This window comes from Komagataeibacter ossonobensis (assembly GCF_057359305.1).
This window is the reverse complement of the sequence record NZ_JBXAYQ010000003.1, coordinates 108,395-166,065: the sequence shown is the minus strand read 5'-3', so window position 1 is coordinate 166,065 and position 57,671 is coordinate 108,395. Positions and strand designations below refer to the sequence as shown.

Sequence of the window (57,671 nt, the reverse complement as noted above, 5' to 3'; positions counted from 1 at the left end):
TCCGGGTGAAATGACAATCGCTTCCGGCTTCAGCGCCAGCGCGTCGTCCACGCTGATCGCATCATTGCGGTATACTTCACACGTTTCCCCCAGATCGCCCAGGTAGTGAACGAGGTTGAACGTGAAGCTGTCATAATTGTCGATCAGAAGGATCATGGGCGTATCATGGCTTTTCCGCTGGGCCGGGTCAAACCTTCTGGCATGGCCTGGCATGTCTTGCCGTTCCTTACCATGTACGCAGGGGTCATGAAATCACCTTGCGAAATGTTTCAGGTCCCTGCCATTGAAACGGGCCGCAAACCCGGAGATGTTCCTAGTGAAGCTTTTTTCAAAACGCTTCAGGAAAGAACGCCGCCCTTTTTGAAAAAAGGCGGCGCCCAAAAACTTTCGTCCCCGTTTACGGGGCATCTCCCGTGGCGAAGCGCACCGCCTCCTCCGCCGCGCGGAACAGGGCGCGGGCCTTCTGGCGGGTTTCCTCATATTCCGCGTCGGGCACGCTGTCGGCCACGACGCCACAGCCCGCCTGCACGTACATCCGCCCGTCCTTGACCACCGCCATGCGCAGGCCGATGCAGGTATCCATGTCCCCATCCGGGCCGAAATAGCCGATGCACCCGGCATAGGTGGCGCGCCGGGTCGGCTCGACCTCGTCAATGATTTCCATGGCGCGGATCTTGGGCGCACCGGTCAGGGTGCCGGCGGGGAAGCCCGACATCAGCGCGTCCAGTGCCTCAAGGTCAGGGCGCAGCGTTCCCTCCACATTCGACGAGATGTGCATGACATGGCTGAAACGTTCGATCACGAACTGCTCCGTCACCTTTACCGAACCCAGTTCGCACACCCTGCCCACGTCGTTGCGGCCAAGGTCGATCAGCATCAGGTGCTCGGCGCGTTCCTTGGGATCGGCCAGCAGTTCGGCCTCCAGCGCCAGATCCTCCACTGTCGTGCGGCCACGCGGGCGGGTACCGGCCAGCGGGCGCACGGTCATGGTGCCTTCACGCAGGCGCACCAGGATTTCGGGCGAGGACCCGACAAGACTGAACCCGTCCAGGTCAAGGTAGAACAGGAACGGTGCCGGGTTGATCCGCCGCAGCGCGCGGTACAGCGCGAATGGCGGCAGGGTGAAGGCCGCGCTGAAACGCTGGCTGGGCACGATCTGGAATGCGTCCCCTGCCGCGATATAGTCCTGCAGCCTGCGCACCACGTTGCAGAATTCCTCCCGCGTCATGGTGGATTGCGGCACGGGGGCCGCGATCTCGCCCGCTGGCCCGTCGGGCAGTTCAACCGGGGTGGACAGCGCCGCGCGGGCCTGCTGCAGGCGGTCCTGTGCCGCATCCCACACGGCTTCGGCCGTCTGGCCCGGCGTGGGACGCAGGGGGGCGGCCAGCAGCAGTTCGTCACGCACCGTGTCGAATATCGCGAACAGGCCGGGCCGGATCATGATGCCTTCGGGCAGGTCAAGGTCATCGGCCGGCATGTCGGGCAGGTGTTCGACCTGCCGGATCATGTCATAGCCGAGGTAGCCGAACACGCCGCCGGTCATGGGCGGCAGCCCTTCGGGCAGGTCCATGCGGCTTGCGTGCAGGATGCGGCGCAGGGACACCAGCGGCGCGTCTGTTTCAGGCACGAAGGCATGGGTGGCGGCTGCCGGGTCGGTGCATACGCTGGCCCGCCCGTCATGGCAGCGCCAGATCAGGTCGGGCAGCAGGCCGATGACCGAATATCGCCCGCGCGACGTACCGCCCTCGACACTTTCCAGCAGGAAGGCGTTATGCCCGCCATTGCCGCCGCCATGGCTGCGCGCAAGGCGTGACAGCCGCAGGAAGGCGGCCACCGGCGTCAGCAGGTCCGCAGGCTCCACCCGCCATGCCACGGCACTCCTGCCCGCGCGCAGGTCGGCCAGGGCCGCCTCGCGCCGGGCGGCATCGACGGGCCGGAAGGAGGGGCGTGGGGCGTGTGCTGTCACTGTGCTGTTCCCGTGTTCTGGCTGCCTGTTACCTCCGCCATGACCGCATGGATGGCGGAATTGTTCGGCCTGGGCTTCACCACGCCTTCCAGCGCGTTGCCGTAGCCCATTTCGATATCATCGCCCATCGACTGGGTCAGGCCCGCGCGCACGCGGTCATACAGGTTCTTCTGCGTGGCCGGGTCGGGGTGGTTGATGGCCGTAAGCGTCGCGACGACGTAAGAATCCCCCGCCTCCGTCATCACGCTCTGCCCGGGCTGGGCCAGGCGGAAGATCAGGGCAGCGACCTCACGCGGGATTTCCGGCGCGGGCTGCATGGGGGAAATCGGCTGGCTGTGTTCCAGCCCGGCAATGGCGGGGCTGACATGGCCCAGACCGCCCTGCCCCTGTGCCTGCGTGTAATACGCGGTGGCCTGCTGGTCGGCCATGTGGCGGCGGGCATCGGCCATCCAGGCCTGCGCCACGCGTGGACCGGCCTCATCCAGCGTCAGGGCATGGCCCGGGGTCACGCCATCAACCGATACCGCGTACCACATGCCATCCGGCCCCTGCACCAGTTCGGGGTTCGCCCCCTTCGCCTGTGAAAAAATGCGCGCCACGATCGCCTGCCGTGCGGCATCACTGCCCGGGATCGGGGCGGGCGTGCCGTCGTGTGTCAGGCCGGATGCATCCACATCGCCCGATACGGCGGCAGCCCCCAGATCGGTCGGGATGGAATCCAGCCCGCCACCGGCAATGGTGTCCTGCAGCTTCTGCACCCGGTCGGCCAGCAGCGCCTGCGCGCGGGAATGGGCGATCTGGTCATGCAGCGCCTGTCGCACCTCCCCGAACGGGGTGGCGTGGGCGGGGGTGACGCCGGTTACGCGAAAGACGACCCAGCCGCCCTCGCTCCTGATCGGTCCCTGTGTTGCGTTGGCGGGGGCGGCAAAGATCTGCTTGCCAAGGTCGGCGGAAGGCACGTCGCTGACCTTCATGCCCGGCAGTTCGACCGCGGCCGCGTCCCTGCCCGCGCTTTTCTGCACCTGCGCCCATGCGCTACCGTCCGTCCACTGCGCGTGCAGGGCCGTGGCGCGGGCTTCGGTCGGCACGGTCACGATCTGCACGTCACGGCGTTCGGGCGCGTTGAAGGTCTGGGCCTGCGCGTCATACGCCTTGTGCAGGTCATCATCCGAAATGGCGATCTGGCGGCCGATCGTATCCGCCGACAGCACGACAATGCGGGCATGGCGGAATTCGGGGGCGACGAATTCCCACGGGTGGTTGGCGTGGTAGCGCGCAAGCTGGGCTGCCGTGGGGGTGGCCGCGGGCTGCTGGCTGTCAAACGGCACGCGCACCAGGTCGATGGTGCGGGTCTGGGCTTCGAAATCGAACAGGCGGCGGGCCATCACGCCGGGCACGGTGGCGCCATCGCGAATCGGCTGCAGCAGCACGCGCGACGCCTGTTCCTGCCGCACCAGGTCAACCAGCCGCCCTTCGGACATGCCGGTGCGGCGCAGGCGGTCATTGAACAGCGCACGGTCGAACTGCCCGTCACGCCCCTTGAACGCGGGAATGGAGAAGATTTCGTCACGCACCACGGAATCGGGCACGATCAGGCCGTGGCGGTCGGCCGCTTCGGCAATTTCGGCCTGCAGCACAAGGCGGGTCAGCACCTGCTGGGCGATCTGTTCACGCGTGGCGGCCGGGATCTGTGACGGATCGGACAGGTGCATGGACTGCGCGACCTGCGGCATCTCGGACTGCAGCGCGTTCTGGTACGACTGCACCAGGATGGGGCGGTCACCCACGCGGGCCACGACATCGGCGCGTTCGGTGCCGATGTTCATCAGCACGTCGCCCACGCCAAACCCGATGAAGGCAAGGAAAAACAGCCCGGCGACGATGCGGCCCACCCATGAATCGACAAACACGCGATACAGAAAAGATAGCATGAAAAACCCTGCGCCAGCACCAAGACAAAGCCGGATGGAACAGGGCGTGCGCACCATGCGCACCCGTACGGGCGCCCTGTTTTCCGGTCGGGCACCATACGGTCACGCCAGCGGTTTGACCAGCACAAGGATGCACGCACGCCCGCGATGCGGCGCATGCGGGTTGCAACCGGGGTCACGCCATGGTGTAGGCTGCACCCCCATGACAACCATGCCACGCGCCGCGCAGGCGGTACGCCACGGCATGGGCGCAGGAGTGGAAACATGAAGCAGATAATTGTCGGCAACTGGAAAATGAATGGCCTGAGCGCGGATGCCGACGCGCTGGTGGACGGGCTGGCTGCGGAACTGGCCACGCTGTCCCCCCGGGCCGATGTCGTGGTCTGCCCGCCGTTCACGCAGCTGGCCCGCCTTGCGCCAAAGCTGAAGCAGGCCGGGATCAGGCTGGGCGCGCAGGACTGCCACAAGGATAAATCCGGTGCCCATACCGGCGACATTTCCGCCCCCATGCTGGTGGACCTGGGGGTGGAATACGTCATCCTGGGCCATTCCGAACGCCGGGCCGAACACCATGAGCTGGATGAGACCGTGCGCGAAAAGACGGTCGCCGCCATGGCGGCGGGCCTAACGCCCATCGTCTGCGTGGGCGAAAACGATGACCAGCGTTCGTCCGGGGATTCGCAGGCCACCGTGGGCTGGCAGCTTGAGGGGTCCCTGCCGCAGGGATTCAGGGGGATTGTCGCGTACGAACCGATCTGGGCCATCGGCACGGGACAGGCCGCGTCACAGCAGGATATTGCCGACATGGCCGCCTTTATCCGCGCCGAACTGGTGCGGCAGTTCGGGGATGGTGGCAAAACGATCCAAATCCTTTATGGTGGTTCCGTCAATGAACGCAATGTCACCGATATCCTGCCTGTCGAACACGTGGACGGGGCGCTGGTGGGCAGTGCCAGCCTGAAGGCCGACGCCTTCGTGCCGCTTGTCCGCGCCGCCCGCGCTTCGTGATTGCCGCCCGGCGGACGGGGATCTACTGGAAAGACGCATGATCACAGTTCTTCTTCTACTGCACCTGTTCGTCACCATCGCGCTGATCGGGACCATCCTGATCCAGCGCAGCGAGGGCGGTGGCCTTGGAATCGGCGGGTCTCAGGGCATGGGTTCCTTCATGTCCGGGCGCGGGACGGCAACGCTGCTCACGCGTTCGACCGCCGTGCTGGGCACCGCCTTCATGGTGCTGTCGCTGACGCTGGCGGTCATGAACCGCGGGGCATCGACCGGTGCGGGGCATGATATCCTGGCCCAGCCGCCCGGCCCGGCCGCACCCGCCACAACGCCCTGATATCAGGCGGTTTTTCGCAGAAATAACCAACGCCCCCGCACGCTGTGCCGGGGCGTTTTCCATTTTTTCGGCCCGTAGCGCGTCGTAGCCTTTGCAGCGCGGGCGCAAGCTGTGTAGAAAGGCCATCCATGACGCGGTTTGTATTCATCACCGGCGGCGTGGTGTCCTCCCTCGGCAAAGGCATTGCTTCGGCTGCCCTTGCTGCCCTGCTCCAGGCCCGTGGCTATCGGGTCCGGTTGCGCAAGCTTGACCCCTACCTGAATGTCGATCCGGGGACGATGAGTCCCTATCAGCACGGCGAGGTCTTCGTGACCGATGACGGGGCTGAAACGGATCTTGACCTTGGCCATTACGAACGCTTTACGGGTGTGCATGCCACCCGGGCGGACAATGCCACGACGGGGCAGATCTATTCCGGCGTGATCGCGCGCGAACGGCGTGGCGACTACCTGGGTGCGACCGTACAGGTCATTCCCCACATCACCGACTCGATCAAGGAAACGATCGTGGCGGATACCGAGGACCTTGATTTCGTCCTCGTGGAAATCGGCGGCACGGTGGGCGATATCGAAAGCCTGCCCTTCCTTGAATCCATCCGGCAGCTGCGCAACGACCTTGGCCCCGACCAGACGATGTTCATCCACCTTACCCTGCTGCCATGGATCGCGGCGGCGGGTGAGCTGAAAACCAAGCCCACGCAGCATTCCGTCAAGGAACTGCAGAATGTCGGCATCCAGCCGCAGATGCTGGTCTGCCGGTCGGACCGGGAAATACCCGACAACGAACGTCGCAAGATCGCAAGCTTCTGCAACGTGCGCCCGCAGGCCGTGATTGCGGCGCGCGACGTGGACACGATCTATGCCTGCCCCATCTCGTACCATGCCGAGGGCATGGATACCGAGGTGCTGCACCATTTCGGCCTGCCCACGACGCCCGACCCCGACCTGTCGCGGTGGGAAAGGATCGTGGACGCCGTCCGCCACCCCGACCGCGAGGTGGTGGTGACGGTGGTGGGCAAGTACACCGCCCTGCTCGACAGCTACAAATCCCTGATCGAGGCATTGCAGCATGGCGGCATCGCCAACCGTGCGCGCGTGCGCCTGAACTGGGTCGAGGCGGAAGATTTCGAGAAATCGGATGACGCGGTGAACAGCCTTGCCCGCAGCGACGCCATCCTGGTGCCCGGCGGCTTTGGCGAACGCGGGTCGGAAGGCAAGATCCGCGCGGTGAAATACGCGCGTGAAAACAACATCCCGTTCATGGGCATCTGCTTTGGCATGCAGATGGCTGTGATCGAATGCGCGCGCAACCTTGCGGGCATCAAGGATGCGTCGTCCACCGAATTCGGCCCGACCGACCAGCCGCTGGTGGGCCTCATGACCGAATGGGCGCGCGGCAACGAACTGCTGCGTCGGCGTGAAGGCGGCGAGATGGGCGGTACCATGCGCCTGGGCGCCTATCCTGCAAAGCTGGCCGAAGGGTCGCGGGCGGCACAGACCTATGGCCGCACCGATATCCGCGAACGCCACCGCCACCGTTACGAGGTCAACAACCATTACCGGGAGCAGCTGGAAAAGACCGGCCTGCGCTTTTCGGGCATGTCGCCCGACGGCATCCTGCCCGAAGTGGTGGAATATCCCGACCACCCGTGGTTCATCGCGGTGCAGTACCACCCCGAGCTGATTTCCAAGCCGTTTGACCCGCATCCGCTGTTCTCCGGCTTCATCAAGGCCGCTGCGACCAAGGCGGCGGAAAAGGGTGCGAAGCGGTGACCGACCATCACGCCATAACCATCGGCAGCGTTACGGTCAGCAACGAAGCCCCCTTCGTGCTGATCGCGGGGCCATGCCAGATCGAATCCCTGCAGCAGGCCACTGAAGTGGCCGATGCGCTGCATGGGATTGCGACGAAACTGGGCATCGGGCTGATCTACAAAAGCTCGTTCGACAAGGCCAACCGTACCTCCATCAACGGCGCGCGCGGCGTGGGCATGGCGCAGGGGCTGGATATCCTCTCACAGGTGCGCGCGCGCTTCGGCATGCCGGTGCTGACCGACGTACACCTGCCCGACCAGTGCGCCCCGGTGGCGGAAGTGGCCGACGTGCTGCAGATCCCGGCCTTCCTGTGCCGCCAGACCGACCTTTTGCTGGCGGCGGGGCAGACGGGGGCGGCCATCAACATCAAGAAGGGGCAGTTCCTGGCCCCATGGGACATGGCCAATGTCGCGGCCAAGGTTGCCTCAACCGGCAATGACCGCATCATGCTGTGTGAACGCGGCACGTCGTTTGGCTACAACACGCTGGTCAATGACATGCGCGCCCTGCCGATCATGGCGGGCACCGGCCATCCCGTAATCTATGACGCCACCCATTCGGTGCAGCAGCCCGGCGGCCTGGGGTCGGCTTCGGGCGGTCAGCGGGTGTTTGCACCCATCCTGGCCCGCGCCGCACTGGCCATTGGCGTGGCCGGGCTGTTCATTGAAACCCATCCCGACCCCGATACCGCGCCGAGTGATGGCGCGACCATGCTGCCGCTGGAATGCATGGAAGACCTGCTGGCCACCCTGCTGCAGTATGACCGGCTGACCAAGCAGAACCCGCCGGACGTCATCATCTGATCCCCCCGTACCCCTTGCCACAATTGGAAGGGGTACACCTCCCTCCGGTCATGGAATGCCAGAAAACCGTGCTTTCCTGCGGTCTGTAGCGCCATGGGCCGGCGGGGTGTACCCCTGTTCCCTCCGTACCCCTTACTTAACAATTTGTTTGACGAAGCCAGGTAGACCAGGTGCCGTGGGAAGTTTGGGAAAATAGGGGTACGGAGGGAACAGAGGGTACACGCCGCGGTTTTCCGGGCTTTTTGCGTACCCCTTGGCGTGTACCCCTTACCCCGCCATGCGCTGCAGGATCGCGGTGCCGGCGCGGCTGAAGGCCTGTGCGTTGAAACTGCGCATGATCCATTCACGCGCGGCCTGTCCCATGACGGCCATCTGACCCGGCTGGCGCAGGGTGGCTTCCAGCCTGCGGGCCAGCGCGCCGGGCTGCCGGGGCGGCAGTTTCCATCCCGTCACCCCGTCCACGATGGACCGGCCCATTTCCCCCACATCGCTGCCCAGTACCGGCAGGCCCATGTTCATGGCTTCGTGGGCGGCAATGCAGAACCCTTCGTAAAATGATGGCTGCACATACAGGTGGCATTGCCGCAGGAAGGCTGCCGCATCCTCGACATAGCCCGCGAAATGCACGTTATCCAGCCCGTGGCGCAGGCAGAAGGCGCGCAGGCGGTCGTGTTCCGCCCCCTCCCCGCCAATGGTGACGCGGTACGGCGGCAGCCCCGGCACGTCACGCAACTGGACCAGCGCGCGACACAGCACATCGTACCCCTTGCTGGCATGCAGCCGCCCAAGCGAGCCGATCCGCACTTCCTCCCCCGGTCGCCACGCCGGCGCAGGCGTCACATCGGGCCAGGCGCGGAAGATGGGCCAGCACATGACGCGGCTGCCCGGCAGGGCCAGCCTTTTGCGGGTCAGGGCGGTGACATAGGCGGAATCCCCCACCCAGATCCGGCTGCGTTCCTTCATCATCTGCAACAACGCAAGGTTGGCGGGCAGGAGGAAGGCATTATGCTGCCAGCTGACCACGGGAATACGCCGCCATGCCCCCACCATCTGCCCCAGCAGGGTCGCCCGTGTAAGCGATGTCCAGATATGGGTGGGCCGGACATGGCGCACCCATGCATCCAGATCGGCCAGGTGCCGGGGTATCGAGGCATCATCCGCGCCCAGCACCACGGGTTCCAGCCCCGCGCGGCGCAGGTGGGGCATGGCCCGCCCGTTGCGCCGCGACAGGGCTGCTACATGCACATCATGCCCGCACTGACGGAAAACACTGGCAATAGCCGGTATGGGCAGGGCCGCGCCGCCGCCTTCAAATGTATTGATGATATAGGCAATGCGCATGGCCTCCCTCATCCATTCCATGGATCCGCGGCGGACCATAGCACCACGCGCATCAGGGGTTCCGGGCTTTATCCTGTAACAAAAAGTAAACAATTTCCCGTGCCGCGCGGTGGGCGGCGGTTTCGCCCGTAACCGTATGGAATGTTTCGCTGAATGCGGCCTGCTGGCGCGGGGCGAATTCGCGCTGGCGCGCATTCGCCACCGCCAGGGCATGGGGCAGTTCGCTGACGCTGTCGATCACCTGCCCCAGGTTCCAGTGCGCGTAGCTGGGATTGCCCTGCCAGCGCGCGCCGTGGGAATTGAGGAAGATGCACGGCCGGGGGCGCGCGATCCATTCATAGACCTGGCTGCTGGCATCACCCAGATAGATGTCGGCAGCCAGGACATAGGTCATGTCCACCGAATTCTGGCTGCCGGTGTCAATGCGGATATGCGACAGGTTGCGCAGGCGTTCGGGGATCAGCCGGCGCAGGCGCACGCGGCGGTGTTCGACCGATGTATGCAGCCTGCGGCGGAACAGCATGACATGCGGGGCGAAGATCAGGTTGTAGTCGTCCTGCCGCGCGAACCATTCCAGCACGTCCATGCCCATGTCCCACCATGATGACAGGACCGGGTCGAAATGCGGATTGTACAGGACCGTGGGCCGGTCGTTGTCAAACAGGCGCGGGTGGCGCGCCATGTCCACGGTGTCGAATTTGGGATAACCGACAATGGCGTTGTGGCCGGGGCGGATCAGCTGCCGGTCCAGCATGCGGTCGCGCGTCTTGGTTCCGGGCAGCAGCACAAGATCGAAAAACCGGGTTACGTCGCGAAACCCGATGGAGCGGTCCCCCGCCCCATGCGGGAAATAGATCAGCCGGATATCAAGGTTGAAATGGCTTTTCAGCAGGGCCGATGTGGTTTCGGGCACCACCAGCGCGTCAAACCCACGAAACAGGTCCACGTTTTCGCGCAGGTTGGCAATGCGGCGAAACGGCACCACCGCCTGCGCCACCAGGTTTATGGCCCGCGACACCCGCCCGATATCAATGCGGACAAAGCGCACGCGGTCCACGCAGGGTGCTATGGTCCTGCGCACATGTGCTTCCTGCGCGGGGGTGGAGGTCACGACCGTCACGTCCTGCCCCAGCGCCACCAGTTCACAGATGATCGGCGCGGTGTGCGAGACCTGATGGATGCAGTCGTGGTTGAACAGGAAACCGATCTTCATGGGCCGCAATGTCATGATAGGGATGGTGTGGCATACAGCGCGCAGTCAGGGATGGGAACCCTCTGGCTGCATGTCCCGGCCATTGCCACATGCGGGCGGTCAGCGCGCCATGCGCCCCGACAACAGCGCAAAGACCTCCGCCTGCGTGGAAACGCCCAGCTTTTCATAGATGTTGCGACGGTGGACCTTGATCGTATGCGGCGAGATCCGCATCGACTGCGCGATGGACTTGGTCGAATGCCCCGCCTGCATCAGCACCATCACATCCATTTCACGCGCGGTCAGGCGGGGACAGCCAAGGCGTTCCAGCACGGCCTGCAGGTCCTCGCCGGCATTGCCTGCCTGCGCGCCCCCCGTTCCCAGCCGGACCGCCAGCACCATAAGCGGCAGCACCCACGCGGCATAAAGCTGCAGCACCCCCATATCCGCTGCCGAAAACACCCCGCGTGAGCCAAGGGACAGCGAAATGACCCGCCCGCCCCCGATCGGGGCCAGGAACTGCACTTCGTCATGATCGACCATATGGCGGTAATAGGTCTGGTAATACTCGGTCTGGCGGAACAGTTCGGGAGCGATATCATCTATATGGTACAGCCCCGCTTCGGGACCGGACAGGGCAAAGCGGCAGAACGGGTCCAGCAGGTGAAGCCGCGCCAGATAGTCATGCAGCAGCGCATCGGCCGCCGCATCATCCGGGCAGTCGGCCAGCACGACCGGCCTGTGCCCGGGCTGGAAAATCATCGCGACCCATGTATCGAACGCCACCTGCCGATGCAGGAAGGTGGTCAGCCGCCGCCAGAAATCCGCATTCCCCACATCCCCGACCAGCTTGCCCAGGGCCGCGTGGAACGCCAGGTCGCTTACCTCCATCCCATACTTCCAAAGCAGTACATGCGCATCCCCCTTCCGCTTGATACCCGGCCGCCATGGCGGATGCTACCAAAGGCTTTCGTTACGGGCCAGCACCATACGGCCCCGGCCCGCCGCAACATGCCGCCACCATGCACAACAGCCACAAGGAATGCGTAATGACGGATATCTCGCGCCGCGCCATCATGACCGGAGGCCTTGGCCTGCTGGGGGCCACCGCCCTGACCACCCGCGCCCTGTCCCCCACCGCCGCGCATGCCGCATCGCCCCCGCAGGCTGCGCGCCCGCGTGCCCGCGCGCTGGGCCTGCCCATGCAGGGGCAGACCGGCCCGGACAATGCCATTACCGATGTCGCGGGCGTGCCGGTCGGGCATACCACCCTTATATCCGGGCATGGGGACCATGCGGTGCGCAGCGGGGTCACGGCCATCCTGCCGCGTGCGCCGGGCGCGCTCATGCAGCCGTGCTGGGCCGGGACGTTTTCCATGAACGGGAACGGGGAAATGACCGGCACCCACTGGATCGAGGAAGCGGGCTGGTTCATGGGGCCGATCGCCATTACCAACACCTGTTCCATCGGCACCGCGCACCAGGCCGTGGCCCGGTGGATGGTGCGCAGTTTTCCCGACCGCATGGGCGAGGACATCTGGCCCCTGCCGGTCGTGGCCGAAACCTATGACGGATGGCTGAACGATATTGGCGGGTTTCACGTCACCGAACGCCACGTTCTGGACGCCATCCGCAACGCCCGCACCGGCCCGGTGGCCGAAGGCAACGTGGGCGGCGGCACCGGCATGATCACGTATGAATTCAAGGGCGGCATCGGCACGTCATCGCGCCGGGTGGAAACCAGCGCGGGCCAGTACACCGTGGGCGTGCTGGTGCAGGCCAATAACGGCATCCGCCCGTGGCTGAAGGTCTGCGGCACGCCGGTGGGACTGGTGATGAAGGAAGACGAGGTCTGGACGAAGGAAAAAGGCTCCATCATCATCATTGTCGCGACCGACGCCCCGCTCATGCCCACGCAGTTGCGCCGCATGGCCAAGCGCGCGGGTATTGGCATGGGGCGCCTGGGCACGCCGTCGGGCAATGATTCGGGTGACCTGTACCTGGCCTTCACCACCGCCAATGATCCGGGTGAATACCCGGTAAAGGACCGCGTGCATATCGACGCCCTGAATGATGATGACATGGACGCCATGTTCATGGGGGTTGTGCAGGCGGTGGAGGAATCCGCCATCAACGCCCTGCTGGGCGCGCGCACCATGACCGGTCGCCGCAACCGGACGGTCCATGCCATAGACCCCGAGCGCCTGCGTGACCTGGTGCTGAAGGCGAACGAACCCTTTGCCCATGCCGATCGGGGATAAGGCGGCGTATTCCGAAGCGTTCTGAAAACAGCGCCACCGGAGACATCCTCATGGTTTCCCCGACGCCATGCGGTATTCAGCACAAAGTGAATTCCGTCGCCCGTCACGTCCCCTACCGTGTTCCCGCACGGGTTCGGGCATCGTGCGCGGCGGCGGGGGAACGCGGGACAGGTTCCGGGTTATTGCGAACAGGTCTTAATTCCGGCACGCTGCCGTAGACAGGGATGCATCATGCCGGTGCAGGGAATATCTGCCGGCATGGTCATGCTGCCCCTTCGCACGAACGGGAATAAGGATAAACGACCATGTTCACACCACGCCTGAAACTGCTGGCCGTCCTTGCCGGACTGGCCACCCTGCCCACCATGGCCCATGCCGCGGGTACGGCGTCGGGTACGCTGATCGGCAATGATGGCACCGACCACGGCACCGTGCAGGTCACGGATGCCCCCCGTGGCGTACTGCTGCGCATTACGGCCAAGGGGCTGATCCCAGGCTGGCACGGGATCCATTTCCATGAAAAGGGCGATTGCGGGCCGCCGAAGTTTACCTCCGCCGGGGCGCATGTCCATGCGGCGACACCCGTTGTACATGGCCTGCTGAATGCGAACGCCAATGACGCGGGCGACCTGCCCAACCTGTTTGTCAGTCAGGACGGGACGGCAACGGTGGAGATGTATTCCACGCTGGTTTCCCTCAACGGCGCGGATGGCCGCCCTGCCCTGCTGGATGCGGACGGATCGGCGCTGGTGATCCACGCCAACCCCGATGATTACCGCACCCAGCCCATTGGCGGCGCGGGGGATCGCGTCGCCTGCGGGGTCATTCATTAATTCCACATACGGTTTCCGGCCACGATCAAGGTTGCGGCCGGAAACCACAATTCAAAATAAAGAAGTTTCTGGTGAAGCTTTTTTCAAAAATCTTCAAAGAACACCGCCTTTTTGAAAAAAGGCGGCGCCCAAAAACTTTTATTACTTCTGTGCATTTTTTTACAGGTCGGCACTGATCGAGAACTTGAAGGTCTCCGGGTCCCCCATGACAAGATCGCTCTGGTAAACCGAAGCCCAGTAGCGCTGGTTGCCAATGTTATCGACCTCGAAGCGCGCGGTCAGCGGTTTCTTTGCCGCAAGGAAAGTATAGCGCGCACCAAGGTCAAAACGTGACCATGCGGGCAGATGCGTCGAATTGGTACTGTTGAACTGCTGTTTGCCCGTGCTGATGACACGGCCCACCAGTGTCAGCCCCTTCACGAACGGCACGTCGTATTCAAGGTTGCCGTTGATGGTATAGTTCGGCACGCCAATCACGGTCTTGCCGTCATACGCGCCGCCCGCCGTATTCATCTGCTTTGCATCAATCAACGTCAGGCCACCGTTGAAGCGCAGCCCGCGCAGGATTTCCCCATTAAAGGTCAGTTCCATGCCCCGGTTACGCTGCCGGCCATTCTGTGTGTACAGCATCTGCCCGGTATTGCCGTAGGCTTCGGTCATGCCCTGCGGCATGGCGGTCTGGAAAAATGCGACACCTGCGGCAAAGCGGCCCACGTCATACTTGGCGCCAACTTCGTACTGGGTACTCTGGTACGGGGCAAAGACCTGCCCGGCATTGACGTAGGTGGCCCCCACCGTCTGCCCCGCCGACAGCCCCTGGATACGGTTGAAATACAGGGCCGCATGTTTGACCGGATGGATGACAAGGCCAATGACAGGCGAGAACGCCGCCGCATCGTAATGCGTATCCAGCTTGCCACTGCCATACAGGAAGGAATCCGACAGGATATCCTGGTACCGGAAGCCCCCCGTCAGCGCGATGCGGTCGTGCCAGAACGTCATGGTATCGGACAGGAACAGGCTGTACAGCTTGTTCCACGCCACCCGGCCGGGATTGTTCAGGCTGCCGCCGCTATAGGTTTCCTGCGGGGTAAACTGCGTGGGATGATAGATGTTGCCCGCGGCAGAGGTCAGGCTCATGGAATAGGCGGCATCTGATTCCTCCCATATCGCCGACCCACCCGCGTTGATTTCATGCCTGATCGGACCGGTGGTGACATGCGCACGGATACCGGCCTGCGTGGCCTCGTTCATGACGTTGTACGCATCCGCCATGGCGCCCACGGTGCCCGCCCCGGTGCGGGAATTGGTCAGCGTGGTGGTGGCGTAATTGCCCATTTCATTGCCGCCCTGCGCGCCAAATTTGCCATACGCCGTAATGTGGCTGCCAAAATCATGTTCGATGTTCAGCGTGCCGAACAGATAGCTCAGGTCGGTATAAGCCCAGCGCTGCCCCCAGTTTTCCGACGGCGCGGTGGCCTTGGGCGCAGGCATGCTATCCGCCAGGCTGGAGACGATGATCGCGCTGCGCCCGCCATAAACCTGCTGTTTCTGGTAATTCATGTTCATGTCGATGCGCGTATCGTCATTGTGCCAGTCAAAGGCCGCGCCCAGGGCCACATCGTCACGCCGTTCGCCCTTGATCGCCGTTTCCCCATCCATACCGGCGGCATTGAAGCGGAAGCCGAAGGCATGGTCGCGACCAAAGCGGCGGCTGATATCAAACGCGCCACCGCCCTGCCCGCCGCTGGTGTAATCGCCGGTAATGCGCGTGATGTCCGTCGCGGCCGCGCGTTTGGGGATCAGGTTGACATTGCCGCCAATGGCCGAGCCACCGGGGGCCGCGCCATTAAGGAACGCGCTGGCGCCATTGAGCACCTGCACCGAATCATAAAGCTGGGGCGAGACAAGCTGCCGTGGGGTAACGCCATACAGGCCATCAATCGCCACGTCATCGCCATACAGCGTGAAGCCGCGGATCTGGAACAGCTGCGCGTAATTGCCATACCCCATTGTCGTGCGCACGGTGGGATCGTTCAGCAGCACGTCGCCCAGTGTCTGTGACTGCTGGTTTAGGATCAGGCTGGAATTGTAGCTGCGGATGTTGAAGGGCACGTCCAGCCCCTTCTTCTTGCCCAATGCGCCCAGATCACCACCGCTGCTGACATACATGCGGTTCCTGCGCGCGGCGGTGACGACCATGTCCTCGTGTCGGGGCGCGGGGCTGTCCGGTGTGGCATCCGCCTGTGCCACCGCACTGTCCGCCGGGGTCCGGTCCGGCTGTGCGCGGGGTGTGGAGGCGGGCCTGGCCTTCTGTGGCACGGCACTGTCCACGCCAGTTGCGGCGCGGACCGCCACCGGAGCGCCCAAACCCACCAGCAGGCTGGCGGCGCAGATGGTGCTCAGGCAAAGCGTACGAAGACTCATTGATCAAAGCTCACACTGTGACGGTTCCCGGCAGCTTATTTAGCAATTGAGAGTGAATTGCAATATCAAATATGCACCTTTCCCAACCCATCCCGGACGGGCGTGCATGTGCTGGCATATCCTGCCCTGCCCCGGCCACACCGCGCCCGTGGCATGGCCTTACTGGAAATATATCCGGAAAACCGCGCGCCCGGCCCCGGCCATTGTCAACGGGCGGCACGGGACGATCCGGGAAATATTGCCCCCCCATGCAGGCCCGGCAACGGACACAAGCAATCTTTTGTAAATCTTCCACACACATTGATACTTCAGCCGGTTGTCCCATATCGGGGACATGACGGTGCCTGTATCGAATATCCTGCAGGCCCCTGCGTCATGGGGCAAAGCCCGGCCTGCCCTGCCAGCAGCAGGAAACAGGGAAAGGGATGCGCGTTATTTAATCTGGACCTGACAGATAACAGCCCGCGGTTGCGCGACGCGCCTGTCGTTCGGTTCGACATTCCCGATGCATTGCCAATACCAGCAGCATGACATGGACCGGCATGGTCATGCCGACCCCAAGGCTATCGGCACAACAGGAATGATGCCGGAATGTATGAAAATTCAGGACAGTATTTTCATTTCCAGTTTGCCACACAGTATTTCCCCATACCCGGTCTTTCTTAAACTTCGGGGCATGTCACCAGTTGGTCCCGATGACTGTCGATTGTATTCATCGCCCTTACGGCAGATTTCATTGTCCCATGCATTCCACTGTGCTGGGAAACGTCCGGTCGCATCAATGCCATCCTTCCATTTAGCAAACGGCCATGCGGTTGCCCCCTGAACGACACGACATGTTCTGGCCAGTGCCTATCTTTCGATTGATGCAGGCCGCCGTCAGTGGAATGGGGAAATGTGGGCATGCCCTGTATGCTGATCTAAAAACGGATATTCAGCACCATTATTTGGCATCAAATAAAACAGAAATACAAAATAGGAAATGCATTGCCAGAACAGAAGATCAGAATGCGTTACTGGTTCCGATATGGCATTCCATATCCACCCACAAAAAATCCCTCAGGACGCATGCCCAAACGGACATGAATCCTGAAGGATAATAAAAACAGAATGTATTTATAATATAGACGCTTTATTTATTGGAAATAATACTCACTCATTCCCACTCAATCGTTCCCGGCGGCTTGGACGTAATGTCATAGGTCACGCGGTTGACGCCACGCACTTCATTGACGATCCGCCCAGCCACGCGGTTGAGGAAGGACATGTCAAAGGGATAGATATCCGCCGTCATGCCGTCGGTGCTGGTCACCGCGCGCAGGGCGCAGGCGTAATCATATGTGCGGCCATCGCCCATGACCCCCACGGTGCGGACCGGCAGCAGCACGGCAAAGGCCTGCCAGATGGCGTCATACAGGCCAGCGGCACGGATTTCCTCAAGGAAGATCGAATCAACCCGCCGCAGCAGGTCCAGCTTTTCGCGTGTGATGGCGCCGGGGATACGGATGGCAAGCCCCGGCCCGGGGAACGGATGGCGGCCGACGATCGCTTCGGGAATATCCATCTCCCGGCCCAGTTCGCGCACCTCGTCCTTGAACAGTTCACGCAGCGGCTCGACCAGCTTCATCTTCATCCGTTCCGGCAGGCCGCCCACATTGTGGTGCGACTTGATGGTGACGGACGGGCCACCGGTGAAGCTGACACTTTCGATCACGTCGGGGTACAGCGTGCCCTGCGCCAGGAATTCGGCGCCACCCAGCTTGGCGGCTTCTTCCTCGAACACTTCAATAAACAGGCGGCCAATGGTCTTGCGCTTGATTTCGGGGTCGCTCACCCCTTCCAGCGCGTTCAGGAACAGGTCGGACGCGTCACGGTGGATCAGGTGAATGTTGAAGCGGTCACGGAAGGTGCGGATCACTTCATCCGCCTCACCCGCGCGCAGGATGCCGGGATCAACGAAAATGCAGGTCAGCTGGTCGCCAATGGCCTGATGGATCAGCACGGCGGCGACCGAGGAATCCACCCCGCCCGACAGGCCGCAGATCACGCGTCCCTTGCCCACCTGCTGGCGGATGCGGGCGATTTCCATTTCACGGAAGCCCGCCATGGTCCACGTGCCCCGGCAGCCCGCGACATCATGGGTGAAATTGCGCAGCAGGGCCGCGCCATGCGGGGTATGCACCACTTCGGGGTGGAACTGCACGCCATACAGGCGGCGGCCTTCGTCGGCGATGATCGCGAACGGCGCGCCCTCGCTCACGGCCACGGCCTGGAAACCGGGCGGCAGCTTTGTCACGCGGTCGCCGTGGCTCATCCACACCTGTTCACGCCCGCCGCGCGCCCATGTGCCACGGAACAGGGCACAGTCCTTTATGATATCGATATGCGCGCGGCCGAATTCACGGTGTTCGGATGTCTCCACCGTGCCACCCAGCTGGCGGCACATGGCCTGCTGGCCGTAGCATATGCCCAGCACCGGCACATTCAGGGCGAACACCACCTCGGGGATGGTCGGCGCGTCCCTGTCCAGCACGCTGGCGGGGCTGCCGGACAGGATGATGCCCTTGGGCGCAAAGGCGCGAATCCGCTCGGCCGTGCTGGAATACGGCCAGATTTCGCAATACACCCCGCTTTCACGCACGCGCCGGGCAATCAGCTGGGTGACCTGGCTGCCGAAATCCAGGATCAGGATACGATCCTCATGCAGGGATTCATCAAGTCCTTCGACAGGGGCGGCGGTCTTCGCGGTATCGTTCATCATGTATCTTTCGGTCGCGGCATTATCGATAAACTAGGCTTCCAGCATGAGCCGGGAACATATTGCAAGGGTGGGATAGTCTTTCCCGCGCAGATAGCACAATATACGCATTCAGGCAGGCCCTGTCTTTCCTGTCGGTTCCGACAAACCGGATCATATGGTTGTTTCATGACTGCACGTTCATTCCTGCTGGCCGCCGCCTGCGTGGCCTGCCTTCCCCTTGCCGCTTCCCCCGCGCGCGCCGATGCCAAGAATGACCCGCAGGGGTTATGGACGGGGCAACTGGTGCGTGATCAGGGCAACTGCACCACCGAAACCGGCAATACCTCGACCTTCCAGATCGGCACGAAACGCATGACGTTCACCCCCGCCGATGGCTCCATCGCGCTGACGGGCGTGCCGCAGAAAAATGCCGACCTGTACCATACCGAAACCGTGGTCAGGCAGGCATCGGGTGCGGCCTTTCCCATGGTGTTCGAAGCCCGCCCCGAAGGCGACACGATGGTCGGCACCTATGGCACCCCGCGCTGCCGGGCGCATATCGTGCTGAAACGCTAGCGTTTTTCCTGCCTGCCGGGTCGTGTTCACGCAATCGGGAACAAAGTGGTCCGATACAGGCATGGATGCCGGGCCTCGATCCGATATATTCCCTATATGGCTGATAACATGACACTAGCCGGGGCTGTCCTGTCCATTGTGGTCCGTAACGGGCGCATGCTGCTGGTCTGCAGGCGCAACCCGCCAGATCAGGGGCTGTGGGGTTTTCCCGGCGGCCGCATCGAATATGGCGAAAGCTATCTGGACGCCGCAGCGCGCGAACTGCGGGAGGAAACCGGCTTCATCACCCATGCCGAAGGCACGCTGACGGCCTTTGACCTGATCGACCGTGACAGCGCGGGCCGGATCCGCTTCCACTACCTGATCGTGGCCGTGCAATGCCATGACAATGGCTGGACCGACATCGCGGCGGGTGATGATGCGTGTGACGTGGGGTGGTTTGACCTGGCGCAGGTGCGCGCCAGTCCCGCCGCCTTCAGCCCCGGCCTGCTGGAACTGGGTACGCTGGCCCTGTCCCCGCGTGGCATCGCCCCATGGCCGGTAGCCGCACAGATACGCACCCCCGTCCCCCATTCCACCCGGACCGAGAGCATTCCGTCATGACCCAGATTTCTGCCCTGATTGTCGAGGATGAGGCGACGATAGCGGAACTGGTCGCCACCATGCTGGAGGCAAACGGCATCCATGTCACCATAAGCCCCGACGTGGCGGACGCCATGCAGCGGATCGGGACAACGCGCTTTACGCTGGCGCTGGTGGACCTGACGCTACCCGATGGCGACCCCGATGCCCTGATCGCCACGGCACAGGCCCAGGGCTGCCATGTGATCGTGATGAGCGGCGACCCCGACCGTCTGGCCGGTTACGCGCCGCTGCCGCTGCTGGAAAAACCCTTCCGCATGAAGGCATTGCTGGAACAGGTGCGTCAGGTTGCCCCGGCGACCTGATCCTGAACGCTTCAGAAGCAAGGGTTTTTGGTTCAGCTTTTTTCAAAAAGCTTCAGGCAACGCCGCCTTTTTGAAAAAAGGCGGCACCCGGCAACTTTTAATGCTGTGCTACGGCGTGGGTAGCCTGACGATGGTGCTGCGCTGTGCAGGCGACAGATCCGGACGCAGGCTGACACGATACAGGGCGACACGTTCCGCCACCCTTTTGCGTCGTCCGCGCGTCAGGGTGGCAACCGGCTGGACCGACGTGAAATCATCCCGGTCAAAATCACGGCGGGGATTACAGACCATGATCCCCTCCCCCGCCACGTCATGCGGCAGGTTGAACAGCGCCCAGCGCGGTTCCATCCCCACCACGACCCGGCCGGGCATGACCGTGGCCAGTTCCGCCGCCGTGCCGTAATCACACGCGGCAATGAAATCGCCCGGTCTCGCATGGTCCGCAATCCGGGTGGCCAGATCGCGCCAGCCCGCCATCTGCCGCAACGCCACATCCGTATGGGCCGACAGCGGCAGCGGGGCAAACAGCGCCTGCATGTAAACCAGCGCGCCAAACATGACACCGCCCCCAACCGCCCAGCGCCCCCACCGCCACGCCACCATGGCCGCACCCGCCGCCAGCATGGGATAGATCACCACCGGCCAGTTCGCCTGCACCCGGTCGCCCATGGCATGCTGCATGAATACGCAGGCCGGCAGCAACGTCATGCACGCCAGGAGCGCAGCCCCCGCATCCCGCCGCGCATGGCGCAGCACGACAACCTGCCCCCATATAAAAAAGGCCGCGATGCCCGGCGTCATCAATCCCGACTGTCCCGCCGCCAGTTCGGTCAGGAACTGAACGGCCCGCCCGGGATGCCAGTCCGCTGTCCGCCCACCCTGCCGGACAAAACTGGCCCAGCCATGCCGTGCGTTCCACCACACCACGGGGGCCACGCACAAAGCCGCCGCTACCGCGCCACCCATGACGCCCGGTACCTGTCGCAGTCCCCATGCGCGGTGACGCAGCCCCCGGACCACCAGCCACAGCCCGATGCCGCCAACCGGCAGGATGGCGGTATATTTACTGTCGCACGCAAGGCCCGCGGCCAGACCCGCCACCAGCCACCAGCCCGTCCCCGCCCCGGCGTTGACGCGCCCCATGGCCCATAACAGCATGGACACGAAAAACATCACCGGCATGTCCGGTGTTATGACAACCGACTGAATTGCCAGCGCCAGCGTCGCCTGCAACATAACGCAGGCCCGCACGGCCCCCGCCCGCCCTGCATCGGGCAGCAGGTCACGCACGGCACGGAACACGAAAAAGGACAGCCCCGCCCCCGCCAGCACCCCCACCAGCCGGACACCAGACGCCGTGTCACCGCCCAGCAGCATGCCCAGCCGTATCCACACCGCCACCATGGGCGGGTGGTCAAGGTAGCCCGCGGCGGGTGCGAACGCCCACAGCCGGTAATACGCTTCATCAGGGGAAAGTGGCAGGACGCCCGCCACAACCAGCCGCACAGCGGCCAGCAGCAAAAGCAGGTACAGCCACCAGCGCGGGCTGTACCGCATCATTACACAGGCACGCCGGGCCGGTTCAGACTGGTGCGGATGGTCTGCAGTGTCTGCACGCGCACCACATGCGGGGCTTCGGTCAACTGCCGGGTCAGCAGGTTTTCATGCGTCGCGTCGCGCGCCACCAGCCGGACCAGGAAATCCCCCCCGCCCCGGATCATGTGGCATTCGCGTACTTCCGGCCAGCCGGATACCTGGTTTTCAAAAGCCGACAGGACCGCTTCCTTCTGGCTGTCCAGCCCGATCAGCGCGAACAGCGTGATCGACCATCCCAGCCGCGCGCCATCCGTATCGGCATGATAGCCACGGATCACGTGGTCTTCCTCCAGCCGGCGCATGCGGCGCAGGCAGGGCGGCGCGGAAATGCCCACGCGCCGCGCCAGTTCCACGTTCGTCATGCGTCCGTCCAGCTGAAGCTCGGCCACAATCCGACGGTCAATCGCATCCAGATCAGCCATCCGTTCCGCCATGCCTGTTCCATCTTTCGCAAAGGGGGCGGCTGTCGCGCCCATATGCCGTAATAATGACGCCCTTCCTACTCCAACCCTTGCACGGACGCCAGTGGACGACCATACCAAAGGAAATTATGACGATAGGGTTTTTCTGATCTCATGCCCCAGACGTGTTCTACCGACCTGCTTGTCATTGGTGCGGGTCCCGCCGGTTACACCGCCGCCATCTATGCCGCGCGCGCGAATCTCTCCCCCGTCCTGGTCGCGGGGCTGCAGCCCGGCGGGCAGCTGATGATCACCACGGATGTCGAGAATTATCCCGGCTTCGCCAAGGGCGTGCAGGGACCGGACCTGATGATGCAGATGGCCGAACAGGCCGGCAATGTCGGCACGCGGCTTATGGATGACATCATCGTTTCATGCGATTTCACCCGTGCGGACGGCACCGGGCGGTTCTACGCCACCGGCGATTCCGGTACCGTATATGAAGCGCGCAGCGTCATCATCGCCACCGGCGCGCAGGCCAAATGGCTGGGTGTGCCGGGGGAAAAGGAATTCCAGGGTTCCGGTGTGTCGGCCTGCGCCACGTGCGACGGCTTTTTCTATCGCGGCAAGCGCGTGGCCGTTGTGGGCGGCGGCAATACGGCAGTGGAAGAAGCACTGTACCTGACCCACCACGCCAGCCACGTGACCCTGATCCACCGCCGCGACAGCCTGCGCGCGGAAAAGATCCTGCAGGACCGTTTGCACGCCAACCCCAAGATCTCGGTCATATGGAACAGCGCGGTCGAACGCATTACCGGCAGCGGCACGCCCCCCGTGGTCACGGGGGCGGACCTGCGCAACACCGTGACCGGCGCGATTCAACATATCGATGTGGATGGGGTGTTCGTTGCCATCGGCCACGCCCCCAACACCACAATTTTCCGTGATGTGGTGGCGATCGATACAGACGGTTACATCATCACCACGCCGGGCAGCACCCGCACCTCCGTTCCCGGCGTTTTTGCCGCAGGTGACGTGCAGGACAAGATATTCCGCCAGGCGGTGACAGCGGCTGGCACCGGGTGCATGGCGGCACTGGAGGCCGAGCGTTTTCTTGCGGCAGCGCAGTAATGAAACATGAAGAGTCCTTGACCTGCCTCCGTATTTCCTTCACCACAACGCTTAGTGTCATAACACTTGGCGCGCCCTTTATTAGATAGCAAAGCGGAGTCAACGCGTGGACTGGGATAAACTCCGGATATTTCATGCTGTAGCCGAAGCAGGGTCCTTCACCCATGCCGGCGACGTGCTTAACCTGAGCCAGTCTGCGGTATCGCGGCAGATTTCAGCCCTGGAAGAGGCGCTGCAGGTCCCCCTTTTCCACCGGCATGCCCGGGGGCTGATCCTGACCGAACAGGGTGAGACACTGAACCAGACGGTCCGGGAAGTCTTCTCCAAGCTGGCCATGACGCAGTCCCTGCTGACGGAAAGCAAGGAAAAGGCGGCGGGACGGCTACGGGTCACCACGACAACCGGCTTTGGCACCTGCTGGCTTACGCCGCGGCTGCACCGGTTCATGGAAACCAATCCTGACATTTCGATCACCCTGATCCTGGAAGATAACGACCTGGATCTGGGCATGCGCGAAGCGGATGTCGCGGTGCGCATGCACCCGCCCCGCCAGCCGGACCTGATCCAGCGGCACCTGGCGGATTTCCCGCTGCCGATCTATGCCTCGCAGTCGTACCTGAATGATTACGGCACGCCGCGCACGCTGGAGGAACTGAACGCCCACAAGCTGGTGCTGTTCGGTGGCTATCATCCGCCCGTGCCGCACATCAACTGGCTGGCTGAAACCGGCGTCCCGTCGGATGAACGCCGTCAGGCACGGCTGGAGGTCAACAGCTTGGCCGCCATGGCGGGCGCAATCGCGGCCGGTATCGGAATCGGGTCGATCCCGCTTTACGCGGCATCGCAGTATCCCAATCTGGTCAAGATCCTGCCGGAAGTGCCGCTACCCACGGTCGATGCCTATTTCGTATATCCCGAGGAACTGCGCACATCCAAGCGCGTGGCGGTATTCCGTGACTTCCTGCTGGCGGAAATCAACGCCCGCCACTGATCCCGGCAGCCATGCCAGCCATATGATAAAGAAACACCGCGCCGGGTCCAACCCGGCGCGGTGTTTTTGTCTGAGACTGTCTGGAAAGCCAGCCCGGAAGACGCCGGGCAATCAGATAAGAAAGTTTTTTGGTGAGGCTTTTTTCAAAAAGTCCCAGGGAACGCCGCCTTTTTGAAAAAAGGCGGGATCCAGACGCTTTTATCTTTTTTTTCTCAATAAATGATTTTCAATCAATCATCGATAGCAGGCGAATCAGGAAAGGGATGGATTGTCAGTCGGTTGTCTGATGCGACTGATTGACGCGTTCGCGCAGTTCCTTCCCCGCCTTGAAAAACGGCACCACCTTTTCCTCCACCGACACGGTTTCACCCGTGCGGGGGTTGCGGCCGGTGCGGGCGTCACGTTTCTTGACCGTGAACGCCCCGAAACCGCGCAGTTCCACCCTGTCCCCCCGCATCAGTGCATTACTGACTTCCGTAAAGATGACCTGAACAATACGTTCCACTTCCCGTATGGGCAGATGTGGACGCGCAGCGGCGAGTTCGGCAATCAATTCCGATCTGGTCATCCTGTTCCCCTAATTTAAACAACAGATTAAAGTTTCCAGATCGCAACGGCCCCGTCAAGCGCGGTACTTTCCTTCAACAGAAATTCTGCACCCGGCACCCCCGACAGGACACCCGAAAACCACCGCCGCCAGTTGACCCGCGTGGCCGTGGGGCCGATATCGGTCACCCGCACATCATCGGGCAGATGTGTGTTGTCGATCAACCATTTACGTGCATCCGCCATGGACCCGACCTGATCCACCAGCCCCAGCGGGACCGCCTGCTGCCCGGTATAGGGGCGACCATCGGCCAGCTGTTTTACACGTTCGACTGGCATATGCCGGTCCTGCGCCACGACATTGACGAAAAAACCATACAGGTCGGTAATCACGCCCTGCAGCATTTCGCGCCCCTCGGGAGAAAGTGGCTGCACCATGGAAGGCTGCCCCTTCATCGGGCCGGACACCAGCTGGTCCACATGCACCCCCACCCGGTCCAGCAGGCCCGATACATCGGGCGATTCCAGAATGACCCCGATCGAGCCGGTCAGGGTGGAGCGGTTGGCAAAAATGCGCGAAGCGGGCACCGACACCATATACCCTGCCGATGCCGCAACCCCACCCATGGACACCACCACCGGCTTGCGCCGGGCAAAGGCGGCCACGGCGTCATGCAGCACCTCGCCCCCCGTTACCGCGCCGCCGGGGCTGTTGACCTCCAGCACCAGGCCACGGACCGATGCATCATCGGCGGCTTTGCGCAGGGCTTCGACATTTTCGTGTTCGTCCGAAGGGATGATCCCCTCCAGCTTCAGATGAACCAGGTGCGGCGCATGGCCCACAAACCCGCCCCCGGCGCGCCATGTGGCCACGATGCAGGCAAGCACAAAAAAAGCCACAGCCCCGCCCCGCCAGACCAGAAGCCGGCGACGAAGGGATGTGGCATGCAGCAGCATATCAGGGTCAGTATCCATGATGGAGCCATATCATGGATACCCCCCATACCGAAGGCAGGACTATGAAAGCCGTATCAGCATTATGCCTTGCGTCGGCGGCGGGTGGGCCTGGTCGGCTCATCATGATCGGCGGCAGCAGCGGCAGCAGCGGCGGCGGACGCTGCGGTAATCTTGCGGCCAAGACCGATTTCACGTGCGAGGCTGGACCGGCGTTCGGCATAATTGGGGGCGACCATGGGGTATTCGGCCGGCAGGCCCCAGCGTTCACGGTACTGCTCCGGCGTCATGCCATAGGCGCTGTGCAGATGGCGCTTGAGCATCTTGAGCTTCTTGCCGTCTTCCAGGCAGACGATGTAATCCGGAAAGACCGACCGCTTGATCGGCACGGCAGGCTGCGGCTTTTCAGGTTCGTTGACCGGGCGCCCCGCTACGGACAGCGCCTGATAGACATTGCGTATCAGGTCGGGAAGCACATCGGCCGCGACACTATTGTTTGAAACATGCGCCGACACAATCTGTGTCGTCAGTTCCAGACATGAAAAATCCTGCTCTGTATCAGACATAATATATTCCGTGCCTCTGTATTCAGCCATGTCGTCGCGATTTCCACACGAACCTTACATTTCAGGGACATATACTGCCCCTACAATAAATACAATACTGCTGGTCGGCCACTGGAGCGTATTATCTATCAGAATTTTTTGTTTCTATTATATAGAATGCCCCGTCCTAAATAACGTATCCATGATGTGAACACCCGATTTGTGTAAACTCATCTCATATTGTATCATTATTTTTCATGCATCAACGTGGATACGGGCGAAACAGGCCGCAGTTCCGTCATGTGCCATCTGTGCGGGTGGGTTTTTCCTGCGCAATACACCGCTCAACTGCTCCATATCGAATTCCGGGTCGCAGGCCGCGCAGATCAGGCGGATGCGCGTTTCCTCCATATTATCCTTAATGCTGTAAATGACCTGTCGGGCCTCCTTGCGTGTTATAACGATTTCCGCCCGCCGGAGTTCCGCCAGCTGCTGACTTAACGTAGGCTGACCGATACCGGTTTCAGCTTCGATCTGGCCCACGCTCTTTTCACCTGCCAGCAGGCATGCCAGCACCATCAGCCGCTGCGGCTGGGCCAGCAGACGCAAGCGTTGCACAAGGTTTTCTGCAATTTCTCGTGTTCTGGGCAGATTGCTCATGTCACGGATCCCCTCGACCAGTTAGGCAAACCCCTACGTACCATAATCCCGCCCGGCGGAACACAGGACAGGACTTGATAAAATACATACATAATATATTAAACAGATAAACCATTTATGCACCCCTCTTTTACGGGAGCCCACATGACCGACCGCGCCGCATACGCATCCATGGCCACCCGGCCCGGCCTGCGCTGTCATGCCTGACGTGTTGCATGCCCTGCTGGGGCTGTGCAGCGGCGGGATCATCGGCTTCACGCTGGGGCTGGTTGGCGGCGGCGGGTCGATCCTTGCGGTGCCGCTGCTGCTTTATGTAGTGGGCATTGCCGACCCGCACCGGGCCATCGGCACCAGCGCGCTGGCCGTGACCATCAATGCGCTATGCAGCCTGGCCAGCCATGCGCGGGCGGGCAATGTCATATGGAAATGCGCCGCACTGTTCGCCAGTGCCGGCATATCCGGCGCGCTGGCGGGGGCGGCGTGCGGCAAGGTCGTCAACGGACAGCACCTTCTGTTCCTGTTCGCCCTTGTCATGGTCGCGGTTGGCGCGCTGATGGCGCGCGGGTGCCACCAGACCGCGGCACAGGCACAGCCCGCCGCCATGCGCACGGCCCCGCTGCCCATCGTGGCGTACGGGGTCGCGACGGGGTTCTGTTCCGGGTTCTTTGGCATTGGCGGCGGGTTCCTGATCGTGCCGGCCCTGCTGGCGGCGACCGGCATGCCCATGCTCAACGCCATTGCCACGTCACTGGTGGCGGTCTGCGCCTTCGGGCTGACAACATCCATCAGTTACGCGGCGGCGGGCATGGTTGACCTGCCCATGGTGGGCATACTGGTCGCGGGGGGCGTTGCGGGCAGCGCGGGCGGCACCGCGCTGGCGCGGCAACTGGGCCAGCACCCGCAACGGCTGCGCCGGATTTTTGCCTACCTTATTTTCATTGTGGCATTCTACATGATGTGGCGCAGCGCGCAGGCAATGGGCCTTGTCTGACACGGTGCGCGACCATCGCGCCGTCATGACCCGAAAGCCGCCCCATGCCCCAGACCACCATAACCCTTGGCCACCCGATCGACTTTGCCCGCTGGCGCAGCGCGACGCGCGCCCTGGTGGGCCAGCACGTCCCGCCCGGGGACATTACGTGGCATGTCGCGCCATCCGGCCCGCCCGACACGCCCGAACCCGCATCCCCGCCCTTCCGCATCCCGCGTGAGACCATGCAACTGGCGGCGGATGTGCTGCAGTCCATGCTGCCTGACCGTTTCACCCTCGCCTACCACCTGATCTACGCGCATGCGACCGGGACCGCGATCCCGCCGCCAGAACTTGCGCGGATGGAAGACGTGGCACAGGCCGTGCGCGCGGAAACCGTGCACCTGCGCCACGACCTGTTCACCCTCATGCAGCGCGGTGACGGGCATGATGCGTGGAATGCCACGCTGGACGCCGCGACCTATGCCCCGGAATGCAATGCGCGGTTCATGACCTTCCAGCTGTCGCTTGCGCCATGGCGGCTGGCGCTGCCGGGGCGGCGGATGGAATGGACAGGCGAAAAACTGCTGTACGGGCAGGACGGCACCGCGCCCGCCCCCATTGCCTTTGGCAGCCTGCCGCCGCCCGCCATGCCGCTGGTAAACGGGCTGGACATTTCCCGCATCACCGCCCTGCCCGCCGTGGCGCTGGCGGCGCGGACCTGCCGCATCTGCGCCATGGCCCGCCACGCCACCCAGACCGTGTTTGGCGAGGGCCGCAGCGACGCGCGCATGATGTTTGTCGGTGAACAGCCGGGGGATAAGGAAGACCTTGCCGGCCGCCCCTTTGTCGGCCCGGCGGGCCAGTTGTTCGACCGTGCCCTGCTGGAGGCGGGAATCGCGCGTGACGACACGTATGTGACCAATACCGTCAAGCACTTCAAATTCCGCCCCCATGGCACGCGCCGCATCCATGAAAAGGCGGGGCCGGAGGAAATCGCCAGCTGCGCCCCATGGCTTGCGGCGGAACGGCGCATCATCCGCCCGCATGTACTGGTCATGCTGGGGGCCACGGCGGCGTCCGCCCTGCTGGGCCGTCCCGTCACCATCGGGCGTGAACGTTCACGCGCGATTACGCTGGCGGACGGCACGACCGGGGTGGTGACGGTGCATCCCTCCTTCCTGTTGCGCGTGCCCGATGAAGCGGCGCGCGTGCGCGAATATGACCGTTTTGTCGCGGACCTGAAGCTTGCGGCCAGCCTGCGCGCGCCCACAGCCCCCTGATCCGCCCACACGGCCCGCCACGAAATCCGCCGCAGGCCCGGCCACGAGGAAAGCCGATGCCAGATATGCACTCGCGACACCGTTACGCCATGCCAAGATGCGTTATGGATAAGGCGCCCCATGTCGCCGGAAGCCGCATATCGTGCCTGCAGACCTGAATCTTCTGCCCTCTTTTGTTACCCGTCTTTTCAGCGGAAAGCATTTTCCCACCATACGTGCCCCCGGCTATGCACGGATGAGTGGCCTGAAATGGCTGTATGCCCCCACGCCAGAGGCCCTGGCCTTTGCCGTGCGCACCACGTTCGCGGCGCTGATGGCGCTGACCATCGCCATGTGGATGGAACTGGACGACCCGCCATGGGCGGCCATGACGGTATGGATCGTAGCCCAGGGATCGCGTGGGGAAAGCCTGTCCAAGGCCCGGTGGCGACTGGTGGGCACGGCCATCGGGGCGGTCAGCGCCGTCATACTGGTCTGTTCGTTTCCACAGGCGCCGTGGCTGTTCTTCCCCGCCATCAGCATATGGATCGGCCTGTGCTGCATGTGCGCGACGCTGGTGCGCAACTTCCGGTCCTATGCGCTGGTGCTGTCGGGCTATACCTGCGCCATCATCGCGCTGGCCGCGACACGCGACCCCGACAACATCTTCATGATCACCATGTCCCGCACGTCCTATATCGTGCTGGGCATCACGTGCGAAACGCTGGTGGCGGTGCTGTTCGCGCACAACCTTGCCTCAAGCGCGCGGCGCAACATGCGCCAGAAGATCCAGATGGCGCTGGGCAGTTCGACCGATGCGGTGGCCAACCTGCTGGCGGGGGACGAAGCCGCCTTCATCCGTTCACGCGCGCTGTTCGGCACGATCCTGAGCATCAACGACCAGATCGAGTTCAGTGAAGTCGAGATGGGACCGCACGGGCATGAAGGCGACCATGCGCGCGCCGCCCTTGCCGCCGTGTCGGTCCTGCTGTCCCGTGGCCTGGGCATGATGGCGCGCATCAAGGCGCTGGGCACCACGAACGAACAGTTTACCGAAACATCGCTGCTGACGCGCACCTTCCTGCTGGGCGTGCCCGCGCGGCTGGAAAACGACGCCGAGATCCCGCATATCCAGCAGGACCTGCAGGACCTGCGTGGGGTGTGCCGCCAGCGTATCATCGACGCGCTGACCCATGAGATCAGCATGGCCCCCACCACGGAAACGGTGGAGGTGGACGACCTGCTGAACTGCCGCATCCTGCATAACGCGCTGGATGAACTGCTGGGGGAACTGGAGCAGGCCATTACGGAATTCGACGCCAGCCAGCACGAAATCCGTGGTGACCACTTCCATTTCCGGATCGAGGCGCACCGCGATTTCAAGGAAGCCGCCTATAACGGCATCCGCGCCGCCGTGGCCATTGGCGCGTCCGCCCTGATATGGGAAGTGACGGCATGGGCCAACGGCATCGGCTTCATCACCATGGTGGCGGTGACGTGCGGGCTGTTCGCCACGCGTGAAAATCCGGTGGTCGGCACCATGAACTTCCTGCGCGGGGCGTGCTGGGCGGTGTTTGTCTCGGGCTTCCTTGTGCTTCTGTTCCTGCCGCGGCCTGCGGAATTCGAAATGCTGGCCGCCGTCCTCGCCCTGCCCATGATCGCGGGCGGACTTGCCGCGCGCAACCCGGCCACGGCGGGGGCGGCCGCATCCTACTGCCTGTTCCTGCCCAACCTTGTGGGGCCGGGCAACCAGACGCGACTGAACGAAATCGCGTATTTCAATGCGTCCTTCGCACTGCTGTGCAGTATCGGCTTTGCGGTGCTGATCTTCCGCGCCGTGCTGCCGTTCGATAATGATGAAGAACGCTGGCGCATGCGCAACCGCACGCTGCATGACCTGCGGCACCTGGCATCGGCCCAGCCCATGCCGCGTACGCAGTCATGGATCGGGCGCAATACGGACCGTTTCTCCCGCCTGATCCGCCATGCGGGGCCGACGCCCACCCCCACCATCGAGGCATACCTGCAGGGCACGCTGTCGGCCATGACCATCGGGCTGAACATCATCCGCCTGCGCACGGTCATGGAACGCGGGCAGTTGCCGCCCGCCGCCAACCGCGCCATCGAACTGTTCCTCAGCCGCATGTCGCAGTTCAGTGGCCGGTACGGGCGTTTTGGCCGTACCGCGCGGGTGGCGCGCGGGGCCACGCGCAGCCTGCGGCGGCTGGAGGCGACGGAAACCAACATCACATCGCGTATCGAGATCACGCGCGCCATTGCCTACCTGCTGGTCATTTCCTATGAACTGGGCGCAAACGCAGCCTTCCTTGATGCTTCCCAGCCCTATCGCATGACCGACGGATCATGACGCGCCCCTGACACGGGAGCGGGCAAGGGAAGGATGGAGCCAATCATGACCCCTGCCCCTGCCCCCGCTTCCACCGCCAGCACCTGCGCCGCCCTGCGCGGACATATCGTGACCTTTCGCGGCAACCCGTTCCTCATGCCGCCACAGGACGCACTGGTGGATGAACCCGACGGGCTGGTCATCATCACCGATGGCCGCATTGCCCATGCCGGGGCGTATGGCGAAACCATCAGGCACCTGCCGCCGGGCATGGACGTGACCGATTACCGCGGGTGCCTGATTTCGGCGGGGTTTGTGGACACCCATGTCCATTACCCGCAACTGCCCATGATCGCGGCCTATGGCGAACAGCTTCTGGAATGGCTGGAACGCTATACCTTTCCCACCGAACGGCGCTTTGCTGACGAGGCATACGCCACCACCATCGCCCGGCAGTTTCTGCACGGACTGGTGCGCAACGGGACGACCACTGCGGCGGTGTACTGTACGGTCCACCCGCAGTCGGTTGATGCGTTCTTTGGGGAATCCACCCGCCTTGGCACGCTGATGGTGGCGGGCAAGGTGCTGATGGACCGCAACGCGCCCGATTACCTGCGCGATACGGCACAGCGGGGATATGATGAATCGCGCCGCCTGATCGACCGCTGGCATGGCAAAAACCGCCAGCATTATGCCGTCACCCCGCGTTTCGCCCCCACCAGCACGCCCGGACAGCTTGAACTGGCGGGCGCGCTGCTGAAGGGTGACGACACCCTGTTCATGCAGACCCACCTTGCGGAAAACCGGGCCGAGGTCGCATGGGTAACCGAACTGTTCCCCGACAGCCGCTCCTATCTGGATGTGTATGACCGCGCGGGGCTTGTCCGCCCGCGCAGCGTGATGGGACATGGCATTTACGTGGATGAACACGATCTGTGCCGCTGCCATGAAAGTGGCTGCGCGCTGGCGCACTGCCCCACGTCCAACCTGTTCCTGGGCAGCGGGGCGTTCCGGCTGTTTGACGTGATGGATGCAAAACGCCCGGTGCGCACGGGGCTGGGCACCGACGTGGGCGCGGGCACCAGCCTGTCGCACCTGCAATCCATGAACGAGGCCTACAAGATCGCGCAGATGACCGGGAAGCGGCTGCACCCGGTGCAGGCCTTCTGGCTGGCGACACGCGGCGGGGCAGAGGCGCTGCATCTGGACGACCGCATCGGCACCGTAGCACCGGGCATGGATGCCGATCTGTCCATCCTTGACCCGCGCGCAACACCGCTGCAGGCACTGCGCGCGCAGATGTGCGACAGTACGGCCGATATCCTGTTCACGCTGATGATGCTGGGCGATGACCGCAGCATCCGCGCGACATATGTGGCGGGCAGGATGGTGCATGAGCGTGGGAAGGAAGAAACCGCCATCTGAACGGCGCAGACCCCGGGTATCACGAAAGGATGCCCTTGACCTGTGCCGGAGCGCACCGGAACCTGTACCCATGCCGACGTGCATGCGGCGTGCCGTTGCGGGTCACGAACACCCCTGCCTGCCCTGCGGCATGGCGCATATGCACACGAAAAAACCCCACCGGTTCAGGCAGGGAAGCATTGTGGAACAGGTTTTCAAAGGGATTGAAGACCACACGCGATGCAGTGGCGGAGAGGGTGGGATTCGAACCCACGGTACGCTTGCACGCACAACGGTTTTCGAGACTTGTCGGTTTGGCAGTCTTCCGGGGGTCCATAAATTATTTCCCAATTCTGTTTCACGCGTGTAGCATCGGCCAAATGCTAGAAGGGAGTTCGCATGTCGGTCTACAAACGGAACGACTCACAACGTTGGTGTGTCCACATCAGGCGAAAGGGGTTCCCCAATGTTTATAAAGATTTCACTCTGAAGGGAGACGCTGACCTGTTCCACCGTCTGGCCATGTCTGAAATGGACAGATGCACTGCAACCGGGACACCGTTCTACCCGGAATTATTGCTGCCGCGTTTACGGGGTGCTGCCGCCATTCCGAAAGCGCCGCCCGTTGACCCCAATGTGCCGTCAATGGAATGGACGCTGCATCAGGCTATTAAAAAATACATGTATGAAGAACTGGACAAACTGAAAGGGGCCAAACAGGCGCTCCTACGGCTGAACATGTGGGACGCATCCGAATTCAGCAAAATGAAGCTGGCGGATATCACCCCGGAAATGGTCCACAAATGGAAAGTCAATCGCCGGAAGGTCGTTGATGGGGTGTCACTCCCTGTATCCCCGTCAACGCTCCGAAATGACCTGTATAGGCTGTCTGTGCTGTTTGAGACTGCCAGCAGGCCCATAACCAAGCATGGATGGGGTCTCAAGGGGTTGAAGAACCCTGTTAAGGACATATCCCTGCCTGCAACGAACCCCCCACGCCAGCGCCGTCTGTATGAAGGAGAACAGGAACGGCTGATGAAGGGGATCATGGCCGGAAACCATGCGGAAATGGTGTCAGCGTTCTTTGTCCTGGCACTTGCAACCGGAATGCGGAAATCCGAAATTCTTGGCCTGAATGAATCGGAAGTCATCCGCTCAACGCAGGGGATGGCCATCCGGAAACAGGATACGAAAAACGGATCACCCCGGATTATCTACCTGAACCAAGCAGCGGCAGACACGGTTTCACGACTGGTCATGAACGCCGGGAAATCCGGGAACCTGTTCACTATCCAATCCACAACCCTAGACGAAGCTTGGAAACGCGCTCGTGAACGGGCTGACTGTGTGGACCTGCACATTCACGATTTACGCCATGAAGCCCTGTCCCGGATGGCTGACGCGGGGTTCACTCCACAGGAAATCATGAGCATGTCCGGACACAAAACGAGTGAAATGCTGGATATATACGTGAATGTCACGGAAACCAACCTGCGGAACAAAATGGCCCGCATGGCTTCCTGAAACCCGTCAATCCAGTCCCGTGAACACGCACCCCGCCGGTCCGGTGGGGTGTTTTTGCGTTTCAGGCACCCAAAACGGCGCTATGGGGCTTTCTAGGGGTGTTTACATCTCCGCATTTAGGGGTGATGCGGAGAAAGAAGCATCATATCTCTTGACAAAAGTATAGATATATTCAGGCAAAACAAAAATGGGACAAACATTCCATATGGCCCCCCATTATCATGAATGTCCCATTTTGAACATGTATCACCATGACATTCACCGTGTATATACACTTTGAATGGTGAAAGTCTATCATTTTATCCTTCAAACTCATTTATTTAGTCTTCGATTCCGTAAAAGTTTTTAAGACATTTTTGGCGGTAAACTGCCGAAAACCGACATTTGTTGTATTATGCAAGAAAAGAAAAGTAATTTATTTTATGTTCTCTTGCAAAAACAGTGGTATATTACTTCTCAAGCGAACAACGCTGCTGGAGACAAGATGATGAAGCCGGAAATGGTCAAAGTTCAATTAACAATACCGGTGCAGCATTTACAGTCCTTCAGGGCATTCGCGAAGTTCTTGCGTCACCAGCGGAAACTATCGGTGGCGTCCCAAAACGACATGGAAACCCAAGGAGAAATATCATGTCAAACGCATCAAACAACTTCTTCGGCATCACAGCATATGCCGGGAGCGGTGGAGCAGTCACACAAGTGACGTTCTTCAACCCCGAGAACCGGACACGCCAGCCAGTGGGGTTCCCAAGCGTCCTGAAGGCATTGGAGACGCCAACCAAGCCAATTATCGTCCGGAACGCCTTTGAAGGCCGGTCGAAGGACAATGGCGTTGTGGACCCTAAGACGGTCACACCCGAAGTCAGGCTTGTTTACATGCCAAAGACCAAGGAACACCCGAAGGGTCTGGCCAACACGTTCCGTATCACCAAGGGTTATCCGGGGAAATCCATTGAAAGCCTTCAGGATGTGGCATCCCGTGATGACTTCGAATTCGACCCCGCAACGCTGATGCGTGATCTGTTGGAGAACAGCAAGCGTCTGAGCGAGCGTGGACAGGCTGAAGCCACAGACGACATCGTATGATCTGAAATCATCATGTTGGTGCAATGAAATTAGGGGGGCAGTGATTGGAACACTGACCCCCTTCTTATTTAGCGCGACTTGGAAACCCATAAAGGATACGCTGATATGGATGATACCACAGAATATGACGATATACAAGTTGATAAGATTATCAGTGAGTATTTCATTTCCGGTCGCAATGATGAATCATGCGATGGACACCCATTGTTTGATCGGAAACACCTGAAATCATATGACATTCTTAGAATCCTGAAGGCGCAGGGACAAGACCCCAAGCCTTTTATGGAACGTGTTCTATTCAATGACGGAATGTTCCCGCATGATGCTGATGTGCTTCTGACGTGGGACACTGAATATGTAGCCGTGGATGAAGACGGGAATCCTGTATGTGACGGGTCCGGTGAGTTCCGACCGACAACACGCAATGAGTGCCTTTCTTACCAGTTTTGTGCGGTTTTCTGGGACAGGGTGATGGGTGTGAAGCGCATCACGTCATTCCTTTGGTTCCCGCATCCTGACAAGCCTAAGCTGGCTCTGAAGGACATCTTCAGCCTTGTTTCCCATGAATTGCAAATTGGCAGAGACAGGGCGAAGTCTATTGCAATCAAGCGTGCTATGGAAAAGAACCCTGACAGGAAAATCAACAGTATTAAAGACTTTTCATTGAAGTTCTGCATGTTTGCTCATTTCTCGTCTGCTGAAATGTCTATGCTTTCAGACAGGGATAAATGGTCGAATTCTGTAAAAGGTGGTTTCGATGCTGTCCGTAAATTGCCGTTTACCTTGAGAATGAAGAAATGTCATGCTTCCTTATTGGACAGGCACACGATACCAGTCTCATTCTTTTGGAAGGACTCGATGCTTATTGCGCCTACTGGGTTTGGATCGCTGGACAAGCTGCTGTCTTTCGTGTCTATCCGGAAGATGTCGTTGTGCAGTTCTACACATGACATGAAGCCTGAATCGGTTCTCGTTAAGGGTATTCCGTCAAACATCAAGCCAATCCAAAGAATGGACTTGGTTCTTGCAAATGATCGCCATGCTTTCGAAGAATATGCGATGCGTGATGTTGTAGGACTCATGGAATATGTCTGCTATATCAACAGTATTTGTCAAGACAAGTTCGGGATTCCATTTGTCAAAGCCACACTTGGCGGTGTTGCTGTTGCCGCTTTCGGTAAATATCTGGACGAACAAGATTTGTCATTTGACGAATTCAAGGGTTTCAAAAAAGAAAAGATAATCAATAAGGAAGGGAAGCTACAGACTGTTTCTGTTCCTGACAGCATACGCCAATCTCTGGACTCTCTTGCAGGAAGTTCTTATATCGGTGGCCTGAATACTACGTTCAGAATAGGCATTTTCATTGATGGTGATTATGTTATTGTTGATATTGACTTCTCTGGTGCGTATCCGGCAGCGATGGCGTGCCTGCCATATCCAGATTGGTCAGGGTTTGAATATGTCACCCAAGACTTCGAGCATGCTGCAAATCTTTCTAAGCCTGTTCTTAATCCGAACAAAGACGCCAAGGTAAAAGGGTATCTCCCGCTCCTATTGGGACGCGTGAACTTCAAGCATAAGGACAATGAATTCAATCCATGCCTTAGCATAAATACGGCTCGTGGTCTCATGAATGTGCGGGAAGGCACAACTTATGTCACCACACCGGAAATCAATGCAATGGAACGTAAGGGCGTTGAAGTCATAAATGGTAATTTTTACAGATACCCCATACTTCTTGATGAAAGCGATCCTGACAACATGGGTATTGTTCTTGCATTGGCGCGTTTCCTTGAGATTCTACAGAAGGAACGGAAGAAGTATCCTAAGAAGTCACTTCTGAATACCATGTATAAGGAAATCTCAAACTCTCTCTATGGAAAGCTTGCCCAAGGCATCCAGCATCGCATTGTGCGTAATCTCGTTGGGTCTGGTGAGAAGCAGCTTAATGAATCCCTTGTGACGTGCCCCCTGTTCGCTGCCATCACTACTGGCATCGTCAGGGCTGCTCTCATTGACACCATTGACGCATGCGAATCTGTGGGCTGCAAAGTCCTGTCCGCCACCACAGACGGGTGCATGGTTGCTGTGCCAAAAACCATGATTACGAACTGGGATGACTTCGAGCATAACTATGAAGACTTGCGGACATATTGCCCGGTATTGTATGATGCGATTGCCGCTACCGATGGATGCAAATTGCTCGATATGGGTAAGCGAAACATGGGACTGCCAGCGGACAGCTTCCTTGAAGTCAAACACCGTGGTGATGAAGCTGTAACGCTTAAAACCCGTATGTATTTTATGAAATACAAGGGTGTTGTCCAGCATGTCGCTCGCGGCGGTCATAAAGCTTCTGATGGCAGCATGGAAGCTGGCGCGGCATTGCTTGAAGCCATCAATGATGATGTAGAAATCCGCGAACTCGAATTCGAAACATTGTCTTCAATGCGTGATGTGTTTGACCCAAACCAGCCGGACATAACGGACATCATCACTAAGCAATGTAAGCGACGTGCTAATGCCGATTATGACCAAAAACGGTGTCCAGACCATGACGTTCCCATGCAAGGGACAGTGACAGTGCCGTGGCAAACACTGGACGACGCTTTGAAGAACAGGGCTGCTGCTGACAACATCCGTAAACAGGGCCGCAGAGCGGGCTTGCATGAAGTCAAGCAGGTTGCGCGCGGCATCTCCCTGCGCGGTGGAACTGACAAGGCTGACAGGCGTGAAATCGCAAAGCTGATGGCCGGGGGACTAGGTGGCTGGAAGGTCATGCGTAAGGTTCGAAAAGGGAAGCAGACTTATGAAGTCCCGATGAAGCTGGCTGACCTTGCTGTCAAGCTACCGGACTTTACCCATGACAATCTTAGAAGCTACCGGAAGCGGCCATCCTTTAAGCCGCTGGTGCCATGCCTGAAGTCATTCAAGCAAATGGCTCTCATGGCCAAATCTGTAAACATGGCCCTTACCGTTTCCATGATGGCATCAGCTACCGCAAGCACCCCTGATGAAGTCCGTATGATCGCATCACGATCCGGCTTTGTGGACTTCCATGACGATGCTGACATCGTGATTGCTGCATAAGCGGTCAGCCATAAATTTCTTTAGGAGCCAGAAGTCGTGAATGTGCATCATTTCATGATACCCACCCACTATTCTGGCCAAGGGGCTGACGCCCCTGTGGAACCCCTGTCGTCATTTTCCAATGACTATTGAGCCATCAGCAAATCGCGGCTTGCTCATGTGCTTGTTATACGTGTCAAGCGCGATAATCAGTTCGTCCACAGCGTCCTGCAAACTGGCTGGTGCAGAGTCACCAATAGCCTTCATTGCCGCCATAACATGATGGACATTGCGAGCGACAAGACGCGAACTTGAAAACGCTTTCACTTCCAGAGTAGTGTCGCGTGCGATGTCAGCAATGACTTCGTAGTATGAAAGTAATTTTGCTTCATTCCGCTTCTTGAAATTCGCCTGATTTCTGCGGTTTTGCGCTGCCCTGTGCGCTTTCTTTTCTTCTGCCGTCATGATTAAAGATTGCATTGGAAAATCCCCCCGTTTTTTCTTTCCTGAATACAGTATAGCACAAAAATCAGATGATTACTAATCAAAACATAAAAAATTGTTAATGATTAGTAATCGGATGTTTGAAAACCTGATTTTAAGTGATTAGTAATCACAGGTATGCAATATAACATGTGATTTCTAATCAAGCCATGCTCTTACTGCATGATTAGATAATCAAGTTAATTTCTGTTAATTTTGATTAGTAATCAAGTATAGTGACAGTCATGAATTACATAGAAAAAGGGCAACAGAAAACCCCCTGTCATTGCTGATCAGGGGGCTTCATGAATTGTCATTTCATTGTTCAAGTTTAATAGTTTTCCATACTAAAGCAGTAGTGAGCGCATCACCTATTGCTGAATGCGGTCTACCAATAAACGATGCTCCGGCGCAATCTGCGGCGTCTGTGAGCTTCATGCCACCGTATCTATTCGCATACCTTTTCCATTTTTGGCCTGATGCTCGCATTGCACAAACAGTATCCAGACCACGAATCCATGATGTGTCAAGTCCATGTGACATTGCCGTCTGCTTTAACAAACGAATATCATATTCTTCATTGAAAATGACAACTTTCTTACCGACAAGAATGCTTTTCAGTTCATCCACAATATCAGGAAATTGCTTACATTCACTGACATCAGACGGCGAAATATCATGAATATCCTGCGCTTCATCCCATATCTCATGATGTGCTGGCTTGATCCGTTTATCCATGAGAACATTGCCATTCAAATCACAGACGCCGATTTCAATGATGACATCATCATCATCAAGGCCGGTGGTCTCTGTATCAAGAACCACAGTGTTTTCAAGCTCTTGTATGCGTTCTTCGCGAGCAATCTGGCGGGCCTGACGTTGAGCTTCCTTCATGATCTTGATGGGCTTCTCAAGTCGTTTGAATGACTTCATCAAATCATCAGGTAACTGGTCTTGGCTCGCGGCAATCGCATAATAATGCTGAATATCCCCGATTTCTCGGTCTTTCTTGAATGTTTTATAGACATAATCAAGTTTTCTCTTGAGCATATGAAAACGAAACACAGGCTCGACTTCAACCCACAGCGCCTTCATCGACGAACCCCACGAAAGATCGGAAACCCACCTGTCGTATGCTGATGCTTTCGCCGGAATAAAGTCAATCTTGAGATCATCCATATTCATGTTGTATCGCTTCACCAGCATTCTCTTGGTCTTTTCGATTATTTTGTTGCCGGAGCCATTCTTGTTATTCATACTCGCTTCTGCAATGAGCTTGAATGCTTTCATTATCGCCTTATGTGAACGGACATGAATAATGGAATTGAATTGAGCATACATCAATGAATATGCATACCAGTTTTTCCCCGCGAGACCTGATAAATCCATCTTCATTGCGAAATGAGTAACACCACCATCAATGACGAATTCACCACTATACGAGATGTCATAAATACTCATCTGTCTTGGTTTCTTATACCTTGCCATTGTCCTGTCTCCTTCTGGTAAATTGTCATGTCACACATTGTAATACATATATCGAGTATTACAGACATGGTGAAACGGACCTTATATCTGTTGAAGATTTCCGGGGGTTCCACAGGGGCGTCAGCCCCTTGGCCAGAATAGTGGGTGGGTATCATGAAATGATGCACATTCACGACTTCTGGCTAAGGGTATAAATAGTAATCATTGGACACTGTTAAGATGTGTCTCATGCACAGCATGGAGAGCATACAATGTCCCGAAAAACTGAAAACATGAGTGTCCGTATCAGCCCGGAAGATAAGGCACTAATACATGCCGTTTCCGGTGGGAACGTGGGTGGATACATTAGACGATCCGCACTGGAAGCTGCCGTTCATGGTCAGTTCATTTACCCTGAACTTGTCGCCATAAATAAGCAGCTTCGTGCAATGGGTAACAACCTAAACCAGATTGCTCGAAAGGCAAATTCAGGTCAGACCATCAGTGATATCGAAACCCTTGTGAAAGATATCAGGTCATATCTTGCGCCACTTGATGACTTGATGGCGAAGGTGATGTAATCATGATTATCAAAGAATTGTCACTCATACCCGCCACTCATAAAGCGTCTCACAATGCTGCCAATTATGTTCTGAATACTTCGGAAGGCAATGAACGCATCGAGTGCAGGCAAGGTTCTATTGAAGACGCTATTAGCGGTTTTCGTTGTGCTGAACGCTTCAACCGTAAGCACTCAATGCTTCACTTGGTCTTCGCATCCAAAGAGCCTTTGACTCATGAACAATACACCGATGCCTTCAGGGCACATGGTCAGGAGTTCGGTTATAAACCGTCTGACGTTCTGGTGGCAGCTAAACATGTGAAGCCCCGTGAGAACGGCGCTGAAGAGCACTATCACCTGTTGGTCAGAATGATTGATCCAGAGACAGGCCATCGACTGAACAGGGACAGAAGCTTTCAGCGTGGTGAACTGGTTCAGCGTGAATTTGAACACCGCCACGGCCTTGAAATCTTGTCAGGTTCACACAACGGGTATGTGATCAAAAACACCAAGAATGAAGAACTCAAGCGAATCCTGATGGACATGAAGCGTCCGGAAAAGGCGTTCACTCGTGGTGAACAGGGTCTTGCGAAACGGAACGGTCACGATCTCCGGCAGATCAGGACTGAAATGCGGGACTTGTGGGGTCGCTGTGATGGCTGGAAGTCATTCACAGCGGCACTCAAGTCTGAAAGGGGATGGGACATTGTTCCCGGCACCAAAAAGCCGGACGTGCTCGTGATCAATGATGAAAACGGTAAATACGTTGGGTCAGCGGGTCGCATGCTTGGCTTTCGGAAAAACGACCTTGATCGACTCGTGCAAGCGTCTGTGGACGATGTTGTGGCACCGCCAACCCCCGTGGAGTCTCCAAAGACTGACAAGCCTGTAAAGCCCGCTGTGGTGGCTTCCAAGCCAGTTCCAAACCCTGAACCCGTGAAGGCCGATAAGCCGTCTGTGAAGGCACCTGCCAAGCCTTCAAAGGGTGGTTCAACAGGGACTCGCGTCACGTTGTCGTCCTTCATCAAACAGTCGATGAAAGGGAAGACCGAACAGGAACGGAATGCGGAAATTTTCGCTGAAAACAAACAGCGGGAAGATGCCGAAGCCATCAAGAAGCAGGTTGCTGAACAGAATAAGTTTTATGCAGAATATTTTGAGATGCTGGACAAACTCATTGAGCAAACCATCACGGTGAAGCGTGCTGAAATTGGTGAAGAACCTTTCAAAGGGAAACCTAAAGCTTTCCACAAAGAACGGCTGGAAAAGATATATTTCAACAAGGTCAATGAAGCTTTGCAGAATTATATAAGTGCCAAAAATTCAGTGTTTTTGTGGAGTTCCGACAAGCAGCGTGATTTGCTGGTTTCCCGCTTGAAACAGTATGGTTTCCATCAGAACGGTGTCACATTGGACGTTCTGCTTAGTGATCCATCACCGGAAACCCTGCGCCAGCATTGTGAAACATTTGCGGCATCAAAGATCATTGCACGCCATGCGATGGTGAAAAAGCATAACGAAAAACTGATGGACCATGCGGAGATGAAAAAAGACCTGTTCAGGCTCCGTGACCGAATCCGTGAATGTGACGATTCGAAGCTTCGGAAACTCGCTCTGAACGATCCCATCGCCGCTGTGAAAATGATGCATGAAATGGACGCTCAGGACAGTCCTGAAACCACCCCGGATAGGAGTCCGGAACCCGCTCCCGGAGCACCTGAAACGGATGCTCACGGACAGCCTGTGAGACCGTCCAAAAAGGTCAAAAAACTGGTGGTGCCCACTATGCGCTGATTTCTGCCGATTTTCAGGCTGTTGCAACCTGTTTCACACCTGTAGCAGCGCCCAGTATATACAAATCCATTGACGGGTGAGACGTTTTATGTCTGCACCCGTTCAAGGATTCGGCTGTTTCCCAAGGAAAAAGCGTGTATATACAAAAACATAGCATAGCTACGTTCTGCATGCGTTCACCGCGCTGGCGGAGAGAGTGGGATTCGAACCCACGGTGCCCGCGAAGGCACAACGGTTTTCGAGACCGCCCCGTTCGACCGCTCCGGCACCTCTCCAACTGCACGCGGTGATGCAGCGGCTTATAGGGGCGTGCGCAGGGCGGCGCAAGGGGTCTTTTTTCACCCTTTGCACATGTCCATAAAAAATATTGACCTGTGGCGGCACACCCAGTAAAAGCCCGCATTCACCCCGCGCGAACGGGGACCGCCGCATGATCGCGGCCAATATAAAAAAGCGACTGGGCCGTGCCGCCTGCATTGAAACAATGCCGCGCACGCCAAGAGATCGGAAAGATAGATAAAGACATGTTTGCAGTTATCCGTACCGGCGGTAAGCAGTACCGCGTTGCCAAGGACGCCGTCCTGAAGATCGAAAAGCTGGAAGCCGAAGCCGGCTCCACCATCACGTTCGACCAGGTCCTGGCCGTTGGCGGTGAAGGTGGCACGACCATCGGCGCGCCGACCGTCAAGGGTGCGACCGTCACGGGCACCGTGATCGCACAGGACCGTCTGGCCAAGATCATCATCTTCAAGAAGCGCCGCCGGCAGAACAGCCGCCGCAAGAACGGCCACCGCCAGCCGGTGACCGTGGTGCGCATCTCCGCGATCAACGCCGCCTGATCCCTCGCCCGGTTCAGGCCGGGCAGGTCAGATCAGAAAGATTTCAGTTTTAAGGAGTTCAGGCAATGGCACAAAAAAAGGCAGGCGGTTCATCCCGTAACGGGCGCGATAGCGCCGGACGTCGCCTTGGCGTCAAGAAGTTTGGTGGCGAAAGCGTCATCGCAGGCAACATCATCGTCCGCCAGCGCGGCACGAAGATGAAGGCAGGCGTGAACGTTGGCGTCGGCCGCGACCACACCCTGTTTTCGCTGGTGGACGGACATGTGAAGTTCGAACGCCGCGCGGAAGGTCGCGTGCATGTTTCCGTGCAGACCCTGCCGCTGGCAGCGGAATAAGGTTTACGCCTTAATCACTGCGGGAATACCCGAATTGAAGGGGGCGGTCATTCTGGCCGCCCCTTTTTTCGTATGATGCCGGACCACGTTTTCTGGTATCATGCACGCACATAAGGCACGTGCGCAGGACTGCACGCGCCCACCGGATCGCAGGCAATGAAGTTTCTTGACCAGGCCAAAATCTATGTAAAATCCGGCGACGGCGGGGACGGTGTCGTCGCCTTCCGCCGGGAAAAATATATCGAATTTGGCGGTCCGGACGGGGGCAATGGCGGCCGGGGCGGCGATATCATATTCGAGGCGGTCGATAACCTGAACACCCTGATCGACTTCCGTTACACCCAGCATTTCCGCGCGCGCAAGGGCGGCAATGGCGCGGGGTCCGACCGCACGGGGGCTGCGGCCGAAACGGTGGTCATCAAGGTGCCGATCGGCACCCAGATATTCGATGAAGACCGCGAAACCATGCTGGGTGACCTTGATGTCGCGGGCAAGCGCCTGCTGCTGTGCCGTGGCGGCGATGGTGGTCGGGGCAACGCGCATTTCAAGACCAGCACCAACCGTGCCCCCCGCCGCGCGGACAAGGGATGGCCGGGCGAGGAACGCTGGGTCTGGCTGCGCCTGAAGCTGATTGCCGATGTCGGGCTGGTCGGCCTGCCCAATGCGGGCAAGTCCACCTTCCTGTCCACCGTATCGGCGGCGAAGCCCAAGATCGCGGATTATCCCTTCACCACGCTGCACCCGCAGCTTGGGGTGGTGCGGCTGTCGGTTACGGAAGAATTCGTGATTGCCGACATTCCCGGCCTGATCGAGGGCGCGCATGAAGGCAGCGGGCTGGGCGACCGGTTCCTTGGCCATGTCGAACGCTGCGCGGTGCTGCTGCACCTGATTGATGGGACAGCGGAAGACGTGGTCGAATCATGGCGCACCATCCGCCATGAACTATCGGAATATGGTGGTGGCCTGGCGGACAAGCCCGAAATCATCGTGCTGAACAAGATCGACGCGCTGTTGCCTGAGGAAATCGAGGAACGCAGAACGGCGCTGGAACAGGCCTGCGGGCATGACGTGATGTGCATGTCCTCGGTCGCGCATATGAATGTGGATACCGTGTTGCGCCGGTTGCAGGATTTTGTCACCCACGACCGCGCGGAAAAGGCCGGACAGGAAAAGGGGGAGATCCCCGCGACATGACGGATACCCCCCTGCCCCAGCTGCGTACGGCGCAGCGCGTTGTCGTCAAGATCGGCAGCGCCCTGATTGTTGACCCCGAACAGGCCGCGCCCCGCCAGGCATGGCTGGACAGCGTGGCGCAGGACATTGCCGCCCTGCGCGCGCAGGGCACGGAAGTGGTCGTGGTGTCGTCCGGCGCGATCGCCCTGGCGCGCCACCAGCTTGGGCTGACGCGGCGCGTGCTGCGGCTGGAGGAAAAGCAGGCCGCGGCTTCCGTCGGGCAGATCCGGCTGGCGCAGGCATGGACCGATGCCCTGTCGCGCTTCGATATCACGGCGGCGCAGCTGCTGCTGACGCCTGATGATACCGAAAACCGCCACCGCTACCTCAACGCCCGTGCCTCGCTCAATACATTGCTGGGACTGGGCTGCGTGCCCATCATCAACGAAAACGACGCCATCGCCACGACCGAAATCCGCTTTGGCGACAATGACCGGCTGGCCGCGCGCGTGGCTGAAATGATCAATGCGGACCAGCTTGTCCTGCTGTCGGACATTGACGGGCTGTACACCGCCGACCCGCGCAACAATCCCGATGCAAGACACCTGCCGGTCGTGGCCGAACTGACCGACAGTATCGAGGCCATGGGCGGCGCACCCCCGCCGGGTTATTCATCGGGCGGGATGCGGACCAAGCTCATGGCGGCGCGGATTGCAACCCAGTCAGGCTGCGCCATGGCCATTACGCAGGGCCAGCCGCTGCACCCGCTGGCCCGGCTGCGTGATGGCGGGCGCTGCACATGGTTCCTGCCCGCAACCGATGCCCGTTCGGCCCGCAAAAGCTGGATCGCGGGCAGCCTGACACCCGCGGGGCAGGCCGTGATCGATGATGGCGCGATCCGTGCGCTGACGATGGGGTCATCCCTGCTGCCGGCGGGCGTGACCACCGTTACGGGTGATTTCGACCGGGGCGACCTGATCGCGGTCATGGACCGGCACGGCAACCGGATCGCCTGCGGCCTTGCCGCCTATGCGGCGGATGATGCGCGGCGGATTGCGGGGCACCAGTCTGATGAAATCGAGGACCTGCTGGGCTGGCAGGGCGCGGATGAACTGATCCACCGCGATGACCTGGTGCTGCTGATGCGGACAGAACCTGCAGCTTCCTGATAATTCACTGAAAAGAAAAAGTTTTTGGTGAAGTTTTGTTCAAAAAGCTTCAAAGAACGCCGCCTTTCTGAAAAAAGGCGGCACCCAGAAACTTTTATCTATCAATGAACTGGTTTCAGACGGCATCTTGAACCGCCCGTGTTCCCTGAAGCTTTTTGAAAAAGCTTCACCAGAAACTTCTTTATGATCTGCCGTTTACGCCAGCATCCCTATTCCGGGCGTGGCGGCCAGCGCAGGGTGGGTTCCGCGCGGCTTCCGCGATCGGGCGGCCAGACCGATGCCCGCACCGGGCGCGCGCCACGGCTGGCGGCGTCATCACGCGGGGCCATACGGCTCCATTCGGACAGGGGCGGCATATCATGGTCCGCGCGCCGGTCATCCGCATCGTCGCGTTCGGGCGCGCGGGACACATAAGGCCGCTGTGCCTTGCGGGCGGAAGACAGCACATCCCATTCCTCCGCCATGTCATGCCGCGGCGGCGCACGCACGGGTTCGGGTGCCCGGATCGGCTCCACGGGCCGGATCGGTTCGGACCGGGGCTGCGGGCGTACCGGGGCAACGGGGCGGATGGGCTGCGTGGGTGCCGCACGCGCGGGGCGGCGTTCATAGGCGGGAATGTCGGTTGCGTCCCCCGCGCCATCATAATCCGTCACGGCAGGCTGCGGGGGGCCGGGTTCCCATACGGGGGCGGACGGGGCCACGATGTCCGGCAGGACATCACCGGCGGCGGGCGGCGCGGGGGCGGCCGCATGCTGGCCCATGGCGATGACACGCAGTTCCGCCTGCAGGTCATCAAGCTGTATGGCCAGGTTATCCAGCCGTCCCTTCACGCCAAAGACCGCGAAGGGCACCAGCAGCCACACCAGCGTAAACAGGATGCCGCCAATCAGCAGCACGGCCTGCGCCCACGCGGGCATCCATTCGGGAAAAAGGGACGACAGCATGTATCGTGCCACCTGAACTGAAGTTACCCGGCAATGCGGGCGGTTTTCCCCCGCACCGCCAGACCATTACATGCCCAGCGCGCGGCGGTAGATGTCAAGCAGGGTTTCCTGTTCTTCCACCTCGGCCGGTTCCTGCTTGCGCAGGCGGATGATCTGGCGGATCACCTTTACATCAAAACCGGCGGACTTCGCTTCGGTAAAGATATCCTTGATATCGCCAGCAAGGGCCTTGCGCTCTTCTTCCAGGCGTTCAACGCGTTCGATAATGCTGCGCAGGCGGTCGGCTGCGATACCGCCGACGGCGGCAGACTTGTCTTCCGCCTCGAAATTGTCAGCATTCATGGCAGGTGTCTCCAGATATCGTGATTGTGCCGTTCCGCGCCCATCAGCACACATGAAGGGAATGTCACTAGGCGACGGGGTGGAAGGGCGGGATTATCGCGCCGTCGCCCGATGGTCAATGCCAACTTGACAGCCCCGAGAGACGGGCCGTAATCGAAGCGGCAGCCCGTATGCAGCTTTTGCGGCATGCCCCAACCCCACGCATGCCCCCCGGCATGTCTGGCACATTATACAGGCAGGAGGCCAACTTCCATGGCACATCTTCCCCCCGTTGACACCTTTGACTACATCGTTTTCGGCGGGACAGGTGACCTGACCATGCGCAAGCTGCTGCCTGCGCTGTATCACCGTTACCGCGACGGGCAGATTCCCGATGATTCCCGCATTATCGGCACCGCGCGTTCCCCCCTGTCGCGCGCCGACTACCAGCAGCGCGCGCATGCGGCGCTGAACGAACACGTCAAGCCCGGGGCGCTGGATGACGCAACCGTGCAGCGTTTCCTGAACATGGTGCATTATGTCAGCCTGAACGGGGCGGAAACGGACAGCGACTGGCCCGCGCTTAAGGCCCTGCTGGACGCCGTGCCCGCCACCCGCATCCGGGTCTACTACCTTGCCACCTCCCCCGCGCTGTATGGGCAGATCTGTGAAAACCTGAATACGCAGGGACTGATTACCGGACAGTCGCGCGTGGTGCTGGAAAAACCCATCGGCACCGACCTTGCCAGTGCGGAGGCGATCAATGACAGCGTGGGCCGCCACTTCCACGAAAACCAGATTTTCCGCATTGACCACTACCTGGGCAAGGAAACGGTCCAGAACCTGATCGCGCTGCGTTTCGCCAACCCGGTGTTTGAACGGCTGTGGTCATGCGATGCGATCGATTACGTGCAGATCACCGCGGCCGAGACCGTGGGGGTTGAAGGGCGCGGCGCGTATTACGACCGGTCCGGCGCGCTGCGCGACATGATCCAGAACCACCTGCTGCAGGTGCTGTGCCTGGTGGCGATGGACCCGCCGGTCTCACTGGAAGCCGACAGCGTGCGCAATGAAAAGCTGAAGGTGCTGCACGCGCTCAAGCCCATCGCGGCCGATGACGTGGCGATCTATACCGCGCGCGGGCAGTACATGCGCGGCACGATTGGCGACAGGACGGTCGGCAGCTACCTGGAGGACCTGGGCGAAGGGGTGACGAGCGAGACGGAAACCTTTGTCGCGCTGAAGACCGAAATCCTGACATGGCGGTGGGGCAACGTGCCGTTCTACCTGCGTTCGGGCAAGCGGATGGCGGAAAAATCCAGCGAGATCGTGATCCAGTTCAAGTCGGCGCCCTGGTCGATCTTCGCCAACCGGCCCGAACCCAACCGCCTGATCATCCGCATCCAGCCCGATGAGGGGGTGATGCTGTCGGTTTCAACCAAGGACCCGACGCCAACCGACAGCCTTGCGCTGCGTCAGGCCGACATCAACATCGAATTCGAAAAGGCCTTCAACGTCCGCTATCCCGACGCGTATGAACGCCTGCTGCTGGATGTGGTGCGCGGGGACCCGATCCTGTTCATCCGCCGTGACGAAGTGGCCGCCGCATGGCGCTGGATCGACCCGATCGAACAGGGCTGGCGGGAAAACAAGGCCCCGCTGGAACCCTACGCCGCTGGCACATGGGGGCCGGAAGGCGCGCGCAACCTGCTGTCGCAGTCCGGGCACCTGTGGCACGAGGACATGAAGAAATGACCCCCGCATGACCAAAGCCCCCGCATCCACACCGCCGCGCCTGACCCGCAGGCGCGCGCCCGTCAGCCTGAAACAGCGGATCGTGCGCCGGGTGCTGATGATCGTGCCCATGGCGGCCCTTGTCTTTCTGGTCGGCCGCATGGGCTGGCTGGATCAGGCGGCGGACAAGCTGACGTTTTCACGCACAAGCTGGTTTGACAACACCGCACTGGTCGAACATTTCCGCACCATCGTCACCCATAACGGCATGACATCGGATTCCAAGGACTGCCTGCTGTTCGTACTCAACGGTAACGACCCGCCGGACGCCACCCGCATTGACGTCATGGAAAAACATTCCGGCAAGTGCCCCGGGGACCGCAACACCCTGCCGCACCTGTTTACGCTGCAGATCGATCGGATTGACCAGACGGTACGGACGGACTGGCAGTCACCGGGGGTGTTCCACCCGCTGCCGCGCTGACCCCGCGCGCGCCACGCAGGGCGCGTTTCAGGGCATGGGCGCCATAGCGTATGGCCTCCCGCCCGGCGGGCAGGAAGGCGTAGAAGTTCAGGAACCCGTGTACCGTGCCCCGCCATGTGCGGGTTTCGGCCTTGCTTCCGGCCTGCTGCATGGCGGCGGCATAGCCTGTCCCCTCGTCATGCAGCGGGTCGCATTGCGCAAGCCCGATCACCGCAGGCGCCAGTCCCGCCAGTGACGATGCATAGATCGGGGCCAGGCGCGGGTCGCGCAGGTCGGCGGGCGTGCGGACATACTGTTCGGCATACCATTCCATAAGTTTGGTCGACAGCATGTAGCCGCTGGCATAGGTCTGGCGCGACGGCACGTCACGTTCACCATACAGGGATGGGTAATACAGCAGTTGCATGGCCAGTTCCGGCCCGCCCCGGTCGCGCGCCATCTGCGCCAGCACGGCCGCCAGCGTGCCGCCCGCGCTGTCGCCCGCCACCGCGATGGGACCGCCCCAGCGGTGGGCTTCCCCCGCCAGCCACTGCAGCGCGGCCCAGCAGTCATCCACGGCAATGGGAAAATGGTTTTCAGGGGCAAGGCTGTAGGCAATGGACAGCACCGCCGCCCCCGACTGCCGCGCCAGCCGGCAGCAGATGCCATGGTGGGAATTCAGCCCGCAATGCACATACCCGCCCCCATGCATGAACAGCACCACGCCATGCACCCGGCCATAGGGCACGTACAGCCGCGCGGACAGCATGCCACGACTGCCCGGCACGCGGCATGCGATGACGCGCCGCACCTGCAGCGATGACAGCGCCATGGGAAAACATGGGCGGTCCAGCTTCGCGCGCATGTCCTCCAGCGTATGGGGTTCATGCGCGCGGCGGGCCGCACGCAGCTTCATGCCCCCCAGCAGCAGGCGGGTCAGCAGGCCGGGGCGGGACACGGCGGTGGGGTCTGGCATGGGGCTTCTCCGGCGGGAACACGAACACGGACGGGCCGGGCGGCCCATATCCATCATTTATCGCTTGACGCCAGATGCATGCACCGCCAGTTTCCGCATGCCAGACGGTCGGACGGTCGCTGTCGCGTGGTCATACACGTGATGGAGGAAAGTCCGGGCTCCACGGAAAAACGGTGCCGGCTAACGGCCGGCGGGGGCGACCCCAGGGACAGTGCCACAGAAAACAGACCGCCCCCACGGCAATGCCCGTAGCAATACGGGCCGTGTTGGGGGCAAGGGTGAAACGGTGCGGTAAGAGCGCACCGCATGCATGGCAACATGGATGGCAGGGCAAACCCCACCGGGAGCAAGACCGAATAGGAACGGCGGATGGGCCGCAAGGCGCCATCAGGGGTTTCCGCCCCGTCGTTCGGGTTGGTCGCGCAAGGTGTGCCGCAAGGCCCATCGCAGAGGAATGACCGTCCCGCCCCATGGGCGGACAGAACCCGGCTTACAGACCGTCTGGCATCTTTTCCTATCCCGGGTGTGAAACGAGGTAAGCAACCCCCTTCACCCAGAGTTGTTTACAAGTATTAACACTAAAGAACAAAACATAAACATGTCACATTGCTGCCATATTGGCCCCGACTTTCCCCCTTTACCTGCAGGTGTGGGCTGCTGTGCTATAATAACTGCAGTTTTCAGCCATCTTTCCTACATCTTTAATTGACCACCCATGAAATCCCATGTTATCCCATGGCCATACCGGAACAAAGGGTGGCGGCCGGATTCCGGCGCTGTCGCCTGGCGGTCTGTCATTCATCCGGTTCCTGAAATTCATGCCAAGGGAGGGCATCGCGCAGCGTGAGTGTATTCCTGGGCACACACCAGAACCGGCTGGATGCAAAGGGACGGGTTTCCATTCCTTCCACATTCCGCGCCGCACTGCGTGCCCGGGCCAAATCGGGCGAGCCACTGGCCATACTGCGCCCGTCCCATCTGCATCCCTGCCTTGAGGCATGGCCCGCCGATGCTTTTGCCGCACTGACCCGCCCGCTGGATGAAATGGACATTTTTTCCGAAGACCACGACGACCTCGCCACCGCCCTGTACGCCGATGCCTATCCGTTCGAGGCCGACAAGGAAGGGCGCATCCTGCTGCCGGAATCGCTGCGGACCTATGCGGGGCTGACGGATCAGGTCACATTCATGGGACTGGGCCGCACCTTCCAGATCTGGGATCCGCAGGCGGCAGCCGACCGCCGCACCGCCGCACGTGAACGCGCCCGCCGCCTGACGGCGGGCCGGGGCGCCCCCGCCACGGGCACGCCGTCATGAACGGCCCCTTCCCCCCGCACGATCCCGGCCATGTGCCCGTCATGCTGGCCGAGGTCATGGAATACCTCGCCCCGCATGATGGTGGCCGTTACGTGGACGGCACGTTTGGCGGTGGCGGCTATGCGCGCGCCATCCTTGCCGCGTGCGACTGCCAGCTGTGGGGCATCGACCGCGATCCCGCCGCCATTGCGCGTGGGCAGGCCCTTGCCCCCTCCTTCCCTGACGACCATGGCGCGTCCCGGCTGCACCTGCTCCATGGCGGGTTTGCCGACATGGCGGATTTGCTGGCGGACGGTGGCATCACGCAGGTTGACGGCATCGTGCTGGACCTGGGCGTATCGTCCTACCAGATTGACGAGGCCGAGCGCGGCTTCTCCTTCCGCATGGACGGACCGCTGGACATGCGCATGAATGACACGGGGCCGACGGCGGCCGACGTGGTCAACACGCTGCCCGAAGCGGAACTGGCGGACATCATCTACCATTATGGCGAGGAACGGCTGTCACGCCGCGTCGCCCGCGCCATCGTGGCCGCCCGGGCGGAAGCCCCGCTGCTGCGCACGGCGCAGCTTGCGGATGTGGTGCGTTCGGTCGTGCGTCCCGACAAGTCGGGCATCGACCCCGCCACCCGCACGTTCCAGGGCCTGCGCATCCACGTCAATGACGAACTGGGCCAGATCAGCCGCGTGCTGGAAACCGCCCCCCGCCTGCTGGCGCCCGGCGGGCGGCTGGTTGTCGTATCGTTCCATTCGCTGGAGGACAGGCTGGTCAAGCAGGCGATGGCGCGCGCCGCGGGCCGCATGCCCGCCCCGTCCCGCCATGACCCGCGCGCCATGACCGCGCGCGCGGCCCCCACGGACTTTACGCTCCTGACCGGACGCCCCATCCGGCCGGGAGAGGACGAAACCCGCCGTAATCCACGTGCACGCAGCGCAAGACTGCGCGCGATGGAATGCATTGCCCCCTCATCCATTCCAGCATCGGAAACTGCCGAATGAGTCGGTTTGTCACGTTATTCTTCGCCGTGGTGGCCGCGGTCTCCGGCCTGTTCCTGTATAACAAGAAACAGCAGACGACCGCCCTGGACCACCAGATCGCACAGATCGTGGAGCAGACCGAACACGTACGTTCGCAAACGGCGATGCTGCGCGCCGAATGGGCCATGCTGAACCAGCCCGACCGCCTGGGCACGCTGGCCAGCCGGTATGACAAGGGGCTGCAACCCGTAACACCGGGCCAGTTCGTGCAGATGTCGGCCCTGGCATCCCACATGCCCGCACCCGGCAGCCCGCTGCACCATCCCGCCCCGGCCCCGCGCGCAACAATGGTTGCGACGCTGGCCGCCGACCATGTCGTGATCCCGCCGGTGCATGACGCGGCCCCCCACGTGGCCCCGGCCATGCCGGTCGCGCCGCATGTCGACCATGTGGCGGCGGCCCCCCGCCATGCCGAGCCCGCACCCGCAGCGCATGACGCCCTGGCCCGCGCCCTGGCGCAGAACGATGTCCGCCCCGCCCGCGCCCCGGTGGCCGAACGCGTGCATGCGCCCGAACGCCCGGTGGTGGTGGCCGCAGCCGAACCCGCCCATGCGACGGTCGCGCATGACACCGTCATATCCCCCACCCGCATGGGCGGCGGCTACCACCAGCACAGCCAGAACATAGCCGAGGCCGCATGGCACCCGGCAGCGGCGGCCGTACGCATGGGCGGCAGTTCCCTTGGCACGCCCCATGTCAGCGCCCTGCCGCCGCCGGTGCCTGTCAGCAACTGATCCCTGATCCCCTTTCCACCCCGGCCCCCAGCCCGGAACGCGCATGAACAATCCGACCCAAGACCAGCCAGGCAGGAATGCCCCGGGCGCCATCCCTGTCGGTGGCAGCCTGCGCACGCTTATGGCGCAGGACCGGATGCATGCGCGGCTTGTGGTGGTGGCCGGCGTGTTCTGCGTGCTGTTTTCGGCCATTGGGCTGAAGCTGACGATGGCGACGATCATCCGCCCCATGCCGCCCCAGCAGCAGCAGATCGCGCCACAGGTTCCCCCCATTCCCAAAAGCGACCCCAAGGGCATGATCGCGGGGGATGTGGCGCTGCCGCAGGTCCATCGCGCCTCGATCATCGACCGTACGGGACAGGTGCTGGCCATGTCACTGCCGGTGGCCCAGGTCTATGCCAACCCGCAGGAAATGATTGACGCCGCCGATGCCGCCCACAAGCTGAAGGCCGCCCTGCCCACCCTGAACGAGCAGGAAACGAAACGGCGCCTGTCGCTGAACAAGCAGTTTGTCTATCTGGCGCGCGACATTTCCCCCGCACAGGAACTGGCGATCAACAACCTTGGCATTCCCGGCATCTATTTCGAACCCGGTGAGCGCCGCCGCTACCCCATGGGCAGCGTCGCGGCCCAGATACTGGGCGGCGTGGACATTGACGACCACGGGGTCGCGGGGGTGGAGCGGTTTTTTGACAAGCGCCTGGACAGCGACCGCGCGCCGCTGCGCCTGTCGGTGGATGTGCGCGTGCAGAACGTGGTGCATGACGAACTGCAGTCCGCCATGGACACGTTCCAGGCCATCGGGGCCTGCGCCATCGTTATGGACGTGCATACGGGCGAGATCATAACCATGGTCAGCCTGCCCGATTACGACGCCAATGATTTTGGCCGGGCATCGCCCGATGCGCGCTTCAACCGCGCCGTGACCGGGATGTACGAACCCGGTTCCACCTTCAAGCTGCAGACCGTCGCCATGGCGCTGCAGGAGGGGGTCGCGCATATATGGGACAGCTTTTCCAGCACGCCCATCAAGATCGGCCGCTTCACCATATCGGACATGAAGGCGGACCATTTCGCGCCGTGGCTGTCCCTGCCCGAAGTCATGGCCTATTCCTCCAACCCGGCGGCGGCGCATATCGCGCTGGATGCGGGGGCGGCGCGCCAGCAGGACTGGCTGCGCAGCATGGGCTTCTTTTCACGCGTGCCGGTCGAACTGCCCGAAGCGGGGCGGCCGATCGTGCCGTCGGTCCATAACTGGGGCGTTTCCACCACCATGACGGTGGCGTTTGGCCATGGCGTGGCCGAACCGCCGCTGTCCATCGTCCGGGGGACGGCGGCAACCGCCAACGGCGGTTTCCTGCTCAAGCCCACCCTGCTGGCGCCGGATACGGGGCAGCAGGCGGACGCGCCGCCCGCGCCGGATGCACCCGATACGCCACCGGGCATGCCCGCCAGCGCCGAACGCCTGATTTCGGCGGCCAATTCGGACATCCTGCGCAGGATCCTGCGCCTTGACGTGGCGAAAGGCACGGGACAGAAGGCGGAATCCCCTGGTTATTACGTGGGCGGCAAGACGGGTACGGCAGAAAAGATCGGCCCGCATGGCGGCTATCTGAAGCACGTCAACGTCTCTGCCTTTACCGGCATTTTCCCCATGAACGCGCCGCGTTACGCGATCTATGTCATGCTGGACAGCCCCAAGCCCACGGCCCAGACCCATGGCTGGACCACGGCGGGGTGGAACGCGGCCCCCACGGCGTCGCGCATGATCACGCGCATCGCCCCCATGCTGGGCCTGTTCCCCGATACGCAGCATGCCGCAACGATCGAGGCGTCGCTGGCCATTCCCATGCGGCCTGCCGTGCCGCGCGGCTATCGTGCGCTGGGGCCGGGTTACGATCCGGGCACGGCGCACCTGCATGAACATGAACACGAGACCGCGGGCCACCCCCATACCGCCCGCAAGGCCACCAGCACGGCACAGGTGCCCGCCCGTGACCTGCATGCCAGCAACGACATGGACCCGCTGGCCGCCCCACACCCGCGCGACAGGGGATGATATCGATGCACCTGCCTGAAGTCCTGCGCCGCGCAGGCGTGGACATGCCCGTACCCGCCGGCGCGGACGGGCTGACCATTGCCGGCATTACCGCCGACAGCCGAGCCATCCGCCCCGGCATGATCTTTGCCGCCCTGCATGGCACGCATATGGATGGGCGGACATACATTCCACAGGCCATGGCAAACGGGGCCGTGGCCGTACTGCTGGACGCCATCCCGGCTTATGACGTGCCGCCCGGCATCATTGCCCTGCGCGTGCCCGATGCGCGCCGCATGCTGGCGCGCATCGCGCGTGTGCTGACGCCGCATGTGCCGACGTCCATCGCGGCGGTGACCGGCACCAACGGCAAGACCAGTACGGTGGAATTCCTGCGCCAGATCTGGACCCTGCAGGGATTGCCCGCGGGCACCATCGGCACGATGGGCGCGGTCGCCCCCTGCCCGCTGCCCGATTGCGGGCCGGTGCTGACCACGCCCGACAGCGTGGGACTCATGCACATGCTGGGTACCATGGCGGAAGCCGGCGTGGACCATGTGGCGATCGAGGCATCGTCGCACGGGCTGGAACAGCGCAGGCTGGACGGGCTGGCGCCGTATGCGGCAGGCTTCAGCAACCTGACCCGCGACCATCTGGACTACCACGGCACGACCGAACACTACCGTGCCGCAAAACTGCGGCTGTTTGACACCGTCCTGCCCGAAGGCGGCATTGCCGCCATCAACGCGGACATGGACGCGGTAACCTGTGCGGCCATTGCCGACATCGCCCGCCGGCGCGACCTTGTCCTGCGCAGCACCGGCGAACAGGGCGCCACCCTGCGCCTGATGGACGCGCGCCCCACGCCCACCGGGCAGGTACTGCGTATCGCCACCGCCGCCATGGTGCATGAAATCACGGTGCCGCTGGTGGGACGGTTCCAGGTTGACAACATGCTGCTGGCCGCCGCCATGGCGGACCGGGATGCGGCCGGACCGGACCGGGCGGTGCCGCTGCTGGAACGCCTGCATGGTGTGCGGGGGCGGATGGAACGGGTGGTGGTGCTGCCGGGTGGGGCCGCGGCCTATGTCGACTACGCCCACACGCCCGATGCGCTGGAGCGCCTGCTGCATTCACTGCGCCCGCATACGCCGGGCCGGCTTGTGGTGGTGATGGGGGCTGGCGGCGACCGGGACCGGGGCAAGCGGCCCGTCATGGGGGCAACCGCAACCCGCCTTGCCGACCGGGTGATCGTGACCGATGACAACCCGCGCACGGAACAGCCCGACACCATCCGCGCGGCAATCATGGAAGCCGCCCCCGGCGCGGTTGAGATCGGGGACCGGCGGCGCGCGATCGCGGCCGGGCTGGACATGCTGGGTGCGGGTGACGTGCTGGTGGTGGCAGGCAAGGGCCATGAACAGGGACAGGTCGTGGGCCACGATGTCCTGCCATTTGATGATGCCACGATAATCCGTGGCCTGACGGGGAATGAATGACACTGTTATGGAACCGCGCGGACCTGCTGGCCGCGACATCGGGGCGTTTTCCGTCAACATCACACGACGATATCGCGGGAACCGGCGTTTCGATCGACACCCGCACGCTGCGGCCGGGCGATGT

General features: G+C 61.0%; 53 protein-coding genes, 1 tRNA gene and 1 other RNA gene (2 of these 55 running past the window's edge). 33 read left to right on the top strand and 22 right to left on the bottom strand.

From position 1 onward, the window contains the following. The 4 genes from AC1RQ9_RS04750 to AC1RQ9_RS04735 form a co-directional block, all read right to left on the bottom strand. On the bottom strand, positions 1–156 hold the beginning of the coding sequence (locus tag AC1RQ9_RS04750) for an anthranilate synthase component II (protein ID WP_193732247.1). The gene continues 441 nt to the left of window position 1, outside the view; the window shows 156 of its 597 coding nt (coding positions 1–156); its start codon is at positions 154–156; its stop codon lies off the left edge, out of view. 241 nt (positions 157–397) lie between these two features. Then, positions 398–1,966, bottom strand: a complete 1,569-nt coding sequence (gene trpE / locus AC1RQ9_RS04745; RefSeq protein WP_485985787.1) for an anthranilate synthase component I — start codon at positions 1,964–1,966, stop codon at positions 398–400. Next, a complete protein-coding gene (locus AC1RQ9_RS04740; RefSeq protein ID WP_485985786.1) occupies positions 1,963–3,954 on the bottom strand; it encodes a peptidylprolyl isomerase in 1,992 nt (663 codons plus the stop codon). Before AC1RQ9_RS04740 ends, trpE begins: the two co-directional genes overlap by 4 nt. 45 nt (positions 3,955–3,999) lie before the next feature. After that, the gene (locus tag AC1RQ9_RS04735) at positions 4,000–4,143 is read right to left on the bottom strand and encodes a hypothetical protein (RefSeq protein ID WP_193732229.1); all 144 of its coding nucleotides are present in this window, start codon (positions 4,141–4,143) and stop codon (positions 4,000–4,002) included. 18 nt (positions 4,144–4,161) lie between these two features. Between AC1RQ9_RS04735 and tpiA the strand changes: the two genes are divergently transcribed. The 4 genes from tpiA (at position 4,162) to kdsA (ending at position 7,856) form a co-directional block, all read left to right on the top strand. After that, entirely contained in the window at positions 4,162–4,905 is a 744-nt protein-coding gene (gene tpiA / locus AC1RQ9_RS04730) for a triose-phosphate isomerase (protein WP_193732230.1), read from the top strand. Positions 4,906–4,942: 37 nt separating this feature from the next. Beyond that, a complete protein-coding gene (gene secG, locus AC1RQ9_RS04725; protein ID WP_193732231.1) occupies positions 4,943–5,239 on the top strand; it encodes a preprotein translocase subunit SecG in 297 nt (98 codons plus the stop codon). Between the two features lie 128 nt (positions 5,240–5,367). Continuing rightward, the gene (gene pyrG, locus AC1RQ9_RS04720) at positions 5,368–7,011 is read left to right on the top strand and encodes a CTP synthase (protein ID WP_485985783.1); all 1,644 of its coding nucleotides are present in this window, start codon (positions 5,368–5,370) and stop codon (positions 7,009–7,011) included. After that, on the top strand, positions 7,008–7,856 hold the full coding sequence (gene kdsA, locus AC1RQ9_RS04715) for a 3-deoxy-8-phosphooctulonate synthase (protein WP_193732233.1): 849 nt from the start codon (positions 7,008–7,010) through the stop codon (positions 7,854–7,856). Before pyrG ends, kdsA begins: the two co-directional genes overlap by 4 nt. A gap of 267 nt (positions 7,857–8,123) precedes the next feature. Here kdsA and AC1RQ9_RS04710 read toward each other — a convergent pair whose 3' ends face one another. The 3 genes from AC1RQ9_RS04710 to AC1RQ9_RS04700 form a co-directional block, all read right to left on the bottom strand. Then, the gene (locus AC1RQ9_RS04710) at positions 8,124–9,197 is read right to left on the bottom strand and encodes a glycosyltransferase family 4 protein (protein WP_485985782.1); all 1,074 of its coding nucleotides are present in this window, start codon (positions 9,195–9,197) and stop codon (positions 8,124–8,126) included. A gap of 52 nt (positions 9,198–9,249) precedes the next feature. Then, positions 9,250–10,410: a hypothetical protein gene (locus AC1RQ9_RS04705; protein WP_485985780.1), complete on the bottom strand. Its 1,161-nt coding sequence runs from the start codon at positions 10,408–10,410 to the stop codon at positions 9,250–9,252. 99 nt (positions 10,411–10,509) lie between these two features. Further along, positions 10,510–11,280, bottom strand: a complete 771-nt coding sequence (locus AC1RQ9_RS04700) for a helix-turn-helix transcriptional regulator (RefSeq protein WP_193732236.1) — start codon at positions 11,278–11,280, stop codon at positions 10,510–10,512. Positions 11,281–11,336: 56 nt separating this feature from the next. Here AC1RQ9_RS04700 and AC1RQ9_RS04695 point away from each other — a divergent pair, with 56 nt between their 5' ends. Together AC1RQ9_RS04695 and sodC are read left to right on the top strand one after the other, a co-directional pair. After that, positions 11,337–12,650: a DmpA family aminopeptidase gene (locus tag AC1RQ9_RS04695; protein WP_485985778.1), complete on the top strand. Its 1,314-nt coding sequence runs from the start codon at positions 11,337–11,339 to the stop codon at positions 12,648–12,650. 305 nt (positions 12,651–12,955) lie between these two features. Further along, positions 12,956–13,483: a superoxide dismutase[Cu-Zn] gene (sodC, locus tag AC1RQ9_RS04690; RefSeq protein ID WP_193732237.1), complete on the top strand. Its 528-nt coding sequence runs from the start codon at positions 12,956–12,958 to the stop codon at positions 13,481–13,483. Between the two features lie 159 nt (positions 13,484–13,642). On the opposite strand, the gene AC1RQ9_RS04685 is transcribed toward sodC, so the two are convergent. Next, positions 13,643–15,910 carry a TonB-dependent receptor gene (locus tag AC1RQ9_RS04685; protein WP_485985777.1) on the bottom strand — a complete coding sequence of 756 codons (2,268 nt, stop codon included), beginning with the start codon at positions 15,908–15,910 and terminating at the stop codon, positions 13,643–13,645. A 1,156-nt stretch (positions 15,911–17,066) separates the two neighbouring features. Further along, a complete protein-coding gene (guaA, locus tag AC1RQ9_RS04680; protein ID WP_193732249.1) occupies positions 17,067–18,668 on the bottom strand; it encodes a glutamine-hydrolyzing GMP synthase in 1,602 nt (533 codons plus the stop codon). A gap of 168 nt (positions 18,669–18,836) precedes the next feature. Between guaA and AC1RQ9_RS04675 the strand changes: the two genes are divergently transcribed. From AC1RQ9_RS04675 to AC1RQ9_RS04665, 3 genes are all read left to right on the top strand, one after another. Beyond that, positions 18,837–19,226, top strand: a complete 390-nt coding sequence (locus AC1RQ9_RS04675; protein WP_485985776.1) for a hypothetical protein — start codon at positions 18,837–18,839, stop codon at positions 19,224–19,226. Positions 19,227–19,322: 96 nt separating this feature from the next. Further along, positions 19,323–19,829, top strand: a complete 507-nt coding sequence (locus AC1RQ9_RS04670; RefSeq protein WP_485985774.1) for an NUDIX hydrolase — start codon at positions 19,323–19,325, stop codon at positions 19,827–19,829. Then, positions 19,826–20,173, top strand: coding sequence for a response regulator (locus AC1RQ9_RS04665; protein WP_485985772.1), 348 nt, complete (start codon positions 19,826–19,828; stop codon positions 20,171–20,173). Before AC1RQ9_RS04670 ends, AC1RQ9_RS04665 begins: the two co-directional genes overlap by 4 nt. Positions 20,174–20,281: 108 nt before the next feature. Here the strand turns inward: AC1RQ9_RS04665 and AC1RQ9_RS04660 are convergent, their stop codons facing one another. Next, positions 20,282–21,733, bottom strand: coding sequence for an ArnT family glycosyltransferase (locus tag AC1RQ9_RS04660; protein ID WP_485985771.1), 1,452 nt, complete (start codon positions 21,731–21,733; stop codon positions 20,282–20,284). Beyond that, entirely contained in the window at positions 21,733–22,203 is a 471-nt protein-coding gene (locus AC1RQ9_RS04655; RefSeq protein WP_010509316.1) for an Lrp/AsnC family transcriptional regulator, read from the bottom strand. The genes AC1RQ9_RS04660 and AC1RQ9_RS04655 overlap by 1 nt, the downstream gene beginning before the upstream one ends. A gap of 141 nt (positions 22,204–22,344) precedes the next feature. Between AC1RQ9_RS04655 and trxB the strand changes: the two genes are divergently transcribed. Continuing rightward, complete coding sequence (gene trxB, locus AC1RQ9_RS04650; RefSeq protein WP_193732250.1) at positions 22,345–23,301, top strand: thioredoxin-disulfide reductase; 957 nt, start codon at positions 22,345–22,347, stop codon at positions 23,299–23,301. Between the two features lie 106 nt (positions 23,302–23,407). Further along, positions 23,408–24,292, top strand: coding sequence for a LysR family transcriptional regulator (locus tag AC1RQ9_RS04645; protein ID WP_025438836.1), 885 nt, complete (start codon positions 23,408–23,410; stop codon positions 24,290–24,292). 271 nt (positions 24,293–24,563) lie between these two features. On the opposite strand, the gene AC1RQ9_RS04640 is transcribed toward AC1RQ9_RS04645, so the two are convergent. From AC1RQ9_RS04640 to AC1RQ9_RS04625, 4 genes are all read right to left on the bottom strand, one after another. Then, a complete protein-coding gene (locus AC1RQ9_RS04640; protein ID WP_193732251.1) occupies positions 24,564–24,860 on the bottom strand; it encodes an integration host factor subunit beta in 297 nt (98 codons plus the stop codon). Positions 24,861–24,886: 26 nt separating this feature from the next. Continuing rightward, positions 24,887–25,813: a signal peptide peptidase SppA gene (sppA, locus tag AC1RQ9_RS04635; RefSeq protein WP_485985769.1), complete on the bottom strand. Its 927-nt coding sequence runs from the start codon at positions 25,811–25,813 to the stop codon at positions 24,887–24,889. Between the two features lie 62 nt (positions 25,814–25,875). After that, positions 25,876–26,358, bottom strand: coding sequence for a Ros/MucR family transcriptional regulator (locus AC1RQ9_RS04630; RefSeq protein WP_485985768.1), 483 nt, complete (start codon positions 26,356–26,358; stop codon positions 25,876–25,878). A gap of 234 nt (positions 26,359–26,592) precedes the next feature. Beyond that, a complete protein-coding gene (locus tag AC1RQ9_RS04625; protein ID WP_485985767.1) occupies positions 26,593–26,997 on the bottom strand; it encodes an ArsR/SmtB family transcription factor in 405 nt (134 codons plus the stop codon). A 199-nt stretch (positions 26,998–27,196) separates the two neighbouring features. On the opposite strand from AC1RQ9_RS04625, the gene AC1RQ9_RS04620 reads away from it, so the two are divergent. The 4 genes from AC1RQ9_RS04620 (at position 27,197) to guaD (ending at position 33,001) form a co-directional block, all read left to right on the top strand. Beyond that, entirely contained in the window at positions 27,197–27,988 is a 792-nt protein-coding gene (locus AC1RQ9_RS04620; protein WP_485985766.1) for a sulfite exporter TauE/SafE family protein, read from the top strand. A gap of 44 nt (positions 27,989–28,032) precedes the next feature. Beyond that, entirely contained in the window at positions 28,033–29,250 is a 1,218-nt protein-coding gene (locus tag AC1RQ9_RS04615) for a UdgX family uracil-DNA binding protein (protein ID WP_485985765.1), read from the top strand. A gap of 142 nt (positions 29,251–29,392) precedes the next feature. Next, positions 29,393–31,597: an FUSC family protein gene (locus AC1RQ9_RS04610; RefSeq protein ID WP_193732257.1), complete on the top strand. Its 2,205-nt coding sequence runs from the start codon at positions 29,393–29,395 to the stop codon at positions 31,595–31,597. A gap of 45 nt (positions 31,598–31,642) precedes the next feature. Continuing rightward, positions 31,643–33,001 (top strand): guanine deaminase, encoded by a 1,359-nt coding sequence (gene guaD / locus AC1RQ9_RS04605; protein ID WP_485985763.1) that lies wholly within the window; start codon positions 31,643–31,645, stop codon positions 32,999–33,001. A 19-nt stretch (positions 33,002–33,020) separates the two neighbouring features. Here the strand turns inward: guaD and AC1RQ9_RS04600 are convergent, their stop codons facing one another. Continuing rightward, the gene (locus tag AC1RQ9_RS04600) at positions 33,021–33,254 is read right to left on the bottom strand and encodes a hypothetical protein (RefSeq protein WP_485985762.1); all 234 of its coding nucleotides are present in this window, start codon (positions 33,252–33,254) and stop codon (positions 33,021–33,023) included. A 125-nt stretch (positions 33,255–33,379) separates the two neighbouring features. Between AC1RQ9_RS04600 and AC1RQ9_RS04595 the strand changes: the two genes are divergently transcribed. The 3 genes from AC1RQ9_RS04595 (at position 33,380) to AC1RQ9_RS04585 (ending at position 38,683) form a co-directional block, all read left to right on the top strand. Beyond that, a complete protein-coding gene (locus tag AC1RQ9_RS04595; protein ID WP_485985759.1) occupies positions 33,380–34,504 on the top strand; it encodes a tyrosine-type recombinase/integrase in 1,125 nt (374 codons plus the stop codon). Positions 34,505–35,134: 630 nt separating this feature from the next. Next, positions 35,135–35,590, top strand: coding sequence for a hypothetical protein (locus tag AC1RQ9_RS04590; RefSeq protein WP_485985758.1), 456 nt, complete (start codon positions 35,135–35,137; stop codon positions 35,588–35,590). 105 nt (positions 35,591–35,695) lie between these two features. Then, complete coding sequence (locus AC1RQ9_RS04585; RefSeq protein WP_485985756.1) at positions 35,696–38,683, top strand: DNA polymerase type-B family protein; 2,988 nt, start codon at positions 35,696–35,698, stop codon at positions 38,681–38,683. 111 nt (positions 38,684–38,794) lie between these two features. Here AC1RQ9_RS04585 and AC1RQ9_RS04580 read toward each other — a convergent pair whose 3' ends face one another. Together AC1RQ9_RS04580 and AC1RQ9_RS04575 are read right to left on the bottom strand one after the other, a co-directional pair. Next, entirely contained in the window at positions 38,795–39,127 is a 333-nt protein-coding gene (locus AC1RQ9_RS04580) for a hypothetical protein (RefSeq protein WP_485985755.1), read from the bottom strand. A 336-nt stretch (positions 39,128–39,463) separates the two neighbouring features. After that, on the bottom strand, positions 39,464–40,606 hold the full coding sequence (locus tag AC1RQ9_RS04575) for a 3'-5' exonuclease (protein ID WP_485985754.1): 1,143 nt from the start codon (positions 40,604–40,606) through the stop codon (positions 39,464–39,466). Positions 40,607–40,884: 278 nt separating this feature from the next. Between AC1RQ9_RS04575 and AC1RQ9_RS04570 the strand changes: the two genes are divergently transcribed. Continuing rightward, positions 40,885–41,193 (top strand): plasmid mobilization protein, encoded by a 309-nt coding sequence (locus AC1RQ9_RS04570; RefSeq protein ID WP_485985753.1) that lies wholly within the window; start codon positions 40,885–40,887, stop codon positions 41,191–41,193. A 2-nt stretch (positions 41,194–41,195) separates the two neighbouring features. Beyond that, complete coding sequence (locus AC1RQ9_RS04565) at positions 41,196–42,968, top strand: relaxase/mobilization nuclease domain-containing protein (RefSeq protein ID WP_485985751.1); 1,773 nt, start codon at positions 41,196–41,198, stop codon at positions 42,966–42,968. Positions 42,969–43,153: 185 nt separating this feature from the next. On the opposite strand, the gene AC1RQ9_RS04560 is transcribed toward AC1RQ9_RS04565, so the two are convergent. Next, a tRNA-Ser gene (locus AC1RQ9_RS04560) sits at positions 43,154–43,243 on the bottom strand. A gap of 249 nt (positions 43,244–43,492) precedes the next feature. On the opposite strand from AC1RQ9_RS04560, the gene rplU reads away from it, so the two are divergent. From rplU to proB, 4 genes are all read left to right on the top strand, one after another. Then, positions 43,493–43,807 (top strand): 50S ribosomal protein L21, encoded by a 315-nt coding sequence (gene rplU, locus AC1RQ9_RS04555; protein WP_010513032.1) that lies wholly within the window; start codon positions 43,493–43,495, stop codon positions 43,805–43,807. Between the two features lie 65 nt (positions 43,808–43,872). Beyond that, entirely contained in the window at positions 43,873–44,142 is a 270-nt protein-coding gene (gene rpmA / locus AC1RQ9_RS04550) for a 50S ribosomal protein L27 (RefSeq protein ID WP_193732260.1), read from the top strand. Positions 44,143–44,298: 156 nt separating this feature from the next. Next, positions 44,299–45,336 (top strand): GTPase ObgE, encoded by a 1,038-nt coding sequence (gene obgE, locus AC1RQ9_RS04545; RefSeq protein ID WP_485985749.1) that lies wholly within the window; start codon positions 44,299–44,301, stop codon positions 45,334–45,336. Continuing rightward, the gene (gene proB, locus AC1RQ9_RS04540) at positions 45,333–46,484 is read left to right on the top strand and encodes a glutamate 5-kinase (protein ID WP_485985748.1); all 1,152 of its coding nucleotides are present in this window, start codon (positions 45,333–45,335) and stop codon (positions 46,482–46,484) included. Before obgE ends, proB begins: the two co-directional genes overlap by 4 nt. Positions 46,485–46,693: 209 nt before the next feature. Here proB and AC1RQ9_RS04535 read toward each other — a convergent pair whose 3' ends face one another. Both AC1RQ9_RS04535 and AC1RQ9_RS04530 read right to left on the bottom strand, forming a co-directional pair. After that, a complete protein-coding gene (locus AC1RQ9_RS04535) occupies positions 46,694–47,428 on the bottom strand; it encodes a hypothetical protein (protein ID WP_485985747.1) in 735 nt (244 codons plus the stop codon). A gap of 66 nt (positions 47,429–47,494) precedes the next feature. Then, complete coding sequence (locus AC1RQ9_RS04530) at positions 47,495–47,770, bottom strand: DUF2312 domain-containing protein (RefSeq protein ID WP_010509284.1); 276 nt, start codon at positions 47,768–47,770, stop codon at positions 47,495–47,497. Positions 47,771–48,022: 252 nt separating this feature from the next. On the opposite strand from AC1RQ9_RS04530, the gene zwf reads away from it, so the two are divergent. Beyond that, positions 48,023–49,504, top strand: coding sequence for a glucose-6-phosphate dehydrogenase (gene zwf / locus AC1RQ9_RS04525; RefSeq protein WP_193732263.1), 1,482 nt, complete (start codon positions 48,023–48,025; stop codon positions 49,502–49,504). Between the two features lie 7 nt (positions 49,505–49,511). Then, entirely contained in the window at positions 49,512–49,967 is a 456-nt protein-coding gene (locus tag AC1RQ9_RS04520; RefSeq protein ID WP_193732264.1) for a hypothetical protein, read from the top strand. Here the strand turns inward: AC1RQ9_RS04520 and AC1RQ9_RS04515 are convergent. Then, complete coding sequence (locus AC1RQ9_RS04515; protein WP_485985746.1) at positions 49,885–50,922, bottom strand: alpha/beta hydrolase; 1,038 nt, start codon at positions 50,920–50,922, stop codon at positions 49,885–49,887. The two genes, AC1RQ9_RS04520 and AC1RQ9_RS04515, sit on opposite strands and share 83 nt — an antisense overlap. Before the next feature lie 100 nt (positions 50,923–51,022). On the opposite strand from AC1RQ9_RS04515, the gene rnpB reads away from it, so the two are divergent. From rnpB to AC1RQ9_RS04480, 7 genes are all read left to right on the top strand, one after another. After that, an RNA gene (gene rnpB / locus AC1RQ9_RS04510) (RNase P RNA component class A) lies at positions 51,023–51,431 on the top strand. A gap of 334 nt (positions 51,432–51,765) precedes the next feature. Beyond that, complete coding sequence (mraZ, locus tag AC1RQ9_RS04505; protein ID WP_485985745.1) at positions 51,766–52,239, top strand: division/cell wall cluster transcriptional repressor MraZ; 474 nt, start codon at positions 51,766–51,768, stop codon at positions 52,237–52,239. Beyond that, complete coding sequence (gene rsmH / locus AC1RQ9_RS04500) at positions 52,236–53,237, top strand: 16S rRNA (cytosine(1402)-N(4))-methyltransferase RsmH (RefSeq protein WP_485985744.1); 1,002 nt, start codon at positions 52,236–52,238, stop codon at positions 53,235–53,237. Before mraZ ends, rsmH begins: the two co-directional genes overlap by 4 nt. Next, complete coding sequence (gene ftsL / locus AC1RQ9_RS04495) at positions 53,234–54,010, top strand: cell division protein FtsL (RefSeq protein ID WP_485985743.1); 777 nt, start codon at positions 53,234–53,236, stop codon at positions 54,008–54,010. Before rsmH ends, ftsL begins: the two co-directional genes overlap by 4 nt. 43 nt (positions 54,011–54,053) lie before the next feature. Next, positions 54,054–56,069, top strand: coding sequence for a peptidoglycan D,D-transpeptidase FtsI family protein (locus tag AC1RQ9_RS04490; protein WP_193732268.1), 2,016 nt, complete (start codon positions 54,054–54,056; stop codon positions 56,067–56,069). A gap of 5 nt (positions 56,070–56,074) precedes the next feature. Further along, entirely contained in the window at positions 56,075–57,547 is a 1,473-nt protein-coding gene (locus AC1RQ9_RS04485) for a UDP-N-acetylmuramoyl-L-alanyl-D-glutamate--2,6-diaminopimelate ligase (RefSeq protein ID WP_485985741.1), read from the top strand. Continuing rightward, a protein-coding gene (locus tag AC1RQ9_RS04480; protein ID WP_485985740.1) for a UDP-N-acetylmuramoyl-tripeptide--D-alanyl-D-alanine ligase crosses the window boundary here: on the top strand, positions 57,544–57,671 show its 5' end (the start). 1,267 nt of this gene lie beyond the right edge of the window; 128 of the gene's 1,395 nt are visible here — the first part of the coding sequence; the start codon lies at positions 57,544–57,546; its stop codon lies off the right edge, out of view. The genes AC1RQ9_RS04485 and AC1RQ9_RS04480 overlap by 4 nt, the downstream gene beginning before the upstream one ends.

Excerpts from the sequence above, each read along its gene's own strand:
- AC1RQ9_RS04740 (WP_485985786.1), bottom strand. The coding sequence starts at position 3,954 with ATGGTGCGCACGCCCTGTTCCATCCGGCTTTGTCTTGGTGCTGGCGCA.
- AC1RQ9_RS04735 (WP_193732229.1), bottom strand. The coding sequence starts at position 4,143 with ATGCCGTGGCGTACCGCCTGCGCGGCGCGTGGCATGGTTGTCATGGGG.
- tpiA (WP_193732230.1), top strand. The coding sequence starts at position 4,162 with ATGAAGCAGATAATTGTCGGCAACTGGAAAATGAATGGCCTGAGCGCG.
- secG (WP_193732231.1), top strand. The coding sequence starts at position 4,943 with ATGATCACAGTTCTTCTTCTACTGCACCTGTTCGTCACCATCGCGCTG.
- pyrG (WP_485985783.1), top strand. The coding sequence starts at position 5,368 with ATGACGCGGTTTGTATTCATCACCGGCGGCGTGGTGTCCTCCCTCGGC.
- AC1RQ9_RS04710 (WP_485985782.1), bottom strand. The coding sequence starts at position 9,197 with ATGCGCATTGCCTATATCATCAATACATTTGAAGGCGGCGGCGCGGCC.
- AC1RQ9_RS04705 (WP_485985780.1), bottom strand. The coding sequence starts at position 10,410 with ATGAAGATCGGTTTCCTGTTCAACCACGACTGCATCCATCAGGTCTCG.
- AC1RQ9_RS04700 (WP_193732236.1), bottom strand. The coding sequence starts at position 11,280 with ATGGAGGTAAGCGACCTGGCGTTCCACGCGGCCCTGGGCAAGCTGGTC.
- AC1RQ9_RS04695 (WP_485985778.1), top strand. The coding sequence starts at position 11,337 with ATGGCGGATGCTACCAAAGGCTTTCGTTACGGGCCAGCACCATACGGC.
- sodC (WP_193732237.1), top strand. The coding sequence starts at position 12,956 with ATGTTCACACCACGCCTGAAACTGCTGGCCGTCCTTGCCGGACTGGCC.
- AC1RQ9_RS04685 (WP_485985777.1), bottom strand. The coding sequence starts at position 15,910 with ATGAGTCTTCGTACGCTTTGCCTGAGCACCATCTGCGCCGCCAGCCTG.
- guaA (WP_193732249.1), bottom strand. The coding sequence starts at position 18,668 with ATGAACGATACCGCGAAGACCGCCGCCCCTGTCGAAGGACTTGATGAA.
- AC1RQ9_RS04675 (WP_485985776.1), top strand. The coding sequence starts at position 18,837 with ATGACTGCACGTTCATTCCTGCTGGCCGCCGCCTGCGTGGCCTGCCTT.
- AC1RQ9_RS04670 (WP_485985774.1), top strand. The coding sequence starts at position 19,323 with ATGGCTGATAACATGACACTAGCCGGGGCTGTCCTGTCCATTGTGGTC.
- AC1RQ9_RS04665 (WP_485985772.1), top strand. The coding sequence starts at position 19,826 with ATGACCCAGATTTCTGCCCTGATTGTCGAGGATGAGGCGACGATAGCG.
- AC1RQ9_RS04660 (WP_485985771.1), bottom strand. The coding sequence starts at position 21,733 with ATGATGCGGTACAGCCCGCGCTGGTGGCTGTACCTGCTTTTGCTGCTG.
- AC1RQ9_RS04655 (WP_010509316.1), bottom strand. The coding sequence starts at position 22,203 with ATGGCGGAACGGATGGCTGATCTGGATGCGATTGACCGTCGGATTGTG.
- trxB (WP_193732250.1), top strand. The coding sequence starts at position 22,345 with ATGCCCCAGACGTGTTCTACCGACCTGCTTGTCATTGGTGCGGGTCCC.
- AC1RQ9_RS04640 (WP_193732251.1), bottom strand. The coding sequence starts at position 24,860 with ATGACCAGATCGGAATTGATTGCCGAACTCGCCGCTGCGCGTCCACAT.
- sppA (WP_485985769.1), bottom strand. The coding sequence starts at position 25,813 with ATGGATACTGACCCTGATATGCTGCTGCATGCCACATCCCTTCGTCGC.
- AC1RQ9_RS04630 (WP_485985768.1), bottom strand. The coding sequence starts at position 26,358 with ATGTCTGATACAGAGCAGGATTTTTCATGTCTGGAACTGACGACACAG.
- AC1RQ9_RS04625 (WP_485985767.1), bottom strand. The coding sequence starts at position 26,997 with ATGAGCAATCTGCCCAGAACACGAGAAATTGCAGAAAACCTTGTGCAA.
- AC1RQ9_RS04620 (WP_485985766.1), top strand. The coding sequence starts at position 27,197 with ATGCCTGACGTGTTGCATGCCCTGCTGGGGCTGTGCAGCGGCGGGATC.
- AC1RQ9_RS04615 (WP_485985765.1), top strand. The coding sequence starts at position 28,033 with ATGCCCCAGACCACCATAACCCTTGGCCACCCGATCGACTTTGCCCGC.
- guaD (WP_485985763.1), top strand. The coding sequence starts at position 31,643 with ATGACCCCTGCCCCTGCCCCCGCTTCCACCGCCAGCACCTGCGCCGCC.
- AC1RQ9_RS04595 (WP_485985759.1), top strand. The coding sequence starts at position 33,380 with ATGTCGGTCTACAAACGGAACGACTCACAACGTTGGTGTGTCCACATC.
- AC1RQ9_RS04590 (WP_485985758.1), top strand. The coding sequence starts at position 35,135 with ATGTCAAACGCATCAAACAACTTCTTCGGCATCACAGCATATGCCGGG.
- AC1RQ9_RS04585 (WP_485985756.1), top strand. The coding sequence starts at position 35,696 with ATGGATGATACCACAGAATATGACGATATACAAGTTGATAAGATTATC.
- AC1RQ9_RS04580 (WP_485985755.1), bottom strand. The coding sequence starts at position 39,127 with ATGACGGCAGAAGAAAAGAAAGCGCACAGGGCAGCGCAAAACCGCAGA.
- AC1RQ9_RS04575 (WP_485985754.1), bottom strand. The coding sequence starts at position 40,606 with ATGAGTATTTATGACATCTCGTATAGTGGTGAATTCGTCATTGATGGT.
- AC1RQ9_RS04570 (WP_485985753.1), top strand. The coding sequence starts at position 40,885 with ATGTCCCGAAAAACTGAAAACATGAGTGTCCGTATCAGCCCGGAAGAT.
- AC1RQ9_RS04565 (WP_485985751.1), top strand. The coding sequence starts at position 41,196 with ATGATTATCAAAGAATTGTCACTCATACCCGCCACTCATAAAGCGTCT.
- rplU (WP_010513032.1), top strand. The coding sequence starts at position 43,493 with ATGTTTGCAGTTATCCGTACCGGCGGTAAGCAGTACCGCGTTGCCAAG.
- rpmA (WP_193732260.1), top strand. The coding sequence starts at position 43,873 with ATGGCACAAAAAAAGGCAGGCGGTTCATCCCGTAACGGGCGCGATAGC.
- obgE (WP_485985749.1), top strand. The coding sequence starts at position 44,299 with ATGAAGTTTCTTGACCAGGCCAAAATCTATGTAAAATCCGGCGACGGC.
- proB (WP_485985748.1), top strand. The coding sequence starts at position 45,333 with ATGACGGATACCCCCCTGCCCCAGCTGCGTACGGCGCAGCGCGTTGTC.
- AC1RQ9_RS04535 (WP_485985747.1), bottom strand. The coding sequence starts at position 47,428 with ATGCTGTCGTCCCTTTTTCCCGAATGGATGCCCGCGTGGGCGCAGGCC.
- AC1RQ9_RS04530 (WP_010509284.1), bottom strand. The coding sequence starts at position 47,770 with ATGAATGCTGACAATTTCGAGGCGGAAGACAAGTCTGCCGCCGTCGGC.
- zwf (WP_193732263.1), top strand. The coding sequence starts at position 48,023 with ATGGCACATCTTCCCCCCGTTGACACCTTTGACTACATCGTTTTCGGC.
- AC1RQ9_RS04520 (WP_193732264.1), top strand. The coding sequence starts at position 49,512 with ATGACCAAAGCCCCCGCATCCACACCGCCGCGCCTGACCCGCAGGCGC.
- AC1RQ9_RS04515 (WP_485985746.1), bottom strand. The coding sequence starts at position 50,922 with ATGCCAGACCCCACCGCCGTGTCCCGCCCCGGCCTGCTGACCCGCCTG.
- rsmH (WP_485985744.1), top strand. The coding sequence starts at position 52,236 with ATGAACGGCCCCTTCCCCCCGCACGATCCCGGCCATGTGCCCGTCATG.
- ftsL (WP_485985743.1), top strand. The coding sequence starts at position 53,234 with ATGAGTCGGTTTGTCACGTTATTCTTCGCCGTGGTGGCCGCGGTCTCC.
- AC1RQ9_RS04490 (WP_193732268.1), top strand. The coding sequence starts at position 54,054 with ATGAACAATCCGACCCAAGACCAGCCAGGCAGGAATGCCCCGGGCGCC.
- AC1RQ9_RS04485 (WP_485985741.1), top strand. The coding sequence starts at position 56,075 with ATGCACCTGCCTGAAGTCCTGCGCCGCGCAGGCGTGGACATGCCCGTA.